This is a genomic window from Streptomyces sp. NPDC079141, assembly GCF_040686775.1.
Classification (GTDB): Bacteria; Actinomycetota; Actinomycetes; order Streptomycetales; family Streptomycetaceae; genus Streptomyces.
In genome coordinates this window covers 1-56,994 of the sequence record NZ_JBFBLP010000019.1, presented here as the reverse complement: position 1 = coordinate 56,994, position 56,994 = coordinate 1, and the positions used below count along the sequence as shown (strand labels likewise).

At 72.8% G+C, this 56,994-nt stretch carries 45 protein-coding genes and 2 pseudogenes (1 of these 47 only partly in view); 23 read left to right on the top strand and 24 right to left on the bottom strand.

Features of this window, described 5'->3' with window-relative positions; all coding sequences use genetic code 11:
• On the bottom strand, positions 1 to 899 hold the 5' portion of the coding sequence (locus tag AB0Q90_RS35530) for an endonuclease/exonuclease/phosphatase family protein (protein ID WP_363163125.1). Its footprint begins 340 nt before the window's first position; the window shows 899 of its 1,239 coding nt (coding positions 1-899); it begins with the start codon at positions 897 to 899; the stop codon falls past the left edge of the window.
• Between the two features lie 167 nt (positions 900 to 1,066).
• On the opposite strand from AB0Q90_RS35530, the gene cyc2 reads away from it, so the two are divergent.
• A complete protein-coding gene (gene cyc2, locus AB0Q90_RS35525) occupies positions 1,067 to 3,223 on the top strand; it encodes a germacradienol/geosmin synthase Cyc2 (RefSeq protein ID WP_363163126.1) in 2,157 nt (718 codons plus the stop codon).
• On the opposite strand, the gene AB0Q90_RS35520 is transcribed toward cyc2, so the two are convergent.
• Positions 3,213 to 3,938, bottom strand: coding sequence for a hypothetical protein (locus tag AB0Q90_RS35520; protein WP_363163127.1), 726 nt, complete (start codon positions 3,936 to 3,938; stop codon positions 3,213 to 3,215). The two genes, cyc2 and AB0Q90_RS35520, sit on opposite strands and share 11 nt — an antisense overlap.
• A gap of 88 nt (positions 3,939 to 4,026) precedes the next feature.
• Between AB0Q90_RS35520 and AB0Q90_RS35515 the strand changes: the two genes are divergently transcribed.
• The 4 genes from AB0Q90_RS35515 (at position 4,027) to AB0Q90_RS35500 (ending at position 7,903) form a co-directional block, all read left to right on the top strand.
• Positions 4,027 to 4,902, top strand: coding sequence for a LysR family transcriptional regulator (locus tag AB0Q90_RS35515; RefSeq protein ID WP_363163128.1), 876 nt, complete (start codon positions 4,027 to 4,029; stop codon positions 4,900 to 4,902).
• Positions 4,903 to 4,977: 75 nt separating this feature from the next.
• On the top strand, positions 4,978 to 5,553 hold the full coding sequence (locus tag AB0Q90_RS35510; protein WP_363163129.1) for a PDZ domain-containing protein: 576 nt from the start codon (positions 4,978 to 4,980) through the stop codon (positions 5,551 to 5,553).
• Between the two features lie 218 nt (positions 5,554 to 5,771).
• Positions 5,772 to 6,899 carry an aminopeptidase P family protein gene (locus tag AB0Q90_RS35505; protein ID WP_363163130.1) on the top strand — a complete coding sequence of 376 codons (1,128 nt, stop codon included), beginning with the start codon at positions 5,772 to 5,774 and terminating at the stop codon, positions 6,897 to 6,899.
• Between the two features lie 56 nt (positions 6,900 to 6,955).
• The gene (locus AB0Q90_RS35500) at positions 6,956 to 7,903 is read left to right on the top strand and encodes an aminoglycoside phosphotransferase family protein (RefSeq protein WP_363163131.1); all 948 of its coding nucleotides are present in this window, start codon (positions 6,956 to 6,958) and stop codon (positions 7,901 to 7,903) included.
• Between the two features lie 7 nt (positions 7,904 to 7,910).
• On the opposite strand, the gene treZ is transcribed toward AB0Q90_RS35500, so the two are convergent.
• A complete protein-coding gene (gene treZ / locus AB0Q90_RS35495; RefSeq protein WP_363163132.1) occupies positions 7,911 to 9,656 on the bottom strand; it encodes a malto-oligosyltrehalose trehalohydrolase in 1,746 nt (581 codons plus the stop codon).
• A 185-nt stretch (positions 9,657 to 9,841) separates the two neighbouring features.
• Here treZ and AB0Q90_RS35490 point away from each other — a divergent pair, with 185 nt between their 5' ends.
• The 3 genes from AB0Q90_RS35490 (at position 9,842) to AB0Q90_RS35480 (ending at position 12,333) form a co-directional block, all read left to right on the top strand.
• Entirely contained in the window at positions 9,842 to 10,393 is a 552-nt protein-coding gene (locus AB0Q90_RS35490; protein WP_363163133.1) for a DUF1707 and FHA domain-containing protein, read from the top strand.
• Between the two features lie 153 nt (positions 10,394 to 10,546).
• Positions 10,547 to 11,899, top strand: a complete 1,353-nt coding sequence (locus AB0Q90_RS35485) for a M14 family zinc carboxypeptidase (RefSeq protein ID WP_363163167.1) — start codon at positions 10,547 to 10,549, stop codon at positions 11,897 to 11,899.
• Positions 11,896 to 12,333, top strand: a complete 438-nt coding sequence (locus AB0Q90_RS35480) for an SSI family serine proteinase inhibitor (RefSeq protein WP_363163134.1) — start codon at positions 11,896 to 11,898, stop codon at positions 12,331 to 12,333. The genes AB0Q90_RS35485 and AB0Q90_RS35480 overlap by 4 nt, the downstream gene beginning before the upstream one ends.
• A 45-nt stretch (positions 12,334 to 12,378) precedes the next feature.
• Here the strand turns inward: AB0Q90_RS35480 and AB0Q90_RS35475 are convergent, their stop codons facing one another.
• A complete protein-coding gene (locus AB0Q90_RS35475) occupies positions 12,379 to 13,629 on the bottom strand; it encodes a M14 family zinc carboxypeptidase (RefSeq protein ID WP_363163135.1) in 1,251 nt (416 codons plus the stop codon).
• A 217-nt stretch (positions 13,630 to 13,846) separates the two neighbouring features.
• Positions 13,847 to 16,195: a malto-oligosyltrehalose synthase gene (gene treY, locus AB0Q90_RS35470; RefSeq protein WP_363163136.1), complete on the bottom strand. Its 2,349-nt coding sequence runs from the start codon at positions 16,193 to 16,195 to the stop codon at positions 13,847 to 13,849.
• 80 nt (positions 16,196 to 16,275) lie between these two features.
• Here treY and AB0Q90_RS35465 point away from each other — a divergent pair, with 80 nt between their 5' ends.
• Positions 16,276 to 17,565, top strand: a complete 1,290-nt coding sequence (locus AB0Q90_RS35465) for an MFS transporter (RefSeq protein WP_363163137.1) — start codon at positions 16,276 to 16,278, stop codon at positions 17,563 to 17,565.
• Here the strand turns inward: AB0Q90_RS35465 and glgX are convergent.
• On the bottom strand, positions 17,519 to 19,636 hold the full coding sequence (gene glgX, locus AB0Q90_RS35460) for a glycogen debranching protein GlgX (protein ID WP_363163138.1): 2,118 nt from the start codon (positions 19,634 to 19,636) through the stop codon (positions 17,519 to 17,521). The genes AB0Q90_RS35465 and glgX overlap by 47 nt on opposite strands.
• A gap of 182 nt (positions 19,637 to 19,818) precedes the next feature.
• Between glgX and AB0Q90_RS35455 the strand changes: the two genes are divergently transcribed.
• The 4 genes from AB0Q90_RS35455 to AB0Q90_RS35440 all read left to right on the top strand — a co-directional run bounded on the left by AB0Q90_RS35455 (position 19,819) and on the right by AB0Q90_RS35440 (position 24,231).
• Positions 19,819 to 20,652, top strand: coding sequence for a Tat pathway signal sequence domain protein (locus AB0Q90_RS35455; RefSeq protein WP_363163139.1), 834 nt, complete (start codon positions 19,819 to 19,821; stop codon positions 20,650 to 20,652).
• Between the two features lie 81 nt (positions 20,653 to 20,733).
• Complete coding sequence (locus AB0Q90_RS35450) at positions 20,734 to 22,056, top strand: copper amine oxidase (RefSeq protein WP_363163140.1); 1,323 nt, start codon at positions 20,734 to 20,736, stop codon at positions 22,054 to 22,056.
• Between the two features lie 103 nt (positions 22,057 to 22,159).
• A complete protein-coding gene (locus AB0Q90_RS35445) occupies positions 22,160 to 23,407 on the top strand; it encodes an SAV2148 family HEPN domain-containing protein (protein ID WP_363163168.1) in 1,248 nt (415 codons plus the stop codon).
• A gap of 101 nt (positions 23,408 to 23,508) precedes the next feature.
• Positions 23,509 to 24,231 carry a 3'-5' exonuclease gene (locus AB0Q90_RS35440; protein ID WP_363163141.1) on the top strand — a complete coding sequence of 241 codons (723 nt, stop codon included), beginning with the start codon at positions 23,509 to 23,511 and terminating at the stop codon, positions 24,229 to 24,231.
• Here AB0Q90_RS35440 and AB0Q90_RS35435 read toward each other — a convergent pair whose 3' ends face one another.
• Positions 24,232 to 24,729, bottom strand: coding sequence for a YbaK/EbsC family protein (locus AB0Q90_RS35435; RefSeq protein ID WP_363163142.1), 498 nt, complete (start codon positions 24,727 to 24,729; stop codon positions 24,232 to 24,234).
• Positions 24,699 to 25,655, bottom strand: a complete 957-nt coding sequence (locus tag AB0Q90_RS35430) for a DMT family transporter (RefSeq protein WP_363163143.1) — start codon at positions 25,653 to 25,655, stop codon at positions 24,699 to 24,701. Before AB0Q90_RS35430 ends, AB0Q90_RS35435 begins: the two co-directional genes overlap by 31 nt.
• Before the next feature lie 93 nt (positions 25,656 to 25,748).
• On the opposite strand from AB0Q90_RS35430, the gene AB0Q90_RS35425 reads away from it, so the two are divergent.
• Entirely contained in the window at positions 25,749 to 26,756 is a 1,008-nt protein-coding gene (locus AB0Q90_RS35425; RefSeq protein ID WP_363163144.1) for a LysR family transcriptional regulator, read from the top strand.
• Positions 26,757 to 26,760: 4 nt separating this feature from the next.
• Here the strand turns inward: AB0Q90_RS35425 and AB0Q90_RS35420 are convergent, their stop codons facing one another.
• A complete protein-coding gene (locus tag AB0Q90_RS35420) occupies positions 26,761 to 27,627 on the bottom strand; it encodes an aminoglycoside phosphotransferase family protein (protein WP_363163145.1) in 867 nt (288 codons plus the stop codon).
• A 162-nt stretch (positions 27,628 to 27,789) separates the two neighbouring features.
• Here AB0Q90_RS35420 and AB0Q90_RS35415 point away from each other — a divergent pair, with 162 nt between their 5' ends.
• Genes AB0Q90_RS35415 through AB0Q90_RS35405 form a run of 3 tightly spaced genes read left to right on the top strand, consistent with a single transcriptional unit; the run spans position 27,790 to position 30,805 of the window.
• Positions 27,790 to 28,701: a sugar ABC transporter permease gene (locus AB0Q90_RS35415; RefSeq protein ID WP_363163146.1), complete on the top strand. Its 912-nt coding sequence runs from the start codon at positions 27,790 to 27,792 to the stop codon at positions 28,699 to 28,701.
• Positions 28,698 to 29,531: a carbohydrate ABC transporter permease gene (locus AB0Q90_RS35410; RefSeq protein WP_363163147.1), complete on the top strand. Its 834-nt coding sequence runs from the start codon at positions 28,698 to 28,700 to the stop codon at positions 29,529 to 29,531. The genes AB0Q90_RS35415 and AB0Q90_RS35410 overlap by 4 nt, the downstream gene beginning before the upstream one ends.
• Complete coding sequence (locus tag AB0Q90_RS35405; protein WP_363163148.1) at positions 29,531 to 30,805, top strand: sugar ABC transporter substrate-binding protein; 1,275 nt, start codon at positions 29,531 to 29,533, stop codon at positions 30,803 to 30,805. The genes AB0Q90_RS35410 and AB0Q90_RS35405 overlap by 1 nt, the downstream gene beginning before the upstream one ends.
• Before the next feature lie 81 nt (positions 30,806 to 30,886).
• Here AB0Q90_RS35405 and AB0Q90_RS35400 read toward each other — a convergent pair whose 3' ends face one another.
• Both AB0Q90_RS35400 and AB0Q90_RS35395 read right to left on the bottom strand, forming a co-directional pair.
• Positions 30,887 to 31,075 carry a hypothetical protein gene (locus tag AB0Q90_RS35400; RefSeq protein ID WP_363163149.1) on the bottom strand — a complete coding sequence of 63 codons (189 nt, stop codon included), beginning with the start codon at positions 31,073 to 31,075 and terminating at the stop codon, positions 30,887 to 30,889.
• Complete coding sequence (locus tag AB0Q90_RS35395; protein WP_363163150.1) at positions 31,059 to 32,318, bottom strand: hypothetical protein; 1,260 nt, start codon at positions 32,316 to 32,318, stop codon at positions 31,059 to 31,061. Before AB0Q90_RS35395 ends, AB0Q90_RS35400 begins: the two co-directional genes overlap by 17 nt.
• A 45-nt stretch (positions 32,319 to 32,363) precedes the next feature.
• On the opposite strand from AB0Q90_RS35395, the pseudogene mgt reads away from it, so the two are divergent.
• Positions 32,364 to 33,654, top strand: a pseudogene (mgt, locus tag AB0Q90_RS35390) (macrolide-inactivating glycosyltransferase).
• On the opposite strand, the gene AB0Q90_RS35385 reads toward mgt, so the two are convergent.
• The 3 genes from AB0Q90_RS35385 to AB0Q90_RS35375 all read right to left on the bottom strand — a co-directional run bounded on the left by AB0Q90_RS35385 (position 33,619) and on the right by AB0Q90_RS35375 (position 40,053).
• Entirely contained in the window at positions 33,619 to 36,822 is a 3,204-nt protein-coding gene (locus tag AB0Q90_RS35385) for a caspase family protein (RefSeq protein WP_363163151.1), read from the bottom strand. The pseudogene mgt and the gene AB0Q90_RS35385 sit on opposite strands and share 36 nt — an antisense overlap.
• Positions 36,812 to 37,654, bottom strand: coding sequence for a hypothetical protein (locus tag AB0Q90_RS35380; protein ID WP_363163152.1), 843 nt, complete (start codon positions 37,652 to 37,654; stop codon positions 36,812 to 36,814). Before AB0Q90_RS35380 ends, AB0Q90_RS35385 begins: the two co-directional genes overlap by 11 nt.
• A 137-nt stretch (positions 37,655 to 37,791) precedes the next feature.
• Positions 37,792 to 40,053, bottom strand: a complete 2,262-nt coding sequence (locus AB0Q90_RS35375) for an MMPL family transporter (protein WP_363163153.1) — start codon at positions 40,051 to 40,053, stop codon at positions 37,792 to 37,794.
• Between the two features lie 339 nt (positions 40,054 to 40,392).
• Here AB0Q90_RS35375 and AB0Q90_RS35370 point away from each other — a divergent pair, with 339 nt between their 5' ends.
• Positions 40,393 to 40,938 carry a DUF1697 domain-containing protein gene (locus tag AB0Q90_RS35370; protein WP_363163154.1) on the top strand — a complete coding sequence of 182 codons (546 nt, stop codon included), beginning with the start codon at positions 40,393 to 40,395 and terminating at the stop codon, positions 40,936 to 40,938.
• On the opposite strand, the gene AB0Q90_RS35365 is transcribed toward AB0Q90_RS35370, so the two are convergent.
• Entirely contained in the window at positions 40,913 to 41,785 is an 873-nt protein-coding gene (locus AB0Q90_RS35365; protein WP_363163155.1) for a transglutaminase-like domain-containing protein, read from the bottom strand. The genes AB0Q90_RS35370 and AB0Q90_RS35365 overlap by 26 nt on opposite strands.
• 59 nt (positions 41,786 to 41,844) lie before the next feature.
• On the opposite strand from AB0Q90_RS35365, the gene AB0Q90_RS35360 reads away from it, so the two are divergent.
• From AB0Q90_RS35360 to AB0Q90_RS35345, 4 genes are all read left to right on the top strand, one after another.
• Positions 41,845 to 42,852: a 2-dehydropantoate 2-reductase N-terminal domain-containing protein gene (locus AB0Q90_RS35360; protein ID WP_363163156.1), complete on the top strand. Its 1,008-nt coding sequence runs from the start codon at positions 41,845 to 41,847 to the stop codon at positions 42,850 to 42,852.
• Between the two features lie 54 nt (positions 42,853 to 42,906).
• Positions 42,907 to 43,524, top strand: coding sequence for a DsbA family protein (locus AB0Q90_RS35355; protein WP_363163157.1), 618 nt, complete (start codon positions 42,907 to 42,909; stop codon positions 43,522 to 43,524).
• Between the two features lie 116 nt (positions 43,525 to 43,640).
• The gene (locus AB0Q90_RS35350) at positions 43,641 to 45,119 is read left to right on the top strand and encodes a hypothetical protein (RefSeq protein ID WP_363163158.1); all 1,479 of its coding nucleotides are present in this window, start codon (positions 43,641 to 43,643) and stop codon (positions 45,117 to 45,119) included.
• A 26-nt stretch (positions 45,120 to 45,145) separates the two neighbouring features.
• The gene (locus AB0Q90_RS35345; protein WP_363163159.1) at positions 45,146 to 45,472 is read left to right on the top strand and encodes a hypothetical protein; all 327 of its coding nucleotides are present in this window, start codon (positions 45,146 to 45,148) and stop codon (positions 45,470 to 45,472) included.
• Positions 45,473 to 45,502: 30 nt separating this feature from the next.
• Here AB0Q90_RS35345 and AB0Q90_RS35340 read toward each other — a convergent pair whose 3' ends face one another.
• The 9 genes and pseudogenes from AB0Q90_RS35340 to AB0Q90_RS35300 form a co-directional block, all read right to left on the bottom strand.
• The gene (locus tag AB0Q90_RS35340) at positions 45,503 to 46,840 is read right to left on the bottom strand and encodes a protein kinase (RefSeq protein WP_363163160.1); all 1,338 of its coding nucleotides are present in this window, start codon (positions 46,838 to 46,840) and stop codon (positions 45,503 to 45,505) included.
• Positions 46,841 to 46,843: 3 nt separating this feature from the next.
• A complete protein-coding gene (locus tag AB0Q90_RS35335; RefSeq protein WP_363163161.1) occupies positions 46,844 to 47,716 on the bottom strand; it encodes a protein phosphatase 2C domain-containing protein in 873 nt (290 codons plus the stop codon).
• On the bottom strand, positions 47,710 to 48,372 hold the full coding sequence (locus AB0Q90_RS35330; protein ID WP_363163169.1) for a tellurium resistance protein: 663 nt from the start codon (positions 48,370 to 48,372) through the stop codon (positions 47,710 to 47,712). Before AB0Q90_RS35330 ends, AB0Q90_RS35335 begins: the two co-directional genes overlap by 7 nt.
• A 168-nt stretch (positions 48,373 to 48,540) precedes the next feature.
• Positions 48,541 to 50,169, bottom strand: a complete 1,629-nt coding sequence (locus AB0Q90_RS35325; RefSeq protein ID WP_363163170.1) for a hypothetical protein — start codon at positions 50,167 to 50,169, stop codon at positions 48,541 to 48,543.
• Positions 50,170 to 50,174: 5 nt separating this feature from the next.
• The gene (locus AB0Q90_RS35320) at positions 50,175 to 52,676 is read right to left on the bottom strand and encodes a GTPase-associated protein 1-related protein (protein ID WP_363163162.1); all 2,502 of its coding nucleotides are present in this window, start codon (positions 52,674 to 52,676) and stop codon (positions 50,175 to 50,177) included.
• Positions 52,673 to 53,920, bottom strand: a complete 1,248-nt coding sequence (locus AB0Q90_RS35315; RefSeq protein ID WP_363163163.1) for a hypothetical protein — start codon at positions 53,918 to 53,920, stop codon at positions 52,673 to 52,675. The genes AB0Q90_RS35320 and AB0Q90_RS35315 overlap by 4 nt, the downstream gene beginning before the upstream one ends.
• Positions 53,917 to 56,028: a hypothetical protein gene (locus tag AB0Q90_RS35310; RefSeq protein ID WP_363163164.1), complete on the bottom strand. Its 2,112-nt coding sequence runs from the start codon at positions 56,026 to 56,028 to the stop codon at positions 53,917 to 53,919. The genes AB0Q90_RS35315 and AB0Q90_RS35310 overlap by 4 nt, the downstream gene beginning before the upstream one ends.
• Positions 56,029 to 56,128: 100 nt before the next feature.
• Positions 56,129 to 56,860, bottom strand: a complete 732-nt coding sequence (locus AB0Q90_RS35305) for a sirohydrochlorin chelatase (RefSeq protein ID WP_363163165.1) — start codon at positions 56,858 to 56,860, stop codon at positions 56,129 to 56,131.
• A gap of 8 nt (positions 56,861 to 56,868) precedes the next feature.
• Positions 56,869 to 56,994 (bottom strand): annotated as a pseudogene (locus AB0Q90_RS35300) (ABC transporter permease); the annotation flags it as partial.

The window sequence follows — 56,994 nt, the reverse complement described above, 5'->3', positions numbered from 1 at the left end:
TCGCCGTCGTACGGATCGGCGTTGAGGTCGCCCGCGAGCACGAACCGGGCGCCGGGCCGCAGTCCGCCGCGCACGCCCCGGTCGTCGTACAGATAGGCGCTGCGCCGCGGGCCGCCGATGTAATCGGCCCACAGCCGGATCTCGTCGTGGTTGCGGCGGCCGTTGCGGTCCTCGGGCCCGTCGAAGGTGGGCGGCGTCGGATGCGACACCAGGAAGTGCACGCGCGCGTGCCCGATGCACACCGGCACGTCCCAGTGGCTCTTGGAGGACAGCCGGAAGACCGCCGTCGCCTCGTCGCTGTAGTAGCCCGGGGGCATGACATGGCCCGGCATGTCCTTCCACAGGAAACGCTGGAAGGTGCGCACCGCGCGCGTGTCGATCGGGTACTTCGAGTAGACGGCCATGCCGTACTGTCCCGGGAACCAGCCGTACCCGAAGGCGTCCTGCGCGTACGCGTCCGAACCGGGCGTCGTCACCGCGCCGTTGCGACCGTCGAAGTCGATGCCGGAGGCCACGCCCGTGTTGACGGGGGCGGTGAAACGGTGGCGGTAGCGGACCGGTTCGGCGCCGCGCTGCCCTACGGCCAGGTAGTTGTCGTGGAACAGCCGGACCGCGGCGCCGCCCGCGACGTGGTCGAACTCGTTGACCAGCAGCACGTCCGGGTCGACCCGTTGGATCGTCTCGGCGACATTGCGCGCCTGTTCGTTGTCCGGCGTGGACAGGTCCGTGACGAGCGCGCCCTCGGTCGCCCGGTTGAGGGAGGCGTTGAAGGTGGCGAACCGGACGGTACGGCCCTGTCGTTCGGCCGCCGCGGCCTGCCCGGCGGTGGCGCCGGCCAGCGCCGCCCCGGCGAGCGAGGCGAGCGCGGTGCGGCGGGAGAGAGGTCTGGGGTGGTTCATCGGGACTCCGGTGAGGGAGGGGACGAGAACCTCCGTAGTCTGCGCGCGTAGAGGTGAACGCCACAAGGGCCCGGCAGGATCCAGGGGTTCATGCCCGATTCACGCGATGGTGTGATCATGTCCCGGCCCGAGGATGGGCCTTGGAGCCGCCGGGTAGGGCCCCGGCCATGACGCAGCCCTTCGAACTCCCGCACTTCTACATGCCGTATCCCGCGCGGCTCAACCCGCACCTCGACGAGGCGCGCGCGCACTCGACCGTCTGGGCGCGCGAGATGGGCATGCTGGAAGGTTCCGGGATCTGGGAGCAGTCCGACCTCGACGCGCACGACTACGGACTGCTCTGCGCCTACACCCACCCCGACTGCGACGGCCCCGCCCTGTCCCTGATCACCGACTGGTACGTGTGGGTCTTCTTCTTCGACGACCACTTCCTGGACATGTACAAGCGCACCCAGGACCGCGCCGCGGGCAAGGCCCATCTCGACCGGCTCCCGCTGTTCATGCCGATGGACCTCGCCACTCCCATGCCCGAGCCGGAGAACCCGGTCGAGGCCGGTCTCGCCGACCTGTGGCGGCGCACGGTGCCGGCGATGTCCGCCGACTGGCGCCGCCGGTTCGCCGTCGCCACCGAGCATCTCCTCAACGAGTCCCTGTGGGAGCTGTCCAACATCAACGAGGGGCGGATCGCCAACCCCGTCGAGTACATCGAGATGCGCCGCAAGGTGGGCGGTGCCCCCTGGTCGTCCGGTCTCGTGGAGTACGCGACGGCCGAAGTCCCCGCCGCCGTCGCCGAGTCCAGGCCGCTGAGGGTCCTGATGGAGACGTTCTCCGACGCCGTGCATCTGCGCAACGACCTGTTCTCCTACCAGCGCGAGGTCGAGGACGAGGGCGAACTGAGCAACGGCGTCCTGGTGTTGGAGACCTTCTTCCACTGCACGACCCAGCAGGCCGCCGACGCCGTCAACGACGTCCTCACCTCCCGGCTGCACCAGTTCGAGCACACCGCGCTCACCGAAGTGCCCGCGCTGGCCCTGGAACACGGCCTCACCCCGGACGAGGTCGCCGCCGTCGCCGCGTACACCCAGGGACTTCAGGACTGGCAGTCCGGCGGCCACGAATGGCACATGCGCTCCAGCCGGTACATGAACGAGCGCGCGCAGTCCACCAGCCCCTGGCAGGGCCTGACCGGCCGAGGCACCTCCGCGGCCGACGTCGGCGCGCTGCTCGCCGCGGCGGGAGCGGAGCGGCTGCGCGCGTACGCGCACGTGCCGTTCCAGAAGGTCGGCCCCTCCCGGATCCCCGACATTTGCATGCCGTTCCGGCTGGAGCTGAGCCCGCACCTCGACGGCGCCCGGCACCGGCTCACCGACTGGGTGCAGCGCATGGGCATCCTCCAGGAGGGCGTCTGGGACGAGGACAAACTCGCCGCCTACGACCTGCCGCTGTGCTCGGCCGGCCTGGACCCGGACGCGACCCCCGAGGCCCTCGACCTCAGCTCGCAGTGGCTCGCCTGGGGCACGTACGGCGACGACTACTACCCGCTCGTCTTCGGCCACCGCCGCGACCTGGCCGCCGCCCGGCTGACCACCCAGCGCCTGTCGGACTGCATGCCGATCGACGGCGAGGCGCTGTTGGTTCCCGTCAACGCCATGGAGCGCGGGCTGGCGGACCTGTGGCAGCGCACGACCGCCCGGATGACGCCCGACCAGCGGCGCTCCCTGAAGGACGCGATCAACGTCATGACCGAGAGCTGGGTGTGGGAGCTGTCCAACCAGCTCCAGAACCGCGTCCCCGACCCGGTCGACTACCTGGAGATGCGCCGCGCCACCTTCGGCGCCGACCTCACCCTGAGCCTGTGCCGGATGGGGCACGGCCCGGCCGTCCCGCCGGAGGTCTACCGCAGCGGCCCCGTGCGCTCCCTGGAGAACGCCGCCGTCGACTACGCGTGCCTGCTCAACGACGTGTTCTCGTACCAGAAGGAGATCGAGTACGAGGGCGAGATCCACAACGCGATCCTCGTCGTGCAGAACTTCTTCGGCATCGACTACCCGACCGCCCTCGATGTCGTCCACGACCTGATGACCCAGCGCATGCAGCAGTTCGAGCACGTCGTCGCACACGAACTGCCCGTCGTCTACGACGACTTCGAGCTGTCGCAGGAGGCGCGCGAGATCATGCGCGCCTATGTGGTCGACCTGCAGAACTGGATGGCGGGCATCCTCAACTGGCACCAGGAGGTGGACCGTTACCGGGCCGACTGGCTGGCCGGCCGGGCCCACGGCTTCCTGCCGGACCGCCCGCCCGCGGTGCCCGTCATCGGCTGACCGGCTGCCGCCGGCCCGCGTGGCCGACCGCGGCTCGCGCCAGTGCCCGGATCATCGGGTGCGGGCGCGAGCCGTCGCCGGACAGCTCCGGCTGGAAGAGCGAGGCCAGGAAGAAGGGGTGGCCGGGCAGTTCGGCGATCCGGACGTTTCCGTCCTCGTCCCGCCCAGAAAAGCGCAGGCCGTGCGCGCGCAGCGTGTCCAGGTGGCGGGAGGGGCCGTAGGCGCAGAAGTAGCGCTCGACCGTGCGCTCCGAACCGATCACCGACTGCGCGAGCGAGCCCGGCTCGACGGTGATCGCGGCCTCGTGGCCCACCAGGGAACAGGCCAGCGGCTCGATGATCGGGTCGGCCGCGGACGGGTCGTTCTCCGCATGCGCGGCGTGGGAGAGACCGCAGACGTCACGGGCGTACTCCAGCAGCGCGTGCTGGAACCCGGCGCACGTCCCGAGGAACGGGATGCCCGTCTCGCGCGCGGTGCGGATTGCCGCGAGCACCCCGGCCTCGCTGCGGTACGGGCTGCCCGGCAGCACCCACACCGCGTCGAACCCGGCCACCGCGTCCGGGGCCACGGCGTCCTCCGATCCGATCCAGTAGGCGTCGAGGACCAGCCGGTCCCGGGAGGCGAGGGCGTCGAGCAGGAGCGGGACGCGGGTGTGCGAGGCGACATTGGGGGAGCGGTCGCCGACCAGGGCGATCCGTGCGGGAGTCTCGGTCATGCCGTTCATCCTGGGCGCGAGGGCGAGTTCACGTCCAACGATGATCTCTGCACCCCTGATAAGCAGAACTGATGCAATGCTGGCGGGCATGGACCCGCACCTCCTGCGTACGTACGTCACCGTCGCCCGCCTCGCCTCCTTCTCCGAGGCCGCCCGCACCCTCGGCTACACCCAGTCGGCGGTGTCCCAGCACATCGCGGCGCTCGAACAGGACCTCGGCACACCGCTGCTCACCCGCCGCCCCGTCGCGCCCACGGCCGCCGGCGAGCGGCTCCTGGAGCACGCGGACCCGCTGCTGCTGCGCCTGGAGGCGGCCCGCGCCGACGTCGTACGGATGGCGGCCGCGCCCGCCCACGGACTGACGCTCGCCGCCACGCCCACCGCGCTCGGGCCCCGGGTGTTCGCCGCGCTCCCGGCCGCGGGCGTGACCCTGCGGGTGACCGCGCGCGAGGAGATCCCCGCCGCCGTCGCCACCGGCGCGGCGGACCTGGGCCTGATCGACGGCCTGGCCGCCCCCAGCGACCCGCTGCGCCTGCCCGACGTGGCGCCGCTGACCACGTACGGCGCGGGGGAGGAGCCGGTGTGCGTCCTGCTGCCCGGCACGCATCCGCTGGCCGGGCGCGCGGGCCTGCGCCTGGGCGACCTCGCCGACGCCCGCTGGCTGGACGCCCCCGACGCGGGCCTGCCGCTGGCCCAGCTGCGCGCCGCGAACGGAGGCCACGGCTTCCGCCCGGCCCTGCGCTACGAGGGCACGGACGTACGCGTCCTGACCGCCCTCGCCGCTGCGGGCCACGGTCTGACTTTGCTGCCCCGCTCGGCGGCGACGGGAATCGCGGACACGGCAGCCGTGCCGGTCGTCGAACCGCGCGTGGTCCACCGGACCGAACTGGTGTACGCGGGCTCGCTCTCGACAGCCGCCGGAGCGGTGGCGGCCGCTCTGGGCGTACCGGCCTTCCGTTCCTGACCGCGGGTCAGTCTCACTCGTTCGTGGCTCGTCGTGCGCCGGTGCCCCGGGTAGTCCTCCAGCCGGAGGCGATCCATGGAACAGACTGCGTTGCGTCCCAAGCCGATGCCGGGCCAGGAGCCCCGCGGCGGCACCAGGCCCGGTCCCGCCCGGCGCCCGCACGCCGCACGCCGGCGCGGCCGCCGGCTCACGACCCTGCTGTTCGCCCTGTTCGTCGGCACGGTCCTGGTCCTGTCCGGGGTCGGACTCGGCACGGTCGGGGCCACGGTGATCGGCATGAGCAGACTCGCCGAACTCCAACGGCAGGCGGAGCGCACCCCGGCGGCCTCCCGCCCCGCTCCGCCTGCGTCGCCGTCCGCCGTGCCCAGCCCGACGCCCACCCCCGTCGGCGCCACCCTCGGCCTGGAGGTCGTGGACGCCGAGAAGACCGGCGCCCAGATCGTCGGCGTCCATGTGCCCGGGCCCGGGTACACGGCCGGCCTCGTGCGCGGCGACGTCCTGCTGGTGTTCGGCACGACCCGGATCGACTCGGCGGCCGACCTCGCGCGCGCCGTCAACCGCGCCCGCCCCGGCACAGAGGTCACCCTGACGGTGCGTCACCGCAGCGGCGGCTACCAGCAGCTGACGGCGGTCCCCGGGGTCGTCACCTGAAAACCCCTGGTTCCGGAGGTGCGCCGGGGCCACCATGGCCCCATGCCGACCACGCTCACGCCTCGGAGCCCGCACCCGCACAACGGCCGCGCCCGACCCCGGCACGGTGCCCTGGAGAGCCGACCGGTGCCCGAAAGACCGGCCGACCGGCTCGCGCCGCCCCTGTCCTACGGGCAGGATGCTGCCCGTAGTCCCTTCACGCGCCCAGGGAGGCCCGGATGACCGGCACCGCACCCGCGCCCTTCACCGCCGACGACTACCGGGCCCGGCTGGAACGCGCCGCGCGCGCGGCCGTCGACGCCGGACTGGCCGGGCTCCTGGTGGCGCCCGGACCGGACATGGTGTGGCTCACCGGCTACGCGCCCACCGCGGAGACCGAACGGCTCACCCTACTGGTCCTCACCCCCGGGCAGGACCCCGTCCTCGTCGTCCCCACCCTGGAGGCCCCGGACGCCGCGAAGGCCGCCGGCGCGCCCGCCCTCACCCTGCGCGACTGGACCGACGGCAAGGACCCCTACGCCGCCACCGCGGCCCTCCTCGACGCGAGCGGCCGGTTCGGCATCAGCGACAACACCTGGTCGATGCACCTGCTGGGCCTGCAGCGGGCACTGCCGGGCACCTCCTACGCCGCCCTCACCGACGCCCTGCCGATGCTCCGGGCCGTCAAGGACGCCGCGGAGCTGGAGCTCCTGGCGGCCGCGGGAGCGGCCGCAGACGCAACGTTCGAGGAGATCCGGAATGTTCCCTTCGGCGGGCGCCGCGAATCCGAGGTCGCCGCCGACCTCGCCGCACTGCTGCGCCGGTTCGGCCACTCCCAGGTCGACTTCACCATCGTCGCTTCCGGCCCGAACGGCGCCAACCCGCACCACGAGGTCGGCGACCGGGTCATCGAGCGCGGCGACATGGTCGTCCTCGACTTCGGCGGCCTCAAGGACGGCTACGGCTCCGACACCTCCCGCACGGTCCACGTCGGCGAACCCACCGACGAGGAGCGCCGGGTGCACGACCTGGTGCGCGCGGCCCAGGAGGCGGGCTTCCGTGCCGTGCGGCCCGGGGTGGCCTGCCAGGAGGTCGACCGGGCGGCGCGCGCGGTCATCGCCGACGCCGGGTACGGCGAGTACTTCATCCACCGCACCGGCCACGGCATCGGCGTCACCACGCACGAGCCGCCGTACATGATCGAGGGCGAGGAGCGGCCGCTCGTGCCGGGGATGTGCTTCTCCGTGGAGCCCGGCGTCTATCTGCCGGGCCGCTTCGGGGTGCGCATCGAGGACATCGTCACCGTCACCGAGGACGGCGGCCGCCGCCTCAACGACACCACCCGCGAGATGGTCATAGTGGACTGAGCGGCCCTCGGCAGGCCCCTCTCTTCGGGCATCCCTCTAGTGACTACGGCGCGACCATGACCCAGGCACCGACACCCACCGCGGACACCGTCCGCCGACTGGTCCGCGCTCTCCTGAAGGAGGGCGCGGACGACAGCGCCGGACCCGAGGTCCGGCCCGTCGCCGAGGGCGCCGAACCCGCCACCTGGTGGGTCGGCACCCGCCATGTGCTGCGTCTCGCCCCCGACCGGGAGGCCGCCGTCCGCCAGCGCCGGGAGCTGCGCCTGCGCGACCTGGTCCGCCCGCACGTCCCCGTCGCGCTCCCCGTGAGCGTCGCGCACGGGGAGTGGGCGCCCGGACTGACGTACACGCTGGACACGAAGGTGCCCGGCGGGTCGGCCGAGGAGCACGACGTGTCCGCCGTCGGCGAGGCCGATCTGGCGGCGCTGCTCACCGGGCTGCGCGAGGTGCCCGCCCGGCAGGCCGAGACGCTCGGCGTGCCGCGCACCGCCCCGCGCTCCCTGGAGGGGCTGCGCCGCAACGCGGAGCGGGCCGCCGGGCGGCTCGCCGCGGCCGACGAGTTCGACCCCGCCCGGCTGCACCAGCTCACCCAGCCGGCCGCGGTCCAGCTCGCCGCCCAGCCCGGCAGCGCCGTCCTCGTCCACCACGGCCTGACCGGCGAGCACCTCGTGGTCAGCGCGGACGGCCGGGTGCGCGGCGTCCTCGGCTGGACCGAGACGGTCCTCGGCGACCCCGCCGAGGACATCGCCGGCCTCGCCCGCGCCGTCGGCTCCCCGGCCGCCGTCCGCGCCGCCACCCTGGCCGGCTACGGCGCCCGCCCCTGCCTGCGCGGCCTGTGGCTCGCCCGCTGCGACACCGTCGTCCGTCTGGCCGAAGCCCTCGCCGGCACGCGCGGCACCCCCCTGGCGCTGCTCCAGCACCAGCTCCGCCTCGCCTGGGAGGCGATCCTGCTGGAGCGGGTGACCGAACTGAGAGAGGACGACGACCCGGACGGCGAGTCGTAGGGCGCGCTCACTCCTGGAGCAGCACCACGCTCGACTCCCCGGGCAGGTGCAGCACCCCGTCCGCTCCGGGGGCCTCGACGGGCTCCCACGCGGCCAGTACGCGTGCCTGACGGGGGCCCAGCGGGATCGCGGCCGGTCCCTTGGCGAGGTTCACGGCCACCCGTACGTCCCCGCGCCGGAAGGCGAGCCAGCGCTCCCGTTCGTCGAAGGCCACCTTGGTGTCGGCGAGGTCGGGATCGGTGAGGTCGGGCTGCTCGTGGCGCAGCGCGATGAGCCGGCGGTACCACGCCAGCACGCGCGCGTGGGGCTCGGCGTCGAGCTCCGCCCAGTCCAGGCAGGAGCGGTCGCGCGTCGCCGGGTCCTGCGGGTCGGGCACGTCCTCCTCGGCCCAGCCGTGCGCGGCGAACTCCCGGCGCCTGCCCCGCCGTACGGCCTCGGCGAGTTCGGGGTCGGTGTGGTCGGTGAAGAACTGCCAGGGCGTGCCCGCCGCCCACTCCTCGCCCATGAACAGCATCGGCGTGAAGGGCGCGGTCAGCGTCAGCGTCGCCGCGCAGGCCGCGAGGCCGGGGGAGAGGGAGGCGGCGAGCCGGTCTCCCTGGGCGCGGTTGCCGACCTGGTCGTGGGTCTGGCTGTAGCCCAGCAGCCGGTGCGCGGATACACGCGCGCGGTCAAGGGCGCGCCCGTGGTGGCGGCCCCGGAAGCTGGAGTACGTGCCGTCGTGGAAGAAGCCGCCGGTGAGGGTCTTGGCGAGGGCCGCGAGCGGGGCGCGCGCGAAGTCGGCGTAGTAGCCCTGGGACTCGCCGGTCAGCGCGGTGTGCAGGGCGTGGTGGAAGTCGTCGTTCCACTGGGCCTGCAACCCGAGGCCGCCCTCCTCGCGCGGGGTGACCAGACGCGGGTCGTTCAGGTCCGACTCGGCGATCAGGAACAGCGGCCGGTCCAGTTCGGCCGACAGGCCGTCCACGGCCGTCGACAGCTCCTCCAGGAAGTGGCACGCGCGCGTGTCCCGCAGCGCGTGCACCGCGTCCAGGCGCAGTCCGTCGATCCGGTAGTCGCGCAGCCACGCCAGTGCGCTGCCCACGAGATAGTCGCGCACCTCGTCGGAGCCGGGCGCGTCCAGGTTGACCGCAGCGCCCCAGGGCGTGTGGTGCCGCTCCGTGAAGTACGGCCCGAAGACCGGAAGGTAGTTGCCCGACGGACCGAGATGGTTGTGCACCACGTCGAGCACCACACCGAGGCCGAGTCCATGAGCCGTGTCGACAAACCGCTTCAGTGCCTCGGGGCCGCCGTACGGCTCGTGCACCGCCCACAGCGACACCCCCTCGTACCCCCAGCCGTGCCGGCCGGGGAAGGGGCACAGCGGCATCAACTCCACGTGGGTGACGCCCAGTTCGACGAGGTGGCCGAGGCGCTCGGCGGCCGCGTCCAGGGTGCCCTCGGGGGTGTACGTGCCCACGTGCAGCTCGTAGAGGACCGCGCCGGGCAGCGGGCGTCCGGCCCACTCGGTGCGCCAGGTGTGCCGCGTGTGGTCGACGACCGCGCTGCGCCCGTCCGGGCCGTCCGGCTGCCGCCGCGAGCGCGGGTCGGGCAGCACCGGCCCGTCGTCCAGCGCGTAGCCGTACCGGCTGCCGTCATGCGCCTCGGTCTCCCCCCACCACCATCCCTCCCGTTCCGGATCGCGCTCCAACGCGCGCGTGGCGTCCTCGCAATGGAGCGTCACACGGTCGGCCTGCGGTGCCCACACCTCGAACTGCACGGACGGTTCCCCTTCGTCTGCTCACCGTGATGTAGCCCGTCCATGGTGCTTCAAACGAGATCAATCCGCTTTTGAATCTTCCCGTTTGTGGCAGGTGTCGTCGGCTGTCATCGCCCGTGCGCGTACGGGGCGGGGGTTTTCCCGATTTCTGGACACTCCGGCGCGGCTGACCGACAATCACGAGCGTGACGTCGTCCTTCGAGTTCAACACGTACCCCGCGCGGCTCTCCGACGCGGAGCGCGACAAGGCGCTGAAGGTGCTCCGTGACGGCGTCGCCATGGGCCGTCTCTCGCACGACACGTTCATCCGCCGGATGGAGCTGGCCCTCGCCGCCCGCCGCTCCGAGGAGCTCGCCGTCCTCACCGCCGATCTCCCCCAGGAGAGCCGTGTGGCGCGCCTGGTGTTCGGCACCGTCGAGGCGGTCTCCGGCTTCTCCGTACGGCTGCGCAGGGCCTGGCAGGCGGAGCGGCTGCCCAAGCTGCTGCTGCCCCATCCCGGGAACGGCCATCCGCTGCGCATCGGCCGCGACCCCGCCAACGGTCTGCGGCTGACCCATGAGACGGTCTCCCGGGTGCACGCCGAACTCAGCCGTCAGGGCGGCATGTGGGTGCTGCGGGACCTCGGCTCCACCAACGGCACGACGGTCAACGGCCGGCGGGTCATCGGGGCGGCCGTCGTCCGCGAGGGCGACCAGGTCGGCTTCGGGCGGATGGCGTTCCGGCTCGCCGTGAACTGAGGCAGGCCTCAGTTCGGGCCTGGGCTTTACCGGGCGTATCGAGTGAAATCCCTTTGCTTTCCGTGGTGTTGACGTAAGCGAAGAGCCGTGACTGACTGTGCGTACATCATGCACACCAGGTGAATCGACGGCACCGGAACGTGGAGGTGTGCCCTGCCGCCCCTCCTTCGCTACCCGACCGTCGACGAGCTCGGCGCCCGGGCGGCCACGCTCGTCACCCGCCACCCCCGGGACGCCCGGCTGCGGCGCGCGGGGACCTCCCGCGAGGGCAGACCCCTGTGGCTGCTGTCCGTGGGCCACGGCAGCCGCCACGCACTCGTCGTCGCCGGCCCCCACGCCAACGAGCCCGTGGGCGGTGCCACCGCCCTGCGGCTGGCCGAACGGGTGCTCGCCGACCCCCGCCTGCACCAGGGCGCCGACGCCACCTGGAACCTGCTGCTCTGCGTCGACCCCGACGGACTGCGCCGCAACGAGGGCTGGCTGCACGGCCCGTACACCCTCGGCCGCTACTTCCGGAACTTCTTCCGCCCCGGCTTCCTGGAGCAGCCCGAATGGCTGCCCGACGGCGCGGACCGTGCGGCGCTGCCCGAGACCCGTGCCCTGCTCGACCTCCAGGACGAGCTGCGGCCCTTCCTCCAGTGCTCCCTGCACGGCGTCGACGTGGGCGGCGGCTTCGTCGAGCTGACCCACCCCCTGCCGGGCCTGCCGCGCCGCGTCGCCCACACCGCGGCCCGCCTCGGCATACCCCGCGAACTCGGCCCGTACGACACCCTGTACTGGCCCCGGCTGGGTCCCGCCGTCTACCGGATCCCGCCGCCGCGCCGGGGCGACCTGGCCGCCGCCATCACCGAGGCCGCCGTGCAGTCGACGTGGTTCCACCCCTACCGGCACGGCACGGTCACCGCCGTCGTCGAGGCGCCGATGTGGGGGGTGGCCGGCGTGGAGGACGGCACCGCGCCCGCCGACGCACCGGGCGTTCTGCGCGCCGTCAGCCGCACCCTGCGCCACGACCACCTGCTCCTTGAGCGCCTCCTCGCCCGGCTCCGCCCGCACCTGCCCGCGACCGACGAGGCGGCGCGGTTTCTCGCCCCGGTCGACGACTATTTACTGGTCTGCCCCGGCCTCGCCGACGCCTGGGACCCCGACGTCGTCACCGTCGGCGCCCAGCCGCTGCCCCCGCTCAGCACCGCCCACCTGGCCACCCTGCGCATCGCCGGACGACGGCTCGCGCTGCGCACGGCGGGGCTGCTGCACCGCCTGGTGACCGACGCCGGCCGCGACCCGGCCGGGGTGCTGCCGGAGCTGGACCGGCTCATCGACCTGTGGTGCGCCGACTACCGCGACGGCTGCGGCGCGTCCTGGATACCGGTCGCACGCCAGGTCGAGTACCAGTCACGGGTGGTGCTCGCCGCGTTCGACCTGGCCGCACAGCACGCGCACGCGGGCTCCCGTTCGGGTGAGCCGGGGTGGGGTTCCGAGGCGGCCGTGCCGATGCATCGGGAATGACACTCTCCACCACAGCGACAGCGGTACGGGGCGGCCTGTTCGCGGCGGCCGCCTTTCTTGCCCTCGGCGTTCCCGGCGCGGCACCGGCGCAGGCGCAGGCGCAGGCCGAACGGGAGGCCTTCCCGGGCAACCACCTCTACCTCACCCTCACCACGGGCGACACCCACTCCAGCGACACGCGCGGCACGCTGCTGATGTGCGACCCGCCCCAGGGCCACTCCCGGGCCGCCGAGGCCTGCGCCGAACTGGCGGCGGCCGACGGCGACATCGCCGACCTGGCGCAGCAGGATGTGTACTGTCCGATGATCTACGCCCCGGTCACCGCCCAGGCGCGCGGCGAGTGGAACGGCCGGCCGGTCGAGTACACGCAGACCTTCTCCAACGCGTGCGAGATGGGGGCGCGCACGGGCGCGGTCTTCGCCCTGGACGGCTGACGCGTACGGCGGCGGCCCGCACGCGCGCGTGTGGCACGCCGCTGCTCACGCTCTCACGTCGCGCGCGTGCAGGGCCGCTGCGACGACCGTGCAGGCCTGGTGCTCGACCTGGTCCGCCAGGGGCACCCAGCGGGCCCGGAACCGCTGCTCGAAGGAGCTGCTCCAGGAGGCGACGAGTCTTCGGAGCCTCGGCGCCGCGCGGTCGTCGGCCTCCAGCAACACCCGCAGCAGCATGGCCGCGGCCCGCAGGGGCAGCCGGCGGGCGAAGGCGTCCACACTGCCGACGTAGGCCCGCGTGTTGTCGGCCGGAGCCATGTCGACCCAGTCCGCGGCCAGCCCCGGCACCAGCTCCAGCGTCCAGGTCGCGGCCCGCAGCAGCGGCCCGTCGACGCCCTCCAGGCGGGGCAGCGCGTCGATGAGTACCCGCTCCACCTCCAGCGCGTCCCGGCGCAGCCGGTCCGCCAGCCGCCGCATCGCCGTCGCCGGGGCCGGATGCGGCGCCGGGTCGTCCACCAGGTCGCTCGCCCACATCGGCACCTCCACCACGGCGGTCAGACCGCCGTACCGGTGCACGTGGTGCCAGGTGCTGTGCCGCGCGTCGTCCGGCATGCTCGGGTACGCCGCTCCCGCCCCGAGCGCCGGCATCACATGCACCCCGGGCCCGGAGGCGGGCCAGCCGGCGGCGTCCGAGGCGCCGGTCTCCACCGGGATGTTCAGCTGCGCCGCGGACTTGGCGAACGGCTCGGTGAGCCCGGGCACGTCCTTCGTCAACTGCACCCAGCTGCCGCCCAGATCGGTGCCGTGCAGGGTCGCCTGGAGGTAGGGGCGCAGTTCGTCGATGACCCCGGTCAGCGCGCGCGTCTCGGGCGGCAGACGGTCCGGGGGCAGCACCGCGGGCGACCACTCCGGCTGCTCGTGTCCCGCCGGCCGGTAGAAGCCGAGGTGGTAGTCGAACAGGCTGCGCGGCGCCGGGGTGACGTGCAGGCTCGCCCCGTCGGGGTCGGCGCACAGCAGGAAGTGCCAGGAGGTGCCGGACCGCAACTCCCGCTCGCCGAGCACCCGTTCGGCGAGCGCGAGCAGCGTCGCGCCGCCGGTGGGCTCGTTGGCGTGGGCGCCCGCCACCACCAGCACGGCGGACCGGGCCCGGCCCACGGACAGCAGGTGCAGAGGGCGGCCCGCCCGGGAGGCGCCCACCTGCCGCAGGGTGCACAGCCCCGGCCGTTGTGCCACCAACGCCCGGGCGGACGAGACGAGTTCGGTCACTGTGGGGTAGCGCAGCTCCGGCAGGAGACTCACCCCCGACACATCCGCCCGGCTTCGCAATCCGCAGTACCCCACGGTCTCGGTGCACTGTCAAGGACACCCAGGGGGAGGCTCCAGGGGGCGCCCTGAGGCATGCGCCGTGGGCGGAACGGCCTGTTGGCGCCATTGGTGGTGCCTGCGTTCGGCAGGCGTGCGATCGGCATGCGCGCCCGGCACACGCGCCTCGCGCGGGCTCCGGGGCGCGCACGCCTCACTCCACCCGCTCCAGCAGGGCCACCGGAAGCCGCGCGAACAGCTCCTCCACGCGCGCGTGCCCCTCGAACTCCCGCTCCGGCGCCAGCACGTCGGCCCACCGCCCGGGCGGCAGCGGCAACCGGGTCTCCCGCCAGCCGCCCGCCTCCGCCAGCCGCAGCGACAGCCGGGTCACGGCGGTGATGACCTCCCCGGACCGCGCGAACGCCGCGCAGTGGGCGGCCGCCGGACCCTCCGCGGTCAGCGGCACGTACGTCGCCGCGTCCCCGAAGACGGCCGGCCGGCGAGCCCGCAGGCGCAGCGCCGCCGCGGTCAGCTCCCCCTTGTCCCCGGGATCCTCCGGCGGGAACCGCACGGGCCGGCGGTTGTCCGGGTCCACCAGCGCCCGGTACTCGGCCTCGGTGCCCTGGTACACGTCCGGCACCCCCGGCATCGTCAGATGGACCAGGGCGGTGCCCAGCACGTTCGCCCGGATGTGCGGCTCCAGCCGCTCGCGCAGGGAGGCCACGCGCGCGCCGGCCGGCCCGCACGGCCCCGCCGCGACGAAGGCCGCCACCGCCTCCTCGTAGGGCGGCTCCTGCTCCGTCCAGCTGGTGAACAGCCCGGCCTCCCGCACATGCTTGAGCAGGGCCTGCTGCACGCGCTCGGCGTCCGCCGGTCCGAGCCCGAACACCGTCTGCCAGGCGGCCCACGCCAGTTGGGCGTCCGGCACCCCCTCCCCGGTGCGGGTCACCTCGGCCAGCAGGTCGGCCCAGCGCTGCGGGCACTCGGTGAGCACCGCCAGCGCCGCCCGTACGTCGGCACTGCGTTTGGTGTCGTGCGTCGACACGACGGTGCCGGTGGCCGGCCAGTCGCGCTGCACGCGCGCGCAGTAGGCGTGGAACTCCTCCGGGGACAGGGCCGGAGCGCCCGGGTTCCCGCCCACTTCGGTCGCCGACAGCAGCGGCACATAGCGGTAGAACGCCGTGTCCTCGACGGACTTGGCGCGCAGCGCCGACGCCGTCTGCGCGAACCGGGTACGCAGCTCCAGGTGGTCCGGTCCGTCTCCGGCCAGCCCGAGCACCAGGTCCCGCACCACGTCGACGGCCTCGGCCTCCTCGGGTACGACGAAGGCGTGCCGCGCCTCGGCCGCGGCCTCCTCGGTGACGACGGCGGCCGCGTCCCCGGAGGCGTAGGGCCGGTAGACCTCCAGACGGACCAGGAGCTCCTGCGCGGCGGTGCGCAGCGTCCAGGGCGCGCGGTCGCGCAGCGCGGGCTCCGGAGAGGCGGCGCACACCCGGTCCGCCACCCGGGTCAGCCGGTCGGTCTCGGTGGCCAGCTCGTGCGTGAGCACCTTGTACGCGGCACGTCGCACCGTCGCCTCCCACTGCCCGCCCCGGTCGGTCTGCGGGGCCGCGAACCGGCGGTACTGGCCGAGGAGTTCACCGAACCCCGCCGGGTCCGTGAAGAGGCCGTCGACATGCCGCAGCGCGTCGTATCCGGTGGTGCCGGCGACGGGCCAGGACGCCGGCAGGTGCTCGCCGTCCGCCAGGATCTTCTCCACGACCGTCCAGCGGCCCCCGCTCGCCTCGTGCAGCCGCCGCAGATAGCCGTCGGGGTCGGCGAGCCCGTCGGGATGGTCCACGCGCAGGCCGTCCACCACGCCCTCGCGGAGCAGCGTGAGGATCTTGTCGTGCGTGGCCTCGAACACCTCCGGGTCCTCCACCCGCACCCCGATGAGCTCCGAGATGCTGAAGAACCGCCGGTAGTTCAGCTCGGTGCGGGCCAGCCGCCACCACACCGGGCGGTACCACTGGGCGTCCAGGAGCTGCGGCAGCGGCAGCTCCTCGGTGCCTTCGCGCAGCGGGAACTCGTGGTCGTAGTAGCGCAGGACGTCGCCGTCGACCTCCAGGCGGTCGATCTCCCGGCCGAGCGGACCGCCGAGCACCGGCAGCAGGACCTGTCCGCCCTGCGCCTCCCAGTCGATGTCGAACCAGCGCGCGTACGGCGACTTGGGGCCCTCGCGCAGCACCTCCCACAGGGCGCGGTTGTGGCGCGGAGCCATGGCCATGTGGTTCGGCACGATGTCCACCACCAGCCCGAGCCCGTGCTCGCGCGCCGTGCGCGCCAGCGCGCGCAGCCCCTCCTCGCCGCCCAGCTCCTCGCGCACGCGCGCGTGGTCGACGACGTCGTAGCCGTGCAGCGAACCCGGCACGGACTCCAGGACGGGGGACAGATGCAGATGCGAGACGCCGAGCGAGGCCAGATACGGCACCGCCGTCGCCGCGGCTGCGAACGGGAACTCGGGCTGCAGCTGCAGCCGGTACGTGGCCGTGGGCACCACCGGGTCAGGTCGCTCAGGTGTCATGGAAACGTACGTACCCGCCCTGCCGCCCTTCGTGTCATCGTCCCCTCCACGTACCTCGCACGCGTGGCTAGCTTCGAGTGATGGGGACTGTGGGACGGCGCGGCGCACTGGACACCTACCGCGAGGTGATCGGCCTGGCCGGACCGCTGCTGCCGGTGGTGTCCTTCCTGGGGCGGCTGCCCACGGCGACCGTCCAGTTCGGCAGTGTGCTGCTGGTGGCCCGCACGAGCGGCTCGCTGGCCGCGGCGGGGCTGACCGGCGGTGCGCTCGCGCTCGGGCAGGTGCTCTGCGGTCCGCTGGTGGGCCGGCTCGCCGACCGGCACGGCCAGCGCACGGTCGTGCTGGTCTTCTCCCTCACCAACGCCCTCGCGATCACCGCCCTGGTGGCCGGGGCGCTCGCCGGCCTGTCCACGCCGCTGCTCGCGCTCCTCGGCGCGTGCGCGGGCGCGAGCGTGCCGGTGATCGGACCCCTGGCGCGCACACGCCTGGTCGCGCTCGCCCGGCGGGGGGAGGCGCCCGAGCCGGTGGTCGGCGCCGCCCTCTCCTTCGAGAGCACCCTGGACGAGATCTCCTTCGTCCTCGGCCCGGCCCTGGTCGGCCTGGCCGCGGTGCTGTCCCATCCCGCCCACGCCCTGCTCGCCGCCGCGCTCCTCGTGGCCGTGTGCGGCAGCGGCTTCGCGCTGCATCCGACGGCGGTGGCGACACGGGCCACGGCAGCACCCCGCAAGGCTCCCCGCGCGCGTGTGCCCATGCCTCGCTCCGTGTACTCCCTGCGGGCCGCCCTCGCCCTCCAGGGAGCGATGTTCGGCGCCTGCCAGGCCGGGATCACCTCGCTCACCGAGCGGATGGGGCGCCCGGAACAGGCGGGCCTCGTGTACGCCGCCATGGGCGTGATGAGCGCCGTCGCGGGGCTGTCCATGGCCGCCGTGCCCGCGCGCGTCGGGCTCACGGCACGGTGGCGGGCGGCCACCGCCGCCGCGTGCGCGCTCTCGCTGCCCCTGCTGTGGACGGACGGCCTGGGCGGGCTGTACGCGACGGTGACCGTCCTCGGTGTCGCGTACGCCCCGCACCTGATCACCGTGTTCGGGCTCACCGAGCGGGTGGTGCCGCCCGTCCGGCTCGCGGAGGCGATGGCCGTGGCGACCAGCGCGCTGGTCGGCGGCCAGGCCCTCGCGGTTGCCGTCACCGGACGCCTCGCCGAGTCGCACGGCCCCGCCGCGGCCTTCGCGGCGGGAAGCCTGGCCGCCGCCCTCGCCTGCGTCCTCGCGCTGACGGCGCGCCCGGCGTCGTACACCGGGCCCGCCGCCACCCGCGCGCGTCCCGCTACACCGGCCGCTGAAGTACCGTCAGGCTCCGGTCCACCAGCGTGAGCCGGTCCCCGGCCTGCACCTTCGGACCCGTGCCGGGCGGGGCGCCGTCGGTGCGGGCGGTGTCCACGACCACCTGCCACTGCCGGCCGTGGTTGACCGGCACGACGAAGTCGAGGGTCTTCGGCGAGGCGTTGAACATCAGCAGGAACGAGTCGTCGGTGATGCGCTCCCCGCGTGCGCCCGGCTCGGAGATCGCGTTGCCGTTGAGGAACACCGACAGCGCGGAGGGCTGCGTGGAGTTCCAGTCCCGCTGGGTCATCTCCTTGCCCTGCGGGGTGAACCAGGCGATGTCCGACAGCTCGTCGTGGGTCCCCTCCACGGGACGCCCGTGGAAGAAGCGGCGCCGGCGGAAGACCGGATGGTCCCGCCGCAGCCACACCATCGCGCGCGTGAAGTCCAGCAGCTCGCGGTCGGCGTCCTCGCCGTCGGGCCACGCCAGCCAGGCCAGCTCGCTGTCCTGGCAGTAGGCGTTGTTGTTGCCCTTCTGGGTGCGCGCGAACTCGTCGCCGTGACTGATCATCGGCACGCCCTGGGACAGCATCAGCGTGGCGACGAAGTTGCGCATCTGGCGCCGGCGCCGCTCCAGCACCACCGGATCGTCGGTCTCGCCCTCCACGCCGCAGTTCCAGGACCGGTTGTGGCTCTCGCCGTCGCGGTTGTCCTCGCCGTTGGCCTGGTTGTGCTTGTGGTTGTAGGCCACCAGGTCGTGCAGGGTGAACCCGTCGTGGCAGGTGACGAAGTTGATGGAGGCCAGCGGGCGTCGCCCGTCGTCCTGGTAGAGGTCGGAGGAGCCCGTCAGCCGGGACGCGAACTCCGCCAGCGTGCGCGGCTCGCCGCGCCACAGGTCCCGTACGGTGTCGCGGTACTTGCCGTTCCACTCGGTCCACAGCGGCGGGAAGTTGCCCACCTGGTAGCCGCCCTCGCCCACGTCCCACGGCTCGGCGATCAGCTTCACCTGGGAGACCACCGGGTCCTGCTGCACCAGGTCGAAGAACGACGACAGCCGGTCCACCTCGTGGAACTGGCGGGCCAGGGTGGCCGCGAGGTCGAAGCGGAAGCCGTCGACATGCATCTCGGTGACCCAGTACCGCAGCGAGTCCATGATCAGCTGAAGGACGTGCGGGGACCGCATGAGCAGGGAGTTCCCGGTGCCCGTGGTGTCCATGTAGTACCGGCGGTCGTCGGTGAGCCGGTAGTACGAGAGGTTGTCCAGGCCCCGGAAGGACAGCGTCGGGCCCAGGTGGTTGCCCTCGGCCGTGTGGTTGTAGACGACGTCCAGGATCACCTCGATACCGGCCTCGTGCAGCGCCTTGACCGCCGACTTGAACTCCAGGACCTGCTGGCCGCGGTCGCCCCAGGAGGCGTAGGCGTTGTGCGGGGCGAAGAAGCCGATCGTGTTGTAGCCCCAGTAGTTGTTCAGGCCCATGTCCACCAGGCGGTGGTCGTTCACGAACTGGTGTACGGGCATCAGTTCCAGCGCCGTGACGCCCAGTTCGGTCAGGTGCTCGATGACCGCCGGGTGTGCCAGTGCCGCGTAGGTGCCGCGCAGTTCCTCCGGCAGCCCCGGGTGGCGCATGGTGAGGCCCTTGACATGGGCCTCGTAGATCACCGTGTGGTGGTACTCGGTGCGCGGGCGCCGGTCGTCGCCCCAGTCGAAGTACGGGTTGACCACGACCGACGACATCGTGTGCGGGGCCGAGTCCAGGTCGTTGCGCCGGTCGGGTGCGTCGAAGTGGTAGCCGTACACCTCCTCGCCCCAGCGGACCGAGCCGCTGATCGCACGCGCGTACGGATCGAGCAGCAGCTTCGCGGAGTTGCAGCGGAGCCCGCGTTCGGGGGCGTACGGCCCGTGCACCCTAAAGCCGTAGCGCTGTCCCGGCATGATGCCCGGTAGGTACGCGTGCCGCACGAACGCGTCGCTCTCCCGCAGCTCCACCGCCGTCTCCGAGCCGTCGTCGTGCAGCAGACACAGCTCTACTCGGTCCGCGGACTCCGTGAAGACCGCGAAATTGGTGCCGGCGCCGTCGTACGTGGCACCGAGTGGATACGCCTCTCCAGGCCAGACCTGCATGGACTCGACTCTTTCAGGTGGAGCGCGCCGTGGGTGGCGCCTTGGCGTCGAGTCTCCCCGAAAGTGATGGAACCACCTATGACTTACGCCCCTCTTACCGAGCGACCAGGCATACGCGGTATGCCGAACCAGTGGGGCAATCACATACTCCCGAGGACCCAGGGGGAGTAGGGGGAAGAGACGTGCGCGAGATAGTGCACCGCCATCTCGGCAAGGTGGTGGCCGGTGCGGCCATCGCGGTGGCCTCCACCGCCGTGATGGTCGGGATCACCCTGCCGGGCACGGCGGGGGCGGACGACACGGGTGGAACCAGGGCGGACGGCCGGACCGGCACCGCCCAGCAGCAGGGCCAGGACGCGCAGGGGGCGCAGGGCGCGGCCGCCGAGCCGGGCGTCGTCGAGCAGGCCCCGGCCGAAGGGGAGAAGGGCACGGGGCGTGACCCCCTGACCGACGACGAGCTCCAGCGGGTCGCCAAGCTCGCCCTGAACCGGCAGCTGTTCAACGCCAGCGAGGACGTCGACGGGGACCGCGGCCCGCAGCAACTCGGGGCGGAGCTCGCCCAGCCCGAGGCCGAGGAGCTGGACAACCCGGACGCGCCGCGGCGCGCCGAGGTCACGTACTACGACTACAAGGACGACACCCTCGTCACCCGGACGGTCAACCTCGACACCGGCAAGGTCGAACAGACCGTCACGCACCACGGTGTGCAGCCGCCGTTGAGCCGGGCCGAGGAGACCGAGGCGGCGCGCCTGCTGCTCGCCGACACGCTGTCCGCGGGTCTGAAGGGCGACTACAAGGACGCCACCGACAAGGAGCTCACCTCGCCGGAGCAGCTCCAGCTGAACAGCATGGTCTTCATCGCGGACCCGGGCATCAGGCCGGCCGCGCTCGCCGCCTGCGGTGAGCACCGCTGCGCGACGCTGTCCCCGAAGGTCGTGAACGGTCCGTGGATCGACGTCCGGCACCTGGTCATCGACCTGAGCGCCGGCAAGGTCGTCGCGATCCAGCGCGGCTGAGCCGCCGCGGCCCGCCGCGGCCGCGCGATTCCGTCCATTCGCTTTTCCAACTTGCTCCTCCTGTAAGGGAGTCACTTCTTCATGCGCGTCAACAGAATGAGCCGTGCCCGCAGGCGGTCGGCCCTGGCCCTCGCCGTCGCCGCGCTGGCCGCCGGCGTGACGACCGGTGCGGGCCCGGCGACCGCCCAGCCGAAGAGCGCCCCCGCCGCGCCCGCGGCCGAGTGCAGCACGGCCTACCAGATCGAGCAGAAGCTCGCGTCCGGCACGACCTGGCGGATGTGCTGGCGCTTCGAGTCCAAGGCCGGGATCGTCCTGGAGCACATCTCCTACCAGCCGCCCGGCGAGGCCAAGCCGATCAAGGTCCTCAACAGCGCCAAACTCGCCCAGATCCATGTGCCCTACGACGACGGCCTGAGCGAGTACAACGACCTGACGCGGTACAGCTTCGGCAACGGCCTGATGAACATGGCCGCCGGTGAGTGCCCCGGCGGCACCATCAAGACGGTCAAGGTCGCCAACCCCTCGTACTACGAGGACGGCAACATCAAGGGCCTGTGCACCACGACACGCGCGCGTGGCCACGCCTACCGCTTCCTCAACAGCAACCAGGACGGCAAGGTCTACCAGGCCCAGGGCAAGGACCTGCTCGTCTACACCGTCAACAAGGTCGACTGGTACGAGTACATCACCGAGTGGCGCTTCCAGGACGACGGCACCATCACCATGAACGTCGGCGCGACCGGCAGCCTCTCGCCGTACGACTACGACGGCGGCGACGGCCGCAGCTGGCCCATCGGCAAGGGTGCCGCCGGGAAGGCGGACAGCCACAGCCACAACGTCTTCTGGAAGCTCGACTTCGCCCTCGACGGCTCCTCCAAGACCAAGGTCGAGCAGTACGACTCGAAGGTCAGCCCGCCGGCCGGCAACGGTGAGGGCCCGACCGCGACGACCACCCGCACCAAGGTGACCAAGGAACTGGCCGGAGACCTCAAGAACCACCGCTGGTGGCGCGTGGTGAGCACCGCGGGCAAGAACAAGGACGGCCACCCGCGCTCCTACGAGCTCGTCCCCGGGCCCACCAGCAAGTACTCCGGGCGCGGCTTCACCAAGCACGACGTGTACTTCACCGAGTACAAGAAGTGCGAGCAGTACGCCAGCGAGAACAAGCCCTGCGCCACCGGAACGGGCAGCTCCGTCAACAAGTTCGTGGACGGACAGACCCTCACCCGCCCCTCGCTGTGGATGAACGTCGGGTTCCACCACATCGCCCGGGACGAGGACCAGCAGCCGATGCCGGTCCACTGGCAGGGCTTCTCCATCGCCCCGCGCGATGTCACCGCTATGAATCCGCTCACTCCGCCCGCCCTTGCCGGGCAGAACGGCGACTGGAACAACGGTAGTTGAGAAACGACCCTGTCCATCCGGCTGCACCGTCGACCGCTCCCGGAGTACCCTTCCTTGATCGTTGAGACGGGGAGTGCTCGGGGGAGCGGAAGGCGGTGCGCGGGTGGGCTCGGGAGGGCTGGAGCTGCCCCCTGGTGACGAGGGTCACGAGGGGAACTCCACAGACGTCCCGCCCGGCACGGTGTCCCTGGCACGGCCGATGGACGCGGGGGCGATCGGGCCGGAGCTGGACTGGGACGCCGACGCCTGGCACGAGGTGCGCACCCGCGCCCAGCGGGCCGGCCGGGCCTACATCTGGCTGAACCTCGTCGAACAGCGGCTGCGCGCGGTCGTGGCCGCTGTCCTGCGCCCCATCTACGAACCCGTCCACGGCGACGACTGGGTGGTCGCCGCGGCCGGCCCCGCCGGACAGGAGTGGGTCCAGCGCGCGGTTGCCGTACGCGAAGTCAGCCGCCGCAAGGGCTACTTGCTCGACCCGGCCGACGACAACGTCCTCAGCTTCCTCACCCTGCCGCAGCTGCGCGAGCTGATGGTGCAGCACTGGCCGTGCTTCGAGCCCTACCTCGACGAGCGCCGCGACGTCGAACTGGCCCTGGACGAGCTGGAGGTGACCCGCAACGTCGTCTCGCGCAACCGGGCCCTGTCCGAGGCCGTCCTCGGCCAGGCCGAACGCGCCTCGGCACGGCTGCTGGAGATCCTCGGCGCGGGCGGCGACGTACCGTCCGCGCGGCGGCTGCCCGTCGACGCGGTCGAGGACCTGGTCGGCGACCGCTACGGCGACGTGGTCGCGGTCCATCCCGACCGGGTGCGGCTGCTGCGCCAGTTCCCCGCCGAGGACATCTTCGGCGGCGCCCGCCGGCTCGACGCCATCGGCATCGGCCTGAACCTGCTCGTGCAGAACTTCTCCGGCCGCCGCCTGGTGCGGCTCGCCGAGACCGGCTGCCGGGTGCGGCTGCTGTTCATGAACCCCGCCTCCAGCGCGGTCAAGCGGCGCGAGCGCGAACTGGGCCTCAAGCGCGGGGAGCTGGCCCGCGCCGTCGAGATGAACATCCTGCACATGCGCCGGGTGCGCTCCCGGCTGCGCGACCCCGGCGCCTTCGAGATCCAGGTCTACGACGAGACGCCGCGCTTCACGGCGTACCTCGTCGACGGCGACGGCTCGGACGGCATCGCGGTCGTGCAGTCGTACCTGCGCCGCAGCCGCGGCATGGAGGCGCCGGTGCTGGTGCTGCGGGGAGGGAGCAAGGTGGTCAAGCCGGGTGAACTGGATAAAGGGGATGAGGGCGGGCTTTTCCCGACGTACCGCGAGGAGTTCGAAGTGGCGTGGGTCGATTCGCGGCCTGTGTCCTGACCTGCCCCGCGGCTAAGCGGAACGCGGCCCTCTGATTGTCAGTGGCCCATGGGAAGGTGGAGACCACTGGGGGAAAGCACCACCAAGAAGGGGGACCGCCCATGGGCTGGCACCGTGAGCTGCTGATCGGCTTCGACCTGGAGACGACCGGCACGGATCCGCGCGAGGCGCGCATCGTCACCGGCGCCGTGATCGAGGTCAGGGGCGGACAGCCGCTCGGACGCCGGGAGTGGCTGGCGGACCCGGGCGTCGAGATCCCGGCGGACGCGGTGGCGGTGCACGGGATCAGCAATGAACGCGCCACGGCCGAGGGCCGCCCCGCCGACCAGGTCGCCGACGCCATCGCGGACGTCCTGACCGGCTACTGGAGGACGGGCGTCCCGGTCGTCGCCTACAACGCCGCCTTCGATCTGAGCCTGCTCTCCGCCGAGCTGCGCAGACACGCCCTTCCGTCACTGCGCGACCGCCTGGGCGGCGCGGACCCGGCGCCCGTCATCGACCCGTACACCATCGACCGCTGGGCCGACCGCTACCGCCGCGGCAAGCGCAACCTCGAAGCGGTGTGCACGGAGTACGGCATCCCGCTCGACGCCGCCCACGACGCCTCGGCCGACGCTCTCGCCGCGGCCCGGCTGGCCGGCGCGATAGCCGAGCGCCACCCCAAGGTCGCGGCGCTCGGCCCGGCCGAGCTGCACCGCCGCCAGATCCAGTGGTACGCCGAGTGGGCCGCGGACTTCCAGAGCTTCCTGCGCCGCAAGGGCGACACCGAGGCCGTGGTGGACGGCACCTGGCCGCTGCGGGAGCCGGCCGACGAGACGGTGTGATCACTCCGGGGCGGGACCCGCGATCCGCTCGACGCGGGGCTCGGCCAGCCGTGCGTAGTCGGCGCCCGACATCAGCAGCGACCGGTCAAGCCGGGCCGCGTTGAAGTACAGCTTCGGCTGGGCCACCACCTCGGGATCGGCGACCACTTCGAGCTCGGGGTCGAAGCTGAACGGCAGGACGGTGCCCGGCACCGAGCGGGCCAGCCGCTCGGCGGTCTCCGCGTCGCTGAAACCGGCGTAGCGCGCCGCGTACAGCGTCCGGACGGCGTCCAGGTCCACCCGCCGGTCCCCGGGGACCACCGCAAGGACATGGCGGGTGGTGCGGCGGTCGACCTTGACCCGGAGCACGATGCACTTCGCGGCCTGCGAGGCGGGGTGACCGCGCAGCGCGCAGACGGCCTCGGTGGCGCCCTCGGGCTCGTGGTCGAGGAGCTGGTAGTCGACCCCGGCGGTGTCGAGGAGGGCGATCAGGTGGTCGTAAGTGTCGTGGTTCGGCATGCGGGGTCCTCTTCGGTGGGGTGGGACTCGGGAGGTTCGGGCGCGGGGGCCGTGCGGTGGGCTCGCTCCACGGCCTGCCCCCAGTAGGTGCCGGTGAGCATCAGGGCCGCGCCCAGGCCGGTGAGCGCGGTGAGGTGCTCGCCGCCGACGGCGATGCCCACCGCGACGGCCCACAGCGGCTCGGTGCCCAGCAGCAGGCTGGCCCGGCTGGCCGAGGTGCGCTGCACGGCCCACGTCTGCGCCAGGAAGGCGAACACACTGCAGAACAGGGCGAGATACACCAGCTGAGTCCAGGTCGCGGCGTCGGCGTGGACCAGGGTCGGCAGGTCCAGTGCGGCGGCCGGCAGGAACAGCACCGTGCCGACGAGCGTCTGCACCGTCGTCAGATGCAGCGGACGGATCGCCTTGCCGACGGTGAGCCGTCCGACGAGGACGACATGGCCGGCCCTGACCAGCGCGGCGCCGAGCATCAGCAGGTCGCCGAGGCGAGGGGCGTGGAAGCCGTTGCCGGACATCAGCAGTCCGACGGCCAGGACGCACACGCCGGTCGCGGCGTAGAAGCGGGCGGGCAGTCCGCTGCGCCGGCCGCCGCGGTCGAGCAGCGGGGTGAGCACGATGGTCAGGCTGATGATGAGCCCGGCGTTCGCGGCGGTGGTGTGGGCGACGCCGTACGTCTCCACGACCAGCACCGCGGCCTGGGTCAGACCGAGCGGCACACCGGCCCGCAGCTCCTGGCGGGTCCACCGGCGCGGCCCCCGCCGGGAGGCGACGAGGCCGAGACAGGCGAGCGCGGAGAGGGCGTAGCGGGCGAACAGCACCAGCAGGACGGGCAGGGCGGCGGTGGCCGTCTGGGCGGACAGATAACTGGATCCCCAGACGATCGCGACCAGGAGGAGTACCGCATCGGTACGGCGTACGTCGGACACCTCCCTACGGTGCACCGGAGAATCCTTGAAGCCCAGTACGTGTTTCTTAAACGATCTTTTAGTGCTCCTACATGGACCTCCTACACTGAGGAGATGGACGAACGGCAGTTGCGCATCCTGCGCGAGCTCGGCGAACTGGGCAGTGTCACCGCGGTCGCCGAGGCCCTGCTGGTGACCCCGTCGGCGATCTCCCAGCAGCTGCGGCTGCTCCAGCGCTCGATCCCCGTACCACTCACCGAGCGCCAGGGCAGACGGCTGGTGCTGACCGACGCGGGACAGGCGCTGGCGGGCGCGGCGGTCGAGGTGGAGACGGCACTGGCACGGGCCCGCGGCAGCGTCGAGGAGTTCGTCGGGCGGAACGACGGGCAGGTCTCGGTGGCCGCGTTCCACAGCGCCGGCGGGGTGTTCTTCCCCCTGCTGCTGCGCGCCCTCGCCGGCCCCGGCAACCCGGTGCTCGCGCTCGCCGACGAGGACGTCATACAGGACGACTTCCCGCGCCTGACCCGCGAGTACGACCTCGTCCTCGCCCACCGTCTCGCCCACGCCGCGCCCTGGCCGGACTCGGTGACCGCCACCACGCTGCTGCGCGAGCCGCTGGACGTCGCCATGCCCGCCGACCACCCGCTCGCCACCAAGCGCCGGGTCACCCCGAACGACGTGGCGGACGAGCCGTGGATCACCGTGCACGACGGCTTCCCCGTCCTGGCGACCATCGAGGCGATCTCCGCGGCCGCGGGCCGCCGCCTCCACCTGGCCCACCGCATCAACGAGTTCGTCGTCGTCGCGGAAGCGGTGGCGGCAGGCGGAGGCCTGGCCCTGATGCCCCGCTTCACGGTGCGGCCACACCCGGCACTGGTCCTCAAACCGCTCACCGGCGTGCAGGCCACCCGCCACGTCGACGCCCTCTACCGCCCCGAGCGCACGGCGAGAAAGGCGGTGCGCACGGTCCTTGCGGAACTGAGGCGGGCAGCACAAACCATCCAGGGTGAGCTGACGCCGCCAGGGGCGCGGGGCCGTGTCGATATGCGGCTCCGCCGCGGGGCGCGACAAGCCACAACAAGCCCGCAGCCGCCCACGAAACGACAGCCCCCTACCCCTTAGGCGCTCAGAACGAATACCACCGCACGCTCTCGTCCCCGTCCCGCAAAGACGCGACCCGCCGCCGAAACTCCACCAGCGCCTTCGGATTGCTCCCCGCATGCTGAGCCACCCACGCACAGCTGGCGGTCTCCCGCGCCCCCCGCAGCACCGAGCACCCCTCCCACTCCCGCACATCCCACCCGTACGCCGCCACGAACCCGTCATAAGCCGCCGCAGGCAACCCGTACCGGTCCCGGGACAGCGCCATGACCACAAGATCGTGCTCCCGCAGATCGAAGGAGAACGTCTCCAGATCGACCAGCACCGGCCCCTCGGCGGAGACATGCACATTCCGGGGCAGCGCATCCCCGTGAATCGGCCCCACCGGCAACCGCGGCGTCAGCCGGGCCGCCGCCCCCGCGAACCCGTCCCGCCGCTCCCGCAGATACGCCGCGTCCGCCGGATCGATCGCGTCCCCCGCGAGCCGCAGCCAGCGCTCCACCCCGCCCAGCAGTTCCCGCGGCGGCAGTGCGAAGGGAGGCGCGGGCAGGGCGTGCACCACCCGTAGCAGTTCGGCCAAATCCCGTGGCTCGGCGGGCCGTACCGGATCGGGCAGCCGGTGCCACACCGTCACCGGATGTCCCTCGACCAGCAGCGCCTCGGCGGCAGCCGCGCGCACCGCGGGCACGCCGGCCTTCGCCAGCCACTCCGCGATGTCCAGTTCGCGACGCGCCCGGTCCAGCAGCTCGGCGTCGCGTCCCACCTTGACGACCAGGTCACCGGCGGCGAACACGGCGTTCTCGCCCAGGGCGAGGAGAGTGGCGTCCCGCGCCGCACCGGGCGGCAGCACCCCCGCCGCGGCCAGTACCTCCCGGGCCCGCAACTCGTCCATTGTCCGCCTCCATGTCGCCCTCGGTGAGTGGTCGTCTGTCGGCCAGTCTTGCATTCCCACAGGTCGGACCGTGTGCGCGGTGTCTTGACGCCGGATACGGCTGTCACGACCATGACCAGGCCCAGTCCGAGATCGTCACGAGCCCTGCGAGGAGTCGATCACGTGACCCTGGTGACCGCGACGAAGCGGTCGGTGTCAGGAGGGCCGCGTGCGGGCGGCGCCTGGTTCCTGGTGCTGCCCGCGCTGATCCCGATCCTGCTGCTGAGCGTCGGACCGCTGCTGTACGGCATCCTGCTCGCCTTCACCGACTCCCAGTCGGGACGCACCCGGTCCACCCAGTGGATAGGCGGTCTCAACTTCAGCGACCTCCTTGAGGACACGCTGTTCTGGGAGTCGTTCCGGATCGGCCTGGTCTGGGCCGTCGGCGTGACCGTGCCCCAGTTCCTGCTCGCGCTGGGCCTCGCCCTGCTGCTCAACCAGGACCTCCGGCTGCGCTGGCTGGCCCGCGCCCTCGCCATCGTCCCCTGGGCCATGCCCGAGGTCGTCGTCGGCGTGATGTGGCGGCTCGTCTACAACCCCGACGCGGGCATCCTCAACGAGACCCTCCGCGACCTGGGCCTCGGCGACGGCCGCGACTGGCTCAGCGGCCTCGCGACCGCACTGCCCGCCGTGATCGTCGTGGGCGTCTGGGCCGGGATGCCGACCACGACCGTCGCCCTCCTCGCCGGCCTGCAGAACACCCCGCGCGAACTCCACGAGGCCGCCGCCATGGACGGCGCGGGCGCCTGGCGCCGCTTCCGCACGGTCACCTGGCCCGCCCTGCGGCCGGTGGCCCTCGCGATCACGGCGCTCAATTTCATCTGGAACTTCAACTCGTTCGCGCTGGTCTACGTCCTGACCGGCGGCGGACCCGGCGGCCGCACCCGTCTGCCGATGCTCTTCGCCTACGAAGAGGCCTTCCGCTACGGGCAGTTCGGCTACGCAGCGGCGATGGGATGCGTGATGGTGGCCCTGGTCTCGGTCCTGCTCGCGCTGTTCCTGGCCGGGCGGCTGCGCGGAGGTGACGAGTCATGAGAACCAGCACCACGGGCCGTGTCGGCCAGTACGCCGCCCTGCTCGCCTATCTCGTCTTCCTCGCCTTCCCGTTCCTCTGGCTGATCTCCACCGCGTTCAAACCGCCCCGCGAACTGGGCAGCCTGCACCCCACCTGGATCCCCGAGAACCCCACCCTGGACAACTTCCGCCAGGCCTTCGACGAGCAGCCGCTGCTGGAGGCCGCGTCCAACTCCCTGATCGCCGCGGTCTCCGCCGCGCTGATCGCCGTGGTGATCGCGACCCCGATGGCGTACGTCATGGCCCGGCACCGCACCCGGCTCGCCCGCGCCGCCTCCGGCTGGGTCGTCGTCAGCCAGGCCTTCCCGCTGGTCCTGTTGATCATCCCGCTGTTCCTCGTGCTGAAGGAACTGCGGCTGGTCAACTCCCTGTTCGGGCTGATCCTGGTGTACGTCGTGTGGGCGCTGCCGTTCGCGCTGTGGATGCTCGTCGGATACGTCCGGGCCGTGCCGGCCGAACTGGAGGAGGCGGCCGCCGTCGACGGGGCCGGGCGGCTGCGCACCCTGGTCTCGGTGACCGCGCCGCTGCTGGCGCCGGGGATCGCGGCGACCGCGATGTTCGCCTTCGTCACCGCCTGGAACGAGTTCTTCTTCGCGCTGGTGCTGCTGAAGACCCCCGAGAAGCAGACCCTGCCGGTGATCCTCACCCACTTCATCGGCGCCGAGGGCGTCGCCGACCTGGGCCCCCTGGCGGCCGCTGCCTTCCTCGCCACGCTGCCCTCGCTGATCGTCTTCGCGGTCGTCCAACGACGGATCACGGGCGGCATGCTCGCCGGGGCGGTGAAGAACTGATGCGCAAAGTCGCGGGCATCCTCGCGCTCCTCCTGCTGCTGGCCGGCTGCACCGGCGACGACGCGTCCCCGGACGGCCGTATCACCCTCCGCTTCCAGTCCCTGGCCTGGCAGGAGGAGTCCGTCGAGGCCAACAAGGAGCTGGTGAAGGAGTGGAACGACACGCATGCCGACGTCAAGGTCGAGTACGTGCAGGGAAGTTGGGACAGCGTCCACGACCAGCTGCTCACCTCCTTCGAGGGCGGTGAGGCGCCCGACATCATCCACGACGCCTCCGACGACCTCGCGGACTTCGCCTACGGCGGCTATCTCGCCGATCTGACCGACCTGCTGCCCGATCGCCTGAAGTCGGACATCCCGCAGCGCAGTTGGGAGACGGCGACCTTCGGCGACGGCATCTACGGCGTGCCGTTCCTCCAGGAACCGAGGGTGATCGTCGCCAACGCCACCTGGCTGAAGGAGTCCGGCGTACGCATCCCGACGCCCGAACGCCCCTGGAGCTGGCCGGAGTTCCGGCAGATCACCGAGGAGCTGAGCGGCGCGGGGAAGTACGGGGTCGCCTGGCCGCTGAAGGACCCGGTCTCCGCGAGCCTCAACCTGTCGCTGTCGGCGGGCGGGCAGCTGTTCCACCGGGGTGCGGACGGCAAGGTGACCGTCCGCTTCGGGGCGGGCGACGAGGTGATGCCGCGTACCGTCCACGACCAGGTCAACACCGACCGCAGTGCCTCTCCGACGACCCTGGGCAGCGGCGGCTCGGACACCCTGCCGGGCTTCTTCGGCGGCAAGTACGCGATGGTCCCGCTCGGCTTCTCCTACCGGCAGCAGATCGTGCAGCAGGCGCCGGAGGGCTTCGACTGGCAGGTGCTGCCCGCCCCGGCGGGCGCCGAAGGGCTCACGCAGGGCGTCAGCCCGCAGACGCTGTCCATCGCCGAGGACAGCCCGCACCAGCAGGAGGCGGCCGAGTTCGTCGACTTCCTGCTCCGGCCCGCGAACATGGTCCGCCTCGCCCTCGGCGACTGGATGCTGCCCACCGGCACCGAGGCCCTGAAGGACCCGGCCCTGCGCACCCCCGAGCACGACTGGGCCACCGGCACCGCCCTCGCCGCCCATCTGCGCTCCGCGCCCGCGCAGTCCGTGCGCGGCTACCCGGAGTGGAAGGACAAGGTCGCCACCCCCGCCTTCCAGGAGTACTACAGCGGCGCGATCGGACTCGACGAGCTGCGCGACCGGCTGGAGGACGACGGGAACCTGGTCCTGGCGCGCTATCAGCGCTGAGCGGCAGGCGGGGGCTGGGTCTTCTCGGCGTCGGCGTCGGCGTGCGGGTGAGAGGGACGGGAAGGCGGGGCTCGCCCGCCATCACCGCAGAGCGGCGCGCAGGGCGCGGGGCTCCTCGACGTCGGCGTGTGCGGTGGCGCGTTGTTGGTTGGTGGTGGGTGCGCCGGAGTGGTCGAACAGGGCCCGGCGGGCGGTGTCGCGCCCGGGGCTGGGGCGGGGTGTGGAGGCGGCCGGGTCCGGGGCTCGCCCGCCATCACCGCAGAGCGGCACGCAGGGCGCGGGCCTCCTCGAAGTCGGACTGCGCGGCGGCGAAGTGATGGTCGGTGGTCAGCGCACCCGCGCGGTCGAACAGGGCCCGGGCGAGCGGAGCCGCCCCCGCCGCAGGATCGAGGGCGTGGAGGCGGCGGGCCAGGGCGACGCCTTCCTCGAAGTGGGGACGTACGGATTCCAGGAAGCGGTACCCGTGCCGGTGCTGGGCGTGCAGCGTGGCGCGGACCGTCAGTCTGCGGTGCCGGCGGATCCGCTCGGCGAGGTCGTCGTCGCAGGCCGGTTCCGTCAAGGCGGTTTCCAGGGCGGGCAGTCCGGCGAAATAGCGCTCGCGGACGTCACGGGCCCAGTGCAGCGCCTCCGAGCCGAACGGCGGGGCCGGGCGGCCCGGTGCCGCAGGTTCCTCGGCGCGGCCGGTCAGCCCGAACAGGACCGCCCAGAAGGTGTACCGGTAGCTGCCCGCCGAGTGCGGATCACCGTGCGAGGCCAGCTCCGCGTACAGTTCGCCGGCCTCCGCCAGCGCGGCCGAGGCCTCCTCCGACTCGCCCTGCCCGTCCAGCACTTCGGCGAGCCGGACCAGGGCGAACAGCAGCAGGGCGAGGGAGGCGTTCCGTCCGGCCAGGTCCTCCCGCTGCAGCGCGACCAGCTCGCGGGCCGCCTCCACCGCGGCTGCCCCCAGCCCGGCCGCCTCCGCCTCCGCACCCCACTCGATGAACACCCAGGCGGTACCCCCGCCCTGCGGTCCGCGCGGCCGGCTGCGCCGGGCGAACTCCTCGTACAGCGCGGCCGCCTCGCCATGGCGGCCCTCCTCCGCCAGGGCGCGCGCCCACGCGTACAGTCCGCCCGCTTCCGGAGCGCCGGCGTCGACGGCCCGGCGGCTCACCCGGGCCATCTCCTCGCACACCGCAAGCCCTTCCGGGCGCCGTCCCAGGCCGAACAGCTCCCGCTGCTGCCAGTCGAGCGACGACAGCAGTACGTCGGCGCGCTGCGGGTCCGTCTCGTCCATGGCGTACGCGGCCTCGACGGCCTCCTCGAACAGCGTCAGCCGGATCTCGGGCTTCTCCCGCAGCTCGGCCACGAACGCGAGCTCGTACAACGCCTTCGAGAGGCGCGGCAGATACGTCGCCGGGCTCACCCGCGCCAGCACCCGGCACGCGTCCACCGCCCGGCGCGGGCTCGGCCGTTCCGTGCCCAGCAGCACGTTCCGCGCCCACAGCACGTCGTCCTGGTCGACGCCCTCAGTCATCGTCCCCGCCCCCGATCCACCCGCTCGACCGAACGTTTATACGTCATGCGAAGCCCAGGTGCTCCGCGATATAAGTTGCACGAGACGTCTCGTCTCGCCTAGAGTCGTCGGCATGACCACTCCCGCACACATCGCCATGTTCTCCATCGCCGCCCACGGACACGTGAACCCGAGCCTTGAGGTGATCCGCGAGCTCGTGGCGCGCGGGCACCGGGTCACCTACGCGATCCCGCCCGCGTTCGCCGAGAAGGTCGCCGCGACCGGCGCCGAGCCCAGGCTCTGGAACTCCACCCTCCCCGGCCCCGACGCCGACCCGGAGGCCTGGGGCAGCACCCTGCTGGACAACGTCGAGCCGTTCCTCGCCGACGCGATCCAGGCGCTGCCGCAGCTGATCGAGGCCTACGACGGTGACGAGCCGGATCTCGTCCTGCACGACATCACCTCCTACCCGGCCCGCGTCCTCGCCCACCGCTGGGGCGTGCCCGTCGTCTCCCTCTCGCCGAACCTCGTCGCCTGGGACGGCTACGAGAAGGAGGTCGCCGAGCCGATGTGGGAGGAGCCGAAGAAGACCGAGCGGGGGCAGGCCTACTACGCCCGCTTCCACGCCTGGCTGGAGGAGAACGGGATCACCGAGCACCCGGATCCGTTCGTGGGCCGCCCGGCGCGCTCCCTCGTCCTCGTCCCCAAGGCCTTGCAGCCCCACGCCGACCGGGTGGACGAGACGGTGCACTCCTTCGTCGGCGCCTGCCAGGGCGACCGCACCGCCGAGGGCGACTGGCAGCGGCCCGCCGACGCCGAGAAGGTGGTGCTCGTCTCCCTCGGGTCCTCCTTCACCAAGCAGCCCGGCTTCTACCGCGAGTGCGTCAAGGCCTTCGCCGGCCTGCCGGGCTGGCACCTGGTGCTCCAGATCGGCCGGCATGTGGACCCCGCCGAGCTGGGGGACGTACCCGAGAACGTCGAGGTGCGGTCCTGGGTGCCGCAGTTGGCGGTCCTGAAGCAGGCCGACCTGTTCGTCACCCACGCGGGCGCGGGCGGCAGCCAGGAGGGGCTGGTCACGGCCACCCCGATGATCGCCGTACCGCAGGCCGTCGACCAGTTCGGCAACGCCGACATGCTCCAGGCGCTCGGTGTCGCCCGCCGCCTCGAAACCGAGCAGGCCACTGCCGAGGCACTGCGCGAGGCGGCCCTCGCCCTCGTGGACGACCCGGAGGTCGCCGGGCGCCTGAAGGAAATCCAGGCCCGCACGGCCGAGGAGGGCGGCACGCGCCGGGCGGCGGACCTCATCGAGGCGGAGCTGGCCTCAGGACAGCGGAGCGGTCTCGGTCAGCACCGGTGAGCCGTACTGGGAGCGCACGGCCAAGGAGAGCCGGCCGGTGACGTACGGCGGCAGGACCGGGGCGACGAAGGCCGGGTTGGACTCGTCCATCCGCGTCTCCGGGCGGTCCCACTCGGCGAGCAGTGCTCGGCGCAACTCCTCCGCCGTGCCGCCCCATTCGTCGACGCCCAGGTAGAGGGCGAGCATCCGGCGGGCCCGGTCCAGGTCGCCGTCGTGCAGGGCGATGAGGGACGCCAGCCAGGTCTTGCCCTCGCGCGGCTTGGGCCGGGGGCTGTTGGGGACGCCCCCGGGGAAGCTGGTCAGCGCCTGCTGCGCGCGAGCCGGGTCGCCCGCCCCGAGCCAGCCGAGCGCCTCGTAGACCGCCAGATGGATGAAGGTGGCGTACTCCCGGCGACGGGACTGCGCCATGCGCGCCGAATCCGGCCACTTGCCGTGCCGTTGCAGCAGCAGGACCTCCGCCATGTACGCCTGCGCCCGCAGGGCCGGGTCTTCCCGGACCCAGGCCGCGGTCTCCTCCAGCGGCCCGGCGGTGGGTTCGGCCGCCGCGTACTGCACGGCGTGCTCGGCGAGGCGGTAGGCGTCCTGCCTCTTGACCCGGGCACAGCCCTCGCGCAGCGTCTCCAGCGCGTCCGCCGCACGGCCGAGCCGGATCTGGCACTTGGCGATCTCGTCGTAGACGACGAACGCCCGGCCGTCCTTGATGTGCTCGATCGCGTCCCATCCGGCTTGCACGGCCGCCTCCGGCCCCCGCACGTCCCGCAGGAGCTTCAGCAGCAGGCTCCACGGATACACGTCGGACTGGCCTCGGGTGGCCGGCCGGGCGTGCTCCAACGCCCGTTCCAGGTCCCCGGGTTCGGCCCGGTGGCGCAGCAGCCGCGCCAGGTGGTGGTGGGTGAAGGGCGTGCCGTCCTCGGTGTGGTACGCGTCCAGCAGCTGGATGCGGGCGGTCACCTCCGCCGGGGAGGAGGGCGGCGGCAGCTTGAGCCGCTCCTTGCCGAACTCCCGTTCCATGTACCGGCCGAGCGCCTGCACCGCCCGGGCCAGCTCGCCGGGCAGCTGTCCCTCGACGAAGTGCAGCCGGGCCGCCGACAGCGCGAGCGCGAGCCGGAGTTCGCCCGCCCGTGAGGGGTCCCTCGCGAAGAGCGGCCGGGCGTGCCAGAGCCCGGCGCGGCGGTGGGCGGCGCTCCAGCTCTTGGCGTCGTGGCGCATGCGGACGCAGACGATCTCCCGTACGGCGGGATGGACCTGGTAACGGGTGCTGCGCGCATGCGTGGTCTCGTTGCTCACGCTGCGGACCTGGAGCAGGAAACGTTCCTGGAGCTGTTTGCGCGCGGCGGGGAAGTGGCCCAGATGCCCGGTCATCGCCTCCACCAGGTCCTGCCCGGCCCAGTCCGTCAGGACCGACAACTGGCGCAGCGCGCCCGCGGCCTCGGCGGTCAGCCGCTCGGTCGCCTTGGTGACCAGCTCCTTCTCGACCAGATCGACCAACTGGAGGTCGTACGGCGCCTGCGGCACCGCACTGGGCGGTCCGAGGACCTCCTCCAGGGAGTAGTCGGACGGCCCCACCAGGCTGTCCAGCAGCGACAGGGCGAAGGGGTTGCGGCCCAGCCGCTCCACGACCTCCACCCGCCGTTGTTCGGGGAACCACTGCTCGGCGTCGTACGGATCCTTTCTGCTGAGCAGGATCCGTACGGCGTCCTCGACCGGGGGCGGCGGCAGCTCCACGGGATGGAACGCCTGCGCCCACACGGGGTGCACCTTCTGGCTGGACACGAGCCACAGGCAGCCGTCGCCCCGCGCCCCCGGACCCGAGGCCGCCTTCAGATCGTCCGCGACGGGCTGCACCGGGCGGCCGTCGGGGCCCAACAACCGCTGGAACTCGTCGACGACGACGAGCACCCCGAGGTTCAGCAGGATCACCAGCGCCTTGTCGAGCCGCCGTTCCGAGGCGATGGCGGACGCCGGTCCGTAGTGGCCCTGGAGATCCAGTTGCGCGTGCAGCCGGGCGAGCAGCTCCTTCGAGGCGTTCACGGGATGCTCGGGCGCGTCGACGAGGACGGTGACGCGGTCGTGCAGCAGCCTCGCCTCGTCCAGCAGCGGGCGCACCACACGGTCGGTCTTGCCGACGCCGGGGAAGCCGTAGAGCAGCGCGGCGCTGCGGCGCTGTTTCGTCCACCGCTCCCACAGGGTGAGCGCGGCCTTGCGCCGCTGCTCGCCGTCGAGGCCGTCGTCCCCGTCGAGCCGGGGCGGATCGGCATCGGGGAAGAGGGGCCCATGACCCGAACGACGGGCCACACCGAGTGGAGTGGGCACCCCGCTGGGCTGTGAGCGGACCTGGGGCGGCAGGACGCCCGCCGCGCCGGACCCGGACGGAAGGCCTTCGGGCGGGCGGTGCTCGGAAGCGCGGTCCTGAAGGGCCGCCCCTGGACGGCCCGCGGGCGGGATCGCGACGAACGGCGGCACGCGGCCGGTCAGCGCGCCCAGGCTCAGGTTGATCTGCTGATAGCCGGGCCGTTCCGGGTCGTCGTTCATGTGCTGGACGAGCCGGTCCAGATCCAGCGCACCCGTGCCGCCCTCCGCGGCCGACGCCTCCACCGCCCGCTCCAGCAGCCGCGGAAACGCTCCGGACTCGGCCTGCTCGTGGGGCTGCGCGGAGGAGATGACCGCGAAGCCCGACCCGGCCTCGGTCCAGCCCTGCCCCATCTGCTTCAGCGCCGAGGCCACGACCTCGTTGCCGCCCCGCCCGGAGTAGCAGGTGTCGAGCAGGAGCAGCAGGCGGCGCACGGGCGTTTCGAGCAGCAGCTTCTGCGCCAGCCGGAGCGTCGGCATGGCGTCGGCGATGTCGTCCGAGCGGCACTCCGAGGTGAGCAGACGGTGCTCGCCCGTCGACTCCACGACCTCCCCGTGCGCGGCGACGTACAGCACGACCAGGTCCTCCGCTCGCCGGCCCGGGTCCGTACTGAAGCGCCGCAGCGCTCCGGTGAGGACCGGTTCCGTCGGATTCGTGCCGAGCGTGTGGTCGAGTTCGTAGCCCAGCCGCTCGGTGAACAGCCGGACGACCTGGTCCCGGGCCTGAACGAGCTCCGGCCGGTTCAGCGCCGGATCGGCGCTGTAGTGGGACACGGCCGTGGCCAGGAGCAGGCGTCGCGCGCCCGGCTCAGCGGGCATGCAGCCCTCCCCGGACGGCCTCGCCGGTGCGCCGGTCCGTGAGGTAGGCGGTGGCGTCGTGGGCGTGCGCGCCGTTGTGCACCAGCACCGAGGTCAGCCGCTCGCCGAACTGCGGGGCGAGATCCTTCACCAGGGCCACCACGTCGCCCTCGTCGGCAAGGTTGGTCCAGGCCAGCGACTCTCCGCCCGGCCAGACACCGGCGGGCGACAGCCGGTCGTGGACCATCCGGATGCCGAGCGGGGAGCCCAGGGTGACCAGGGCCCGCACACCGTGCCCGGGCAGGGCGCACAGCGTCTCGTACGCCACCACGGACCCCAGGGAGTGCGCCACGACGACGCGGGTGTCGTCGCCGATCGCGTCCGCCACCCGCTGCCGGGCCGCCTCGCGCACCTCCGGCTCCAGCAGATAGCGGGTGGTCTGCTTCAGGTCGGACACCAGGGTCCGCAGGGCGAGCCCGGAGAAGAACCGGGACGCCGACAGCGCCCGCAGCGCGGCCTGCGCCGAACGCGGCGCACGGGCCAGGGTGTTGGCGCCCGGCGGCACGACCCGCTCGTCCACCGCGGCGGCGGCCTCCCACCACGTGTACAGCAGCTCGGTCTCGGGCCCCTCGGCCACGTCGGCGGCCGTGTAGCGGTGGTCACCGACCGACAGGGTGCGGCCCGGCGGGCGGAACAGGTCGCCGTAGAACGCCATGGCCAGGTCGTCCGCGCCCAGGTCGGGGCCCCCGGCGCGGCGCAGGCCGTCCTGGAGCGCCGGCCGCCAGTCCTTCAGCAGGCTCTCCTCGCCCAGCAGCTGCTTGCCGACTCCGTGCACGGCTACCACAGCGGCCATCCTGCCCCTCCCATGCCCCCAGCCCATCCGCCCACCTTAGACGAACTCGCTGTGGCAGACCCGCAGTTCACAGCGGGTGCAGCACAAGGGCCCGTCGGTACCCCCGAGACCGACGGGCCCAGCTCAGTGCGGAGGTGTCACACCCGGACGGGCTCCGCCTCGTCCTTCCGCTCGTGGGTGATGGCCTCCGGCGCCTCGTCGTGCGTCATGTCCGGCAGCCAGCGAAGCGACTTCGGCAGGTACCAGTTGCGCTCGCCCAGCAGCGCCATGACCGCCGGGAGCAGCACGCCCCGGATGATCGTCGCGTCGATGAGCACCGCGGCCGCGAGGCCGACGCCCATCTGCTTCATGGACTGCATGGACAGCGTGCCGAAGATCGCGAACACGGCGACCATGATGACCGCGGCGCTGGTGACGACACCGGCCGTGGTGACCACACCGTGCTGGATCGCGTCCTTCGTGCTGCGGCCCTTCAGACGTGCCTCGCGGATCCGCGAGACCACGAACACGTGGTAGTCCATCGACAGGCCGAACAGGATCACGAAGAGGAACAGCGGCAGCCAGGTGATGATGGCGCCGACGCCCTCCGCGCCCACCAGCGACGCGCCCCAGCCGTGCTGGAAGACGGCGACGAGGATGCCGTAGGCCGCGCCCACCGAGAGCAGGTTCAGCACGATCGAGGTGACGGCGATCGTCAGCGAGCGGAACGACAGCAGCATCAGCAGGAAGGCGAAGACCACCACGAAGGCGAAGACCGGGGCGACCGCGCCGGTCAGCTGCTCGTTGAAGTCGTGGCTGCCGGCGACCTGTCCGCTGATCGGCGCCTCAAGGCCGTCCACCTTGCCGAGCGTTGCCGGACGCACCTCGTCGCGCAGCTTCTCCAGGTTCGCGCCCGCCTTGTCGAGGTCGGAGCCGCCGACCAGCGGGACGTACACGAAGGCGAGGTTCTGCTCCTCGTGCAGCTTGATCTCGACCGGGCCGCGCGAGGCACCCGAGGCGACGGCCTCCTTCTTGAAGTCGGCGAGGGCGCCCTGCACTTCGGGGGCGTTGATGTCGTCCGCCTTGACGACCACCTCGGCCGGCTCGGAGCCGCCGGGGAAGGCGTCGTTGACGCGGTTGTACGTCTGGACGATGGGCAGCGAGTCGCCGAACTCCTGGTCCAGCGTGAGGTTCTGGGTCTTCATGCCGAGCGCGGGCGCGGCTACGGCGAGCAGCACACCGGCCGCCACGACCACCGAGACCACGGGCCGCTTCAGCACACCGCCGAGGACGGCCGTCCAGAACCGGCTCTCCCGATTGACCCCGCCGCGCTTGCGGCGCCACTTGCTCTCCGGGTGCAGGAAGGGGATACGGCCCTTCTCCACGCGGTGGCCCAGCAGCGACAGCATCGCGGGAAGCACGGTCACCGAGCCGACCATGGCGACGGCCACCACCATCAGCGAGGCCAGGCCCATCGCCTCGAAGGAGGAGATACCGGTGAACAGCATGCCCGCCATCGCCACGCACACCGTGATGCCGGAGACGACGATCGCGCGGCCACTGGTGGCGGCGGCGATCCGCAGTGCCGTCTGCGGGTCGCGTCCGGCGGCCCGCTCCTCGCGCTCCCGGCGCAGATAGAACAGGCAGTAGTCGACGCCGACGGCCAGACCGACCAGCAGCATCACCGAGTTGGCGGTGTCGTCCATCGGCATCACATGGCTGACGATGCCCATCAGGCCCATGGTCGCCATGATCGCGGTGATCGCCAGGAGCACCGGCAGCAGCGCCGCGACGAGCGCGCCGAAGGCGATGAGCAGAATGCCGAGGGCCACGGGCACAGCCGAGTACTCGGCCTTCTGGAAGTCGTCCCCGAACGCGTCGTCGAACGTCTTCATCATGCTGGCGCTGCCGATCTGCTCGATCGTCAGCGACGGGTTGTCCTTCTGGACCTTCTCGACGGCGTTCAGCACCGGCTCGACGCGCTCGCCCGCAGTCTCCGCGTCGCCCTTCATGTCGAACTGCACGAGCGCGCTGCGGCCGTCCTGGGAGACGGTGTCGGTGTCGTACGGCGAGGTGACGTCGGTGACCTTGCCGGTGGCGTCCACGGCCTCCATCACCGCGGTGACCGCGGAGCGGAACTCCTCGTCCGTGGCCTTGAGGCCGCCGTCCTTCGCCTGGACCAGGACCGTCTCACCGGCCGGCTCGTCGATCCCGGCGTCCTCGATGATCTTCGATGCGGTGTACGTCTCACCCTTCAGCGACTGACTCTCGTCCACGTCCACCCGGCCCACCGCCGAACTGAGCCCCATCGCCAGCACGACGAACAGCACCCAGATTCCGACGGCAGCCCATCGGTGCCGGGCGCTCCAGCCGCCCGCGCGGGCGGCCAGGCCCCGCACCCGTATGTCTCCGTTCCCCATGACGGGCTTGCCCCCTTGTGCACGGTGGAGGCCCCCTGCCGCCACCTTTCGTTTCGAAGGTATGGGGCGGATAAAGCCTGCACGTCGTACTGCCCGGTGAAGTGGAACCGGCGGGAATCATCCCCCCGGACCCCGGCTCCTCCCCACTGGGGAGGAGGAGGCCCCTTACATCTATTTGGGTCCCCTTTGTTATTACAAAGCCTTGTTGAATAAGTCACAGGTGCGTGTAGCGGTTGATCGACGACCGCTGGATCGGCCAGAGTTCAGCGCAGTCCGCACCCGCGGACCCGGCCGTCGTGCCCACCCCCACGGGGCACGACGGCCCCCTAAGGTGTCCGGATGACGACGACGTATGCGGCCCTCCTGCGCGGGATCAACGTGGGCGGCGCCAAGAAGGTCCCGATGGCCGAACTGCGCAGCCTCCTGGAAGGCCTCGGCCACGGCGCCGTACGGACCTACCTCCAGAGCGGCCAGGCCGTGTTCACCGCCGACCACGGCGACGAGGACTCCCTCGCGGCCGAGCTCGCCGAGGCGATCGAGAAGCAGTTCGGATTCGCGGTCGACGTCATCGTGCGCGACCACGCGTACCTGGAGGCGATCGTCGAGGCCTGCCCCTTCCCGGCCGCCGAGCTGGAGGCGAAGCAGCTCCACGTCACCTACTTCTCCGCACCGGTCGACGCCGAGCGCTTCGCCGAGATCGACCAGGACGCCTGTCTGCCCGAGGAGTTCAGGCTCGGCGACCGCGCGCTGTACCTGTACGCCCCGAACGGCCTCGGCCGCTCCAAGCTCGCCGAGCACCTCTCCAAGCCGCGCCTGAACAAGGGCGTGATCGCCACCAGCCGCAACTGGAACACGGTCGTCAAGCTCGTGGAGATGACAGCGTGACCCTCCGCAGCTCGCGGTAGCCGGTACGGGCGGCGTACGAGCCGATCTCGTCCGGCACCGTGAGCCGCGGATCCTCGTACAGCCGCCGCAGCTCCTCGTCGGTGCGGGCCGCGGCGACCGCGTCCACCAGGGCCAGGTCGTCCTCGGTCAGGTCGGTGTCGGAGCGGATCTCCCGGCCCCAGACGTCCCAGGGCAGCAGTTCGACGCGGTTGACCGCGGCCAGGTCCAGCAGGACGTTGGTGCGGATGTACCACAGGCCGTCGAAACCGCCGTACCCCCAGACCCCGAACGACCGGGGGTCCGCCCCGCCCCGACGGCACCTCAGCCAGGCGTCCCCGGCCACCAGGAAACGGTCCCTGGGCACGTCCAGCGGGTCGAAGTCCAGTGCGTAGGCGGGGTGCAGCACCTGGGTGTCGATCAGCCGCCAACTGCCGTCCGGCAGGCGGTACTCGGTGACCCAGTGGTCGTCGTGGTAGCCCTCGGCGAAGTAGGTCGCGAAGCCGCAGCGCAGCCGGGCGGGGGTGCCGGTGGCCCGCAGCAGCCCGCACAGCAGCAGCGAGAAGTGCCGGCAGGTCGCGGTGAACCGCCGCTCGTACGGCCGCTGTTCGGTGAGCGGGGTGTCCCCGCGCTCGCGCAGGATCCGCAGGATGCCGCGGACCCGCCGTTCCTCGGGCTCGTCGAGCTGCCGGTCCTCGGGGACCGGGTGGCCGAGGCGATCGCCCTCCGCCCGATGGATCATCAGACCCCTGGTCAGCAAGGCCAGTTGGGCGGGATCGCGGGGCAGGGACGCGACGTCCAGGTCGCCCGGATCGGTGAACACGGTCTGTCCCAGGTAGAAGTCGTCCATGGCCCGGACTCTCGACTCTGCCCCAGGGGAAAGGTCAACCGGTGTGCGAGGCTCGTCCCATGCGCTACATCATCATCGGAGCAGGAGCGGTCGGCGGCGTCATCGGCGGACGGCTCGCGGGGGCCGGTCACGAGGTCGTCCTGGTCGCGCGGGGCGCCCACCACGCGGCGCTGCGGGAGAACGGGCTGCGTCTCAGGGTGCCCGAGGGTGAGCTCACGTATCGGCTGCCGACGGTCGACGGGCCGGACGCGCTCGGCGAACTGCGCGAGGACGACGTGCTCGTCCTCGCTGTCAAGACACAGGACAGCGCGGCCGCTCTCCAGGCCTGGGGGCCGGCCCCGGTGGCGGGCGGCGGAACGGCGGCCGAGCGGCTGCCGCTGCTGTGCGCGCAGAACGGGGTGGAGAGCCAGCGCCTGGCCCTGCGCGTCTTCCGGCAGGTGTACGGCGTCTGCGTCTGGCTGCCCTCGGCCTTCGTCGAACCCGGCGTCGTCTCCGCGGCCGGCACCCCGCTCACCGGCATCCTGCATCTCGGCCGCCACCCCCACGGCACCGACGACACCCTCCGGCAGATCGCCGCCGACCTGGAGAAGGCGCACTTCGAGGCGCCCGTCGTGTCCGACGTCTCCCGCTGGCAGTACGCCAAGCTGCTGGGCAACCTCGGCAACGCCCTGGAGGCCGTCACCGGCCCGGTGGCCACCGAGGAAGCGGTCGCGCTCTACGACAGGGTGCGGTCCGAGGCCGTCGCCGTCCTCGACGCCGCCGGGATCGCGTACGCGAGCGCCGAGGAACAGCAGGCCGTCCGCGGCGACAAGGTCACCCTGGTGGAGCTCGACGGCACCGAGCGCGGCGGCGGCTCCTCCTGGCAGTCCCTGGCCCGGGGCACCGGCACCATCGAGACCGACTACCTCAACGGTGAGATCGTCCTGCTCGGCCGGCTGCACGGCGTGCCCACTCCGTTCAACGAACTCCTCCAGCACCTCGCCAACACCTTCGCCCGCGAGCGGCGGACCCCCGGTTCGATGCCGTTGGCGGAGCTGGTGCGACTGTTCGGCACATTGGACCAGTGAAACAGTAACGAATTGGGTCGGGATTCCAGCCCACCGGTTGGTTAGCGTTGCGGCATGACCCACGAGAACCCGGTACCCGTCGACTTCTACTTCGACCCCGCCTGCCCCTTCGCCTGGATCACCTCCCGCTGGCTGCTGGAGGTCGAACGGCACCGCCCGCTCGACCTCCGGTTCCGGCCCATGAGCCTCTACCTGCACAACCTCGGCAATGAACTCCCCGACTGGTACCGGGAACTCGTCGACAAGTCGATCGGCCCCGTCCGGGTCGCGGTGGCCGCCGCCGAGGCACACGGCGACAAGGTGCTGCGCGACCTCTACACCGCGTTCGGCACCCGTATCCACGAACAGAAGGCCGAGGACTTCGACGCCGTCGTCGCCGAGGCCCTCGCCGAGACCGGGCTCCCCGCCGAACTCGCCGCCGCCGCCCACGACCCCTCCTACGACGACGCCGTGCGCCGCAGCCACGAGGCCGGCGCGGAGCGGGACTCCGGCGGATACGTCGGCACCCCCACCCTCCACGTCGACGGCACGGTGTGGTTCGGTCCCGTGCTGCGGGCCGTGCCGCGCGGCGAACGGGCGGCCCGGCTCTTCGACAGCTTCCGGGTCCTCGCCACGGACCCCGACTTCTTCGAACTCAAGCGCACCCGCACCGGGAGCCTCAGCTTCGACTGAACCGGGGCCGACTCGCCCGAACTCCCGGACAGCCGCCTCCCGTTGTCTCTAGGGTGTAGCGCGCGACTTCGGCAACAGGGGGGCGGGGCATCGTGGCGGGCAGATCGTTACCTTCGTTGCCGCAGTACCGCAAGGACGCCGTCACCCGACGGATCTGCGCCACGGCCCACCTCCACGACGACCTCGCCCGGGACATCGACCGCGACCTCACCGGCGACCGGCTGACCGCGATCGGACTCACCCTCGGCATCAACTTCGTGGCCGTAGCCCGGCACGCGCGCGTGGCCGTACGGCGCAGAACGGTGTTCGACCGCCAGCTGCTCGCGCTCGGCATCCTGTGGACCGCCTCGGTACTGGTGGGCCTGTGGTCACTGTTCGCCGGGCACAGCTCCCTCATCCCCGTCGTGATCTACGGCCCGCTCGGCATCCTCGCCGTCACCTGGGCCCTCGTCTACGCCACCCAGGCCCGGGCCAGGGGCGCGGCGCAGCAGGTATTCCGCGGCACGGAGAAGCCGGAGGGGCTCGCCCCGCCCGTCGAGCAGGGGGCGGAGGCGCGCCTGCACGAACTCAAGCGCTCCAACGTCCTGCCGTACGCCGACGAGACGGCGTTCACCAACCCGTTCGTCGGCAGCGGTACCCGGCTCCAGGAGAGGGAGATCATCTGGGGCCCGATCGACGTCAGCCAGCCCGCCGAGGCCCCGGGCGGCGGCAAGCTCCCGCTGCTCTCCTTCGACGCCATCGACCTGCACACCTACGTCGCCCGCCACATGGAGGGCATCTCCGGCCTGGACGGACTGCGCACCAGGAACCGGCTCTACGTCCTCGGCAGCAACGCCTATCTGCTGCCCGAGCTGCTCCCCGACCGCACGCGGCGCCCGAACCCGCACGTGCCCAAACAGCTCGTCCAGGCCGGCCTGCAGCAGCCCGGCGCCGGCATGCGGACGCATCTGTGCCTGGAACGGGTCGGCGAGGGCGGGCGGCTCATCGTCTCCATGTACCTGCGGGCGATCCTCGCGCGTCCCAGCCTCAGCTGGGAGGTGGCCTCCTACGCGATCCCGCCGCTCAAGGCCGAATTCCACGAGGTGGACACGCTCCCGCTGGCCAGCCTCGACCGCTGGTGGAGCCTCTTCAAGTACGCCACCACCCACACCGGGTCCGAACTGTTCGGCGCCCCCGCGCGCATGCTGGAACGCTCCCGATGGCGGTACGACAACGAGCGGAAGCTGCGCAAGCTGCGCCGCAAGGTCAAGAACCAGCACCTGATCGTCGACTACGGCGCCGCCACCAGCCTGCGCGAGTGGTACGGCGACTGGCAGCAGGCGGGCTACGCGGAGCGCATGGACGCGCTCGACTACCTCGTCCGCCTTCAGCAGGGCGTGCTGACCGCGACCGAACGCTTTTTGAAGGACCACAACGTCGACACGAGCTCCTTCGACAACGCGCAGAAGATCATCACGCAGAACTACCACGTCAACAACGTCAACGGGCCCAGCATCTTCGGCGCCGGCGGCACCATCAACCAGAACAACGGGCCCCAGGGCAGCGGGCCTCAGAGCCCGGGGCAGGGCGGTGGCGGCGCACCGCCCAAGCCCTGACCCGGAAGCGGAACAGGAGCCGGTACATGAGCAGCAACTACCACATCAACAACGTCAACGGCCCGGCCAACTTCGGCGACCACGGCCGTATCGAGATCAACAACCACGGCACGGACCCTGCGGCCCTGCTGAGGCTGGCCGACCGGCTCGTCGAACGGCTGCGGGTGGAGAGCCCGGCGCTGGTCCCGCAGGCCCAGGTCATCCAGGGCGAGCTGGCCCGCGCCGAGCAGGACGGCCAGGCCGTGAACCGCGGCCGGATCCGTTCCGCCCTGGAGACCATCGGCATCGGGGTGGCGGCCGGCAGCGGCGGCCTCGCCCTGGCCCAGGAGATCGGACGCGTCCTGGGCCTGTGAGCGGGCCCCGCTGTTGGGGTCGGTGGGCCGCTACTTGGCGCGCACCACCGCCCGTACCCCGCCCCCGAGGTCCAGTTCCAGCCCCGAGCGGAGCGGGACCGTCTGGCCGGGGGTGATCTCCTGGGACGTACCGTCGGAGCGGATGCCCGTCCAGGTCTCCTTCGAGCGGTTGGCGATGCCGAAACGGCCCGGCTTCGAGGGGTGTTCGACGAGCTCCGCGACCAGGCTCTCGTCGGAGCAGTCGTGCCGCACCGGCTCCGGCAGCAGATGGTGGGCCTGCACCCGGGCCGAGCGCCGCAGCCGGATGTGGTGCTCGGCGCGCGGCGGCGGCGTCGTCACCGTCAGCCGGGGCGGCAGCAGCAGCCGCGTCCCGCACCCCCAGCAGGAGCGCGGCGGCGGGTTCTCGCCCGGCTCCGTCATGTTCTGCCGGCCGCAGGACGCGCACTCCACCACCGAGTCCAGCACCGCCCGCAGCGCGTTGCGCCACTCGGTCTCCCGGACCCGGGCCGCGGGATCCCGCAGGCCGATCGTGAAACTGCGCAGGAACAGATCCTGGAGGGTCCCGGCCGCCGCGTCCCAGGTGGCCAGCACCGTGGCGTGCTCCATCGGATCGGGCGCATTGGAGCCGTCGGCCGGATCGAACACGAACAGCGGGCTCTTGCCGTACAGCCGCTTCTCCGCCGCCTCGTCGAAGCAGTGGATGCCCAACTCCCGTCGGCCTTCGAGCGGGTGATGGTTCATCAGCAGCATGAACAGCAGCACGGCGAGCGAGTGCAGGTCCGACTGGGTGCCCGGGCGTGCGCCCGGCTCACCGCGCACCAGCTCCGGGGCCATGAACTTCATCGTCCCCGAGATCCCGCTCGCGTCGCCCTCCACCACGGCGTTGTCGTTGTCGCAGACCAGGACGTCACCGGTGGCCGGGTCGAAGAAGACGTTGCCCCAGGAGATGTCCCGGTAGGCGATGCCGCGCGAGTGCAGCGCCTGGTACGCCTCCACGGTGTAGAGGCAGGCCGTCAGCAACGCGCGGGTGCTGGTGCGCAGTTGGCGCCGGAACAGGTCGGGCAGCCCCTTGAAGCGATCGGGCCGCAGCTCCATCAGATAGCCGAACGAACCCAGGTGTGCGGGCACATGTGCCTCGGGCCACAGGAACCGGTCGTCGTCGAAGTCCCGGTCCACCAGCTCCTGGACGATCGCCTCCTGCTCGGGTGTCGCACACGTCGGGTAGTACCACTTCAGGGCCTTGTCCCCGGCCGCCGTCCGCACCCGGTACACCTCGCCCTGGCCACCGGCACCCAGCATGCCGATGATCTCGATCTCGTCGCCGTTGTCCACGGCCAGCCGGGTCCCGCTGTCGAGCATGCCGCTCATCGCTCAACTCTCCGTCTTCTGTTCCGATTCCAGTGCCGGATGTACCGGCCGCAACGCCGCCACCAGCGTCGTGTCGTCCCCGGAGTACTGCGAGGCCTGCCGCAGCCACTCGGGCAGCGCGGCCTTCACCCCCGCCGCACCCTCCTGTGCCAGCCGGCCGTCCAGGCCCGCGACGAACTCCCGGTACCCCTCCGCCGCGGCGAAACTCTTCGACAGGCCGTCCGTCGACAGCACCACCAGACGCGGCCCGCGCGCCTCGTCGAACAGCGGCGCCCAGTGCGTGCGCACCGCACGCCAGGCCTGCGCACCGCACAGCGACTCCGTCTCGTCGCCCAGGTCCTCCTCCGCGGGGGCGAGCGGCCGGCCCAGCTCCCCGTCGTGCTCGACCACCGCGAGATCGCCGTCGCCGATCTGCCAGGCCACGAACAGCCGCGGCGTGAGCACGGCACCGATCAGCGTGGTGCCGTACAGCAGCAGCTTGTCGCCCGGCTCCGGCTCGGGTGCCCCGTCGTCGGCGACCGGGCGGTGGCGGTCCCAGTGGCCGAGGACCGTCGACCGCCACTCGTGCACCAGGGCGCGGGGGAAGTCGTCCCGGGCGTATGCCATCAGCCGGGCCAGCCGCCCCGGCTCGTGGCAGTCGCGGGCCGCCCGGCCGAAGGAGACCGCGAGCCCCACGAACTGGTCCACGGCGAACCGGGCGCCCAGCTCGCTGCGCGCGTGCGCCGCCGAGCCGTGCCCGTCGGCCACCGCCAGCACCAGCGGATCGTCACCGGAACCGGTGCCCTCGCACGCCCACCAGTCCTGGTTGCACCGCTTGCCGACGCCCTGGACGCTGTCGCCCAGCGTGTCCCAGCGCCGCACCCCGAGCGTCACCACACGTCGTCGTCATCGTCGTCGTCCAGGACCGGCGGCGCGTACGGCTGCTTCGCCAGCGGGTCCGCCGAGCCCGCCACCGGCTGCGAGGCCGCCTTCACGGCCGCGGTGGACGCCCAGCGGATCGCCGCCGCCAGCTGCTTGGGGGAGTTGGCGTCCAGCGGCTGGAGCTCGGGGTTGCCGAGGAACTCCTGCAGCACCCCGCGGTCGGCGTCGGCGCCGATCGCGATGGCGACCCGTACCGCCTTGCGGCCCCACGGCGTCGAGTCGATCGCCTTCAGACCGGCCTTCCAGTCGTCGGTGGGTACCCCGTCCGACACCAGCGCCAGCACCGGCTTCAGCGCCCGCTGCGGCATCGGCGGGCTCTGCAGCTCCCGCGAGACCAGGCTCAGCGCCTCACCGAGGTTGGTCATGCCGTCCACCTCGACGTCCTGCCAGGTGAAGTCGTCGACCGGGACCGGGGTCTGGTGGTTCCACCGGGCCGTGGTGGAGAACGTGATGGTACGCAGCAGGAGTTGGGCCGCCGGATTGTCGTGCGCCACCGACCGCATCTCCGGGAGCGCTTCTCTGATCGCGTAGTTGAGCTGGCCGATCTTCTCGCCCTGCATCGAGTACGAGCAGTCGAGCAGCCAGATGAAGTGGACCGGCCGGTTGGCCATGGGCCCGCCGGGAATGTCACTCACGCCGTTTCCTTTCCCTTGGTCGTCGGTGTCAGGCCAGCAGCCACTGCGCCAGCCCGACCAGGGCGAGCACCGTCAGCACCACGGAGGCGACGAACACGCCTGCCATGGCCCGCCGCCAGCGCCCGATCGATGGGGTCACCTCTGTCATGCCGGGGTCCTCTCGCGGTCGCCGCTGCCGCGCAGCCGGATCCTGCGTTCCTTCGCGCCCGTGGTGCCGCCCGGCCCGACCAGCGCACCGGTGCGCAGCCCCGAGGCGGCGAGCAGCCACAGCACCGGCTCGGCCGCCCGGCGCTGCTCGCTCTCCAGCGGGCCGGTGCCGGTGGCGGCACGGGCGCTGACGGCCCAGAAGCGGGCCGCGCGGAAGTCGCCCCCGAGGGTCCGCACCAGCTGGTCGAGGCCTATCTCGTTCAGCCAGTCGTCGACCGCCGCGCCCGGCACCGGCAGGGACGTCAGCCCGTCGAGGATGTCCCGCTTGGTGACGACGGCGGCCACGGACAGCCGGTGGCGCCGTCCGGTCAGGGCCGCCAGTTCGCCCGTCAGCCGCTGGTAGGTGTCCCACGGGCCCTGCGGCGAGGGCCGGGCGGCCTTGGCCCGCGCGAGGTCGTCCGCGCCGAGCTTTCCGCGTACGCCGGGGTCGGCGAGGACGTCGGTGACCAGGACGACCCCGTCGGCGTGCTGGAGGTAGTGCTGGGCGCGCACCCGGTCGGCCTCGCTGACCGACTCGCCCATGGGGTCGTAGAGGTAGAGCAGCCGTCGCCGGCGCCCGCGGGTCACGGTCAGCATCAGGGCGCGGGGCTGGCCGCCGGTGGTGGCGCGGGCCCAACCGGACTGCCGCAGCTCCTGGTTGAGGTCGTTGGCGGCGCCGCGGTCGTCGGCCGAGGCGTACTCCACGGTCAGCTCGCCGCGCTGCGCCCAGGCGTGCAGCCCCTCGACCATGGCCGCCATCAGCATCGTCTTGCCCGAGGAGGTGCCGCCGATCAGCGGCGCGTGCACCACCCGGGTGGTGCCGGTGATCTCCGGCAACCGCCGCTTGCAGTGCGGGCATTGCGTGGTCAGCCGCCCGCGCTTCATGAACCGGGTCGTCGGCAGCCGGCGCCCGCAGGTGCACCGGTGCCACAGCACGCCGTACCGGCCCGGACGGAGCGAGCCGTGTCCGGCGTCGCAGCCGGGGCAGCGGTGCACGGCCAGCGGAACGGGCCGATAGCAGCCGGGGTAGGGGCACTTGACGCGCACCCCCCGGGCCAGCGCCCACGCCCGCTCCGCGCCCCGCAGCACCGGCACGCCCGCCGCGCACCCCAGCCAGATCAGGGCGAGCAGCAGCACGAACACCGCCAGGAACGTGCCGAGCAGCAGCGTGGCGAGCACGGCGCCGACGAGCGCGCCCGCAACCGTGCCCGGGGCCACGAACACCACCAGCAGTACCGCGCCGGCGGGCGAGTCGGCGCGCGGGCCGGAGGGCAGCCGGCCGCGGAACAGGTTCTTGCCGATCCGGTCCAGCCACGGATCGGCCAGCTCGGTCCACACGACCCGCAGTCCGTAGCCCGCGGCGGTCAGCCCGTCGACCCACATCTGCTGCCACCAGTAGCCGAGCGGGGCGGGTTCGCCGCCGCCCACGGCCGGGATGCGCTGGTCGGGGCGGCCCGGCTGCCACGGCCCGAGCCCCCGCCAGACACCGCGCACCCCGATCCCGAGGAACTCCCACATCACCCGGCCCAGGCCCACGCCGACGGCGATCAGCCCGCACCACAGGAAGTAGCCCCACACCACCGTCATGGCGTTCACCGGCGGCCTCCCCACGACGGCGGCTGCACATCCCCGGGCCAGGCGGCGCCCTGCTCGCGCTTCCCGCGCCCGGACAGCCGCCCCGCCAGCCGGCCGAGCGCGCCCGGGCGGTTCCAGGACCGGAACGCATCCAGCTTGCCCCGCCCGGCCCGCCCCAGCACCGTCTCCACCTCGGTCACGTCCGCGGCGGGCAGCGCCTTCACGACCGGCCGCAGCACCTTGGCCAGCAGCGCCGAACTCGTCTCGTCCCAGCCGGGATCGGTACCGGGGTAGGCGCTCCAGGCGCAGAAGCAGAAGGCGACGTACGACGGCACGGTGCGCAGCCGGTCGCCCACCCAGGAGGAGCGCCCGGCACGCTCGTACGCGGCGAGCAGCCCGGCCTCACCCGACCGGGCCAGCGCGTACAGCTCGCTCTCGGGCACCGAGGCCTGCATCAGCCGTCGGCCGAGGGTGTCGAAGACGCGTTCCGTCACCGTGTCCGGGACCGGCTCGGCCGCCCCGTCGCGCAGCGACATGGCCCGCGCGACCCACTGCTCGCCCTCGCCGGACGTGCCCAGCAGACCCGCGAACTCCAGCAGCAGCAGCGCCGCCCGCTGTCCGGGCCGCAGCTCGGTGGGGAAGCAGCGCAGCAGGTCGGCGGCGAGCATCGGAACGTCGATGTCGTCGGCCGGCGCGGTGAGCGCCGCGTCGATCAGCACGTCCCGGGTGCCGGCCGCCCGGTGCAGATCCGAGCTCAGCTCGTTGAGCAGCAGACTCGCCTCCGCCCCGGTCGGCAGGCCCTCGCCCCACACCAGCCGCAGCGCGGTCCGCAGCACGGTCGTGTCGGCGTGCGGGGAGACCCCGGCGGTGCGCAGCACCTCGTGGAACCGGGCCAGCCGATCGCCCTTCGGCTCCGCCAGCACGCACATCCGCAGATGGGGAAAGGCGGTCTGCGGCCCGACGGGGAGCCCCGACCCGGCCAGCGCCCGGGCGACGGCCCGCGGATCGGCGGCGGCCAGCGCGTTCAGCGACCCGAAGAGCGCGATCCGCAGGGCGGGATGTTCGTGCACGGCATCGAGCAGTGCCGGGGTCTGGGCCCGCGGGGCGGGGGCGTCTACGGCCTCCACCGCGGCCCGCCGGGCGGGATGCCCCACGGGATGCTCCTCCGCCACGGCCGACCGCTCGTCCGGCGCCACGTCCACCAGGGCGTGCGCCAGCCGGCCCGCCAGCTCGGGCAGCTGGTCCTGGCAGTCGACGTGCAGCAGATCGGCCACCCGCAGCAGGGCCAGCGGACGCCCCTCGGGGGGCTCCCCGGCGTCCGTGATGCCCGAACGCAACGCGGGCGCCAGGTCCCGGGCCAGCTCGGCATGGGCCTGCGGGGTCAGCGAACCGGGGCGCAGCGCGGGCACCGGGCCCCCGCCGAGCACGGCGGACGCCAGCACCCGCGCGGCCAGCGGCGCGGACACGGCCGTGGGCACCTGACCGTCGATCCGCTCCAGCAGGGCGGCGAGCGCGCCCGGTTCGTCGGCCCCGTCCCCGCTCCGGCACAGCCCCGCGATCAGCGCACTCAGCGTCGCCTCGGGCAGCACCCGCCCGGCCGCCCACCGAGCGGCGGCCGCCCGGGCGTCCGACCGCAGCCCGACGCCCGCCGCCAGCGCCGCCACCGCGAGCGGCCCCGGCCCGTCCCCCGCGTCGTGGAACAGATCGGGCCGGCCCGCGGCCCAGACGCGGGCGCACAGCTCCGCCCAGGTGTCGGCGACCGGCTCCGACGGCGGCCGGCCGGTGCAGTCGTGCACCCGGTAGCGGTGATCGTGAGCGACCTGCTCCGACGAGGCCAGCGCCCCCACGATCTGCTGACGGGCCTGCTGCGGACGGCGCGTGTACGTCGTGAACGTCAGCCGGTGAGCCTGTTCGCGCGGCAGCACCGCACAGGCGAGCGCGATCCACTGGGCCACGTCCGCGCTGTCGTGCTCCACGAGCACGATCTGACCCACGCCCGGATCCTCGGCGACCGCCCGCAGATCGGCGAAGAACGGCGCCAGCCAGGCGGCCCGGGACACCGCGAACGCGACCAGACCGTCCCGCCGGATCAGCCCGGAGGGTTCGAAGCGGTCCACGGGCTCGGGCCGCCCGCCCGCGGGCGTGGTGTCGGCCCAACGGGGCGACTCCCAGGCGGTGATGGGCAGCGCACCGTCCGGCAGCCGAGCCCCGGGCGGCAGATGCAGCGCGTGCGCGTGGAAGTTCCCCCACCGCCCGGTGTAGTCGGCGCCGGTGTACACCGACCGGCTCAACAGCCGTCCGCCGTCGGAGAGTTCGGAGAACGAGAAGGCCTTCGGGAACCCCCGAAGCTCCGCCGCGTCCGGCCGGGCCGGGAAGTCGCGCGGCGGCTCGTAGCCGATGAGCTGCTCCGCCTCCCGCAGCAGCGTCTGCGGCACACCCGCGCTGACCGCGGTGAACCGGAAACCCGAACCGTCCGGCCCCGGCGGCGCGGACGTGTAGTGCAGCTGGGTCAACGTCACTTGTCCCGCCCCTTCCCCGTCGTACGGCGCATCGGCAGCAGCCCGCGCCGGGCCAGCAGCCACAGCAGCGGGTCCTCCACCCGTATCGGCTGCGGACCGGACTTCGGTACGTCCGCGGGTGCGTCGGCGGGCGGTGGGGCACCCAGCGCGGACAGCCCGAACAGCGACAACTCGGCGAAGTCCAGCTCCAGTTGCCGGACGAGCGCGCCCGAGTCCCAGTCCGTCAGCAGGGAGCGGATCTCCTCGTGCACCCCGAGCCGGTCCTCCTCGTCGAAGGTGCCGTCCGGGTGTGGGGCGTTGCGCAGCACCGGGGAGTGCGGGTCGAGCAGCGGCTTGAGCATGTCCGTCTTGGTGACCGCCACCGCGATCGGCGTGGCCACCCGGCCGCGCGAACCGCCCCTGCCGTGCGCACGCAGCTGGCGGGCGAGATCGGCGGCGATCTGCTGCGGCGGGGTCTCCACCATGGGCAGCGGCGGACCGTCGTGGAGGGGCAACCGGTCGCGCACGGAACCGAGTTGCAGTGGATCGACCAGCAGAACGATGCCGTCAGCGGCGCTGAGATAGCGGGTGTAGCGGTCCATGGCCTCGGCGCCCGCGAGATCCTCGCCCGCCGCGTCGAAGAACACCAGCGCCGTGTGCCGGGTGCCGGCGCCCAGACGGCTGCGTCGGGGCAGGCTGAGTCGGTACAGCAGCGGGTCGTTGAAGCCGAGCGCCGCCGGTCTGGTGGCGTCCGGCAGCCGCAGCCGCTCGTACAGGTCCTCCGCCATCTCCCGGTCCCGTACCTGCGTGCTCTGCCCCATCGCGGCCAGCGAGGCGTGGTAGGCCTGGCCGACCCGGTGGTTCAACTCGTTGACCAGGACGGAGACATAGGTGCTCTTGCCGGAGGCCTTCGCCCCGACCAGGGCGATGATGCGGCTGTCCTGGTCGCAGTAGTCGCTCGGCAGGTCGTTGTGGCAGGAGCCGCACACCCGGGTCGTCGTGCCGACCCCGCACCCCGGGCACGGCACACTGCTGCCACTTCCGCCGCGCAGCCGGGACGCCGCACTTCTGGCCGGGGCGAACACCGGCCCGCGCATCAGGGTGCCCGGGGGCACGCCGGGTCCGATGAACCCGGCCCAGACGTCGTCGCGTTCGGGCCCGCAGGGGGTGCCGCCGCGGACGCCGGTCGGCGTCATCAGACAGCGGTAGGGCAGCCTGGCCGCGGCGGAACGGGCGAAGCAGTAGGGGCAGATCACGGTCGTCATGGTCGGCGCACCACCAGGGTCGCGGGGGAGGGTTCTTCCAGTCGTACGGTGGCCGCGTGCTCGCCCAGCAGGAAGCCGCGCAAGGTGTACGGGGCCGGGAGGGGCGCGGCCGGCAGCTCCTGCTCGACCGTGCCGTGCCGGGTCAGATCGGTGCCGGGGATCCGCAGCAGGGTGGTGCCGTCGGTGGCGTTGCGCGGCCGGAGTGTCCCGCTGCGGGCGACGCATACGAACTCGGGGAGGTCCGGGCCGCCCTCCCCGGCCGGAGAGGCGAGGGTGACGCGCAGCAGTGTACGGCCCTTGCCGAGGAACCGCCGCCGGTCGCGCACGAGTTGGTAGCCGATGGACGTGTCGGGCGGCAGCACGGTCTCGGCCCCGGCCGCCGTCACCACGACGGCGCCCGGCGCATGCGGTACGGCCGTGGCCCGGATGCGCACCTTTCGGGGGCCGACGGCCAGCCGCAGCCCGCCGCGCCGGTAGGCGTGCGCGGTGACGGTCCGCTCACCGTCGCCGTCCGGTCCGTCCCAGCGGACCGTGAGCCGGCTCGTGCCGTCGGGCCAGTCCAGCAGCACGGCTGCCTCCCCGCCGGGCAGCCGCCGGGCGGTGAGCCCGGTCACCGGCCGGAGCACCTCGACGTCGACCACGGGCCCGGCCAGCGCGCGCTCGCCCAGGACGGCGACGGCGGCGACCCGGGAGTGCCCGGCGGCCGGGGCGTCGATCCCGGGCGGCAGTTCGGCTGTGCTCAACTCCGTGCCCGGTAACGGCACTTGTCCGGGCCACACCACCAGACGGACCTCGGCGCCCTGCCCTCCGGTCCAGTCGAACCGCACGGTGTCGCCGTCGGGCGCGGCGGTGAGCGTGCGGACGGGCTCGGGCCAGCGATGGACCGTGCGCGTGGCGCGGACGCCGGGGGAGGGGACGAGCGCTCCGCCGGGGGCCCGGTAGTGGCACACGACCCTGAAGGTGTGCGGGCCGACCGGCAGCCCGGTCGCGGTGAAACCGTCGGTGCGGGAGTCCAGCCGTAGCGCCGTGTCGTGCTCGACCGTCACCTCCGCGGCGCCCGGCGGCCGTCTCCAGGAACCCGAGATCCGCTCCGGTCCGTCCGTCAGCGTCAGCTCCGACACCTCCGGGGTGAACTGCACCCGGTGCGACACCAGCGGAGGCCCGGCCACCCGCCCGTCCTCCAGCGGAAAGGCCGCGTAGCGGACCGTGGTGCCCAGCGGTACGGCCGTGTCCTGGGCGGTGGGCACCTCGCGCACCCGGGCCGCGCCGTTCTCCGCGCGGTACAGACACAGCAGCCGCCAGTCGGTGCCGGCCCGGTCCCAGCTCAACCGGACGTGTTCCGCGGTGAGTTCGGTACGTAAGAGGGCCGTGGCGCCCGGCCGGTGCACCCGCACCAGCCCGCGCAGCGCCCGTCGGTCGTCGGCCGCCAGGTCCAGCGCGCGCAGGTAGCGCTCGCTCGCGGTGTCCCTGTCGCCGCTCTCCTCGGCGCGGCGGGCCGCCGTCAGCGCCCTGTCGACCGCGGCCGTCCGGGCGGCCAGCGCGATCCCCAGGCGCTCCAGGGCCGGGTCGCCCTGCGGTAACCGCCCCACCAGGACACGCACCCGGTGGATCCGGCGCCGCTCCCAGGCATCGGCGACGGACTCGGCGGCGTCCTGCTGCCGCCGGTCGAGCGCGGGCCGCACCCGGGCCGCCGCCACCAGACCGGCCGCCTCCTCGGGATGCACCCCTAACTCCTCTACAGGACAGGCCTGTTGGAGCAGGCAGATCAGCTGGTACAGCACGACCCGGCGCGGCGCCTGCGGATCGTGCCGGTGCAGTCCGCCCAGCAGCTCGGCCACCCGGGCGGAGGGTGAGCCGACGCGAGCGAGGGCGTCCAGCAGGGCGGCGTCCACCCGCCGTCGGCCGCGCGGACCGGCGGGGACGTAGAGCCCGTCGAGGACGCGTAACCCGCCCTCGCCCGTGGGCACGAGCGCCTCGCCGACATGCCGTAACCCCGCCCCGTGCTGGGCGGCGGCGAGGTCTGCGTAACCGACGGCCAGGGGGCTCAGCGGCAGCCCGGACAGGGCCCGTGGCAGGCCCAAATGATGCCCGAACTCCCGACCCGCCACGCGAACCGCTCTCCCCCGCTCGGCTACGAGGGACCATCCCAGCAGATAGCGGGGACCAGGGGAGGGGCTTTTGCGGAATCCGACCAGGTAGGGGACGCCGTCAGGCGCCCACGACCGCCAGCACCGGGACACGTGCGGCGTCGTAGCGCTCCAGGAGCAGGCGCGCCACCTCCGGAGCCGGTCCGAGCACATCGGCGAGTACGTCGGCCTCGGCGGCGCCCCGCGCGATGCGGTCCGGCAGAAAGCCGGGCGCGAGGACGTACGGGGCGACGGCGACCCGCTCGCAGCCGAGCGCCCGCAACTCCCGTACGGCGTCCTCGGTGCGCGGAAGAGATGCGGAGGCGAACGCAGGCCGCACGGCGCACCAACCGGTGTGCCGCCACTCCCGCGCGATTTCTGCGATCACTGCGATCGCCTCCGGGTCGGTGGACCCCGCCGAGGCCAGTACGACCCCGGTCGAGGACTTGTCGGCGGGCGTCAGGCCCGCCTCGTACAGCCGCCGGTCCAGCGCGGACAGCAGCAGCGGGGACGGGCCGAGCACCTCCGTCTGCCGGATCCGCAGCTGCGGCGGCGCCTCGCGCAGCACCGCCGGGATGTCGGCCTTGGCGTGGAAGGCGCGGGTCAGCAGCAGCGGCAGCGCGACGACGTCACGCACGCCCTCCGCCGCCAGGGACTCCAGCACGCCCTGCACGGACGGGATGTTGAAGTCCAGGAAGCCGGTCTCCACCCGCAGCCCCGGCCGCAGCGACCGTACGCGCCGCACCAGGGCGTGCACGGTCGCGGCGTGCCGCGGGTCGCGGCTTCCGTGGGCGATGACGAGCAGAACCGGCATGGCGTACCTCAGCTCTTCGTCAGCAGGCCGCGGCTGCGTAGGACGCGGCGTTCGAGGGGGCTGAACAGGAGGAGGTCGATGGCGATGCCGACGAGGAGGATGAGGAGGATGGCGAGGAAGACCTGGGACATGCT

Bases quoted from the DNA above. Each gene is read 5' to 3' on its own strand.
- cyc2 (WP_363163126.1), top strand. From the start codon at position 1,067: ATGACGCAGCCCTTCGAACTCCCGCACTTCTACATGCCGTATCCCGCG.
- AB0Q90_RS35520 (WP_363163127.1), bottom strand. From the start codon at position 3,938: ATGACCGAGACTCCCGCACGGATCGCCCTGGTCGGCGACCGCTCCCCC.
- AB0Q90_RS35515 (WP_363163128.1), top strand. From the start codon at position 4,027: ATGGACCCGCACCTCCTGCGTACGTACGTCACCGTCGCCCGCCTCGCC.
- AB0Q90_RS35510 (WP_363163129.1), top strand. From the start codon at position 4,978: ATGGAACAGACTGCGTTGCGTCCCAAGCCGATGCCGGGCCAGGAGCCC.
- AB0Q90_RS35505 (WP_363163130.1), top strand. From the start codon at position 5,772: ATGACCGGCACCGCACCCGCGCCCTTCACCGCCGACGACTACCGGGCC.
- AB0Q90_RS35500 (WP_363163131.1), top strand. From the start codon at position 6,956: ATGACCCAGGCACCGACACCCACCGCGGACACCGTCCGCCGACTGGTC.
- AB0Q90_RS35480 (WP_363163134.1), top strand. From the start codon at position 11,896: ATGACACTCTCCACCACAGCGACAGCGGTACGGGGCGGCCTGTTCGCG.
- treY (WP_363163136.1), bottom strand. From the start codon at position 16,195: ATGACACCTGAGCGACCTGACCCGGTGGTGCCCACGGCCACGTACCGG.
- AB0Q90_RS35465 (WP_363163137.1), top strand. From the start codon at position 16,276: ATGGGGACTGTGGGACGGCGCGGCGCACTGGACACCTACCGCGAGGTG.
- glgX (WP_363163138.1), bottom strand. From the start codon at position 19,636: ATGCAGGTCTGGCCTGGAGAGGCGTATCCACTCGGTGCCACGTACGAC.
- AB0Q90_RS35450 (WP_363163140.1), top strand. From the start codon at position 20,734: ATGCGCGTCAACAGAATGAGCCGTGCCCGCAGGCGGTCGGCCCTGGCC.
- AB0Q90_RS35440 (WP_363163141.1), top strand. From the start codon at position 23,509: ATGGGCTGGCACCGTGAGCTGCTGATCGGCTTCGACCTGGAGACGACC.
- AB0Q90_RS35435 (WP_363163142.1), bottom strand. From the start codon at position 24,729: ATGCCGAACCACGACACTTACGACCACCTGATCGCCCTCCTCGACACC.
- AB0Q90_RS35425 (WP_363163144.1), top strand. From the start codon at position 25,749: ATGGACGAACGGCAGTTGCGCATCCTGCGCGAGCTCGGCGAACTGGGC.
- AB0Q90_RS35420 (WP_363163145.1), bottom strand. From the start codon at position 27,627: ATGGACGAGTTGCGGGCCCGGGAGGTACTGGCCGCGGCGGGGGTGCTG.
- AB0Q90_RS35410 (WP_363163147.1), top strand. From the start codon at position 28,698: ATGAGAACCAGCACCACGGGCCGTGTCGGCCAGTACGCCGCCCTGCTC.
- AB0Q90_RS35405 (WP_363163148.1), top strand. From the start codon at position 29,531: ATGCGCAAAGTCGCGGGCATCCTCGCGCTCCTCCTGCTGCTGGCCGGC.
- AB0Q90_RS35395 (WP_363163150.1), bottom strand. From the start codon at position 32,318: ATGACTGAGGGCGTCGACCAGGACGACGTGCTGTGGGCGCGGAACGTG.
- AB0Q90_RS35385 (WP_363163151.1), bottom strand. From the start codon at position 36,822: ATGCCCGCTGAGCCGGGCGCGCGACGCCTGCTCCTGGCCACGGCCGTG.
- AB0Q90_RS35380 (WP_363163152.1), bottom strand. From the start codon at position 37,654: ATGGCCGCTGTGGTAGCCGTGCACGGAGTCGGCAAGCAGCTGCTGGGC.
- AB0Q90_RS35375 (WP_363163153.1), bottom strand. From the start codon at position 40,053: ATGGGGAACGGAGACATACGGGTGCGGGGCCTGGCCGCCCGCGCGGGC.
- AB0Q90_RS35370 (WP_363163154.1), top strand. From the start codon at position 40,393: ATGACGACGACGTATGCGGCCCTCCTGCGCGGGATCAACGTGGGCGGC.
- AB0Q90_RS35365 (WP_363163155.1), bottom strand. From the start codon at position 41,785: ATGGACGACTTCTACCTGGGACAGACCGTGTTCACCGATCCGGGCGAC.
- AB0Q90_RS35360 (WP_363163156.1), top strand. From the start codon at position 41,845: ATGCGCTACATCATCATCGGAGCAGGAGCGGTCGGCGGCGTCATCGGC.
- AB0Q90_RS35355 (WP_363163157.1), top strand. From the start codon at position 42,907: ATGACCCACGAGAACCCGGTACCCGTCGACTTCTACTTCGACCCCGCC.
- AB0Q90_RS35345 (WP_363163159.1), top strand. From the start codon at position 45,146: ATGAGCAGCAACTACCACATCAACAACGTCAACGGCCCGGCCAACTTC.
- AB0Q90_RS35340 (WP_363163160.1), bottom strand. From the start codon at position 46,840: ATGAGCGGCATGCTCGACAGCGGGACCCGGCTGGCCGTGGACAACGGC.
- AB0Q90_RS35330 (WP_363163169.1), bottom strand. From the start codon at position 48,372: ATGGCCAACCGGCCGGTCCACTTCATCTGGCTGCTCGACTGCTCGTAC.
- AB0Q90_RS35325 (WP_363163170.1), bottom strand. From the start codon at position 50,169: ATGACGGTGGTGTGGGGCTACTTCCTGTGGTGCGGGCTGATCGCCGTC.
- AB0Q90_RS35315 (WP_363163163.1), bottom strand. From the start codon at position 53,920: ATGACGACCGTGATCTGCCCCTACTGCTTCGCCCGTTCCGCCGCGGCC.
- AB0Q90_RS35305 (WP_363163165.1), bottom strand. From the start codon at position 56,860: ATGCCGGTTCTGCTCGTCATCGCCCACGGAAGCCGCGACCCGCGGCAC.